This is a genomic window from Shewanella sp. 4t3-1-2LB (assembly GCF_017368415.1).
Lineage (GTDB): Bacteria > Pseudomonadota > Gammaproteobacteria > Enterobacterales > Shewanellaceae > Shewanella > Shewanella fodinae.
On sequence record NZ_JAFNJD010000016.1, the window covers coordinates 1 to 57,671 of the forward strand.

55 protein-coding genes, 3 tRNA genes and 1 pseudogene (1 of these 59 running past the window's edge) are annotated in these 57,671 nt (G+C 48.9%); 15 read left to right on the top strand and 44 right to left on the bottom strand.

Annotated features, from left to right (window positions below; translation table 11 throughout):
* Positions 1–515, top strand: a 515-nt coding sequence (locus J3L11_RS07755; RefSeq protein ID WP_207570653.1) for an integrase core domain-containing protein, incomplete at its 5' end; no start/stop codon positions are given.
* 89 nt (positions 516–604) lie between these two features.
* Here J3L11_RS07755 and J3L11_RS07760 read toward each other — a convergent pair.
* From J3L11_RS07760 to J3L11_RS07780, 5 genes are all read right to left on the bottom strand, one after another.
* The gene (locus J3L11_RS07760) at positions 605–745 is read right to left on the bottom strand and encodes a hypothetical protein (RefSeq protein WP_207570654.1); all 141 of its coding nucleotides are present in this window, start codon (positions 743–745) and stop codon (positions 605–607) included.
* A 224-nt stretch (positions 746–969) separates the two neighbouring features.
* The gene (locus tag J3L11_RS07765) at positions 970–1,494 is read right to left on the bottom strand and encodes a hypothetical protein (protein WP_133037938.1); all 525 of its coding nucleotides are present in this window, start codon (positions 1,492–1,494) and stop codon (positions 970–972) included.
* Between the two features lie 844 nt (positions 1,495–2,338).
* Positions 2,339–4,591, bottom strand: a complete 2,253-nt coding sequence (locus tag J3L11_RS07770) for a TonB-dependent receptor (protein WP_242695143.1) — start codon at positions 4,589–4,591, stop codon at positions 2,339–2,341.
* 128 nt (positions 4,592–4,719) lie between these two features.
* A complete protein-coding gene (locus J3L11_RS07775) occupies positions 4,720–5,190 on the bottom strand; it encodes a hypothetical protein (RefSeq protein ID WP_133037939.1) in 471 nt (156 codons plus the stop codon).
* The gene (locus tag J3L11_RS07780) at positions 5,190–6,338 is read right to left on the bottom strand and encodes a PepSY-associated TM helix domain-containing protein (RefSeq protein WP_207570655.1); all 1,149 of its coding nucleotides are present in this window, start codon (positions 6,336–6,338) and stop codon (positions 5,190–5,192) included. The genes J3L11_RS07775 and J3L11_RS07780 overlap by 1 nt, the downstream gene beginning before the upstream one ends.
* A gap of 394 nt (positions 6,339–6,732) precedes the next feature.
* Between J3L11_RS07780 and J3L11_RS19320 the strand changes: the two are divergent.
* Both J3L11_RS19320 and J3L11_RS07785 read left to right on the top strand, forming a co-directional pair.
* Positions 6,733–7,082, top strand: a pseudogene (locus tag J3L11_RS19320) (DDE-type integrase/transposase/recombinase); the annotation flags it as partial.
* A gap of 312 nt (positions 7,083–7,394) precedes the next feature.
* Positions 7,395–8,339 (top strand): kelch repeat-containing protein, encoded by a 945-nt coding sequence (locus J3L11_RS07785; RefSeq protein ID WP_207570656.1) that lies wholly within the window; start codon positions 7,395–7,397, stop codon positions 8,337–8,339.
* Positions 8,340–8,401: 62 nt separating this feature from the next.
* Here J3L11_RS07785 and J3L11_RS07790 read toward each other — a convergent pair whose 3' ends face one another.
* The 20 genes from J3L11_RS07790 to orn all read right to left on the bottom strand — a co-directional run bounded on the left by J3L11_RS07790 (position 8,402) and on the right by orn (position 24,548).
* Entirely contained in the window at positions 8,402–8,701 is a 300-nt protein-coding gene (locus tag J3L11_RS07790; protein ID WP_133037942.1) for a DUF134 domain-containing protein, read from the bottom strand.
* A gap of 169 nt (positions 8,702–8,870) precedes the next feature.
* Positions 8,871–9,326 carry a ClpXP protease specificity-enhancing factor gene (locus J3L11_RS07795; RefSeq protein ID WP_207570657.1) on the bottom strand — a complete coding sequence of 152 codons (456 nt, stop codon included), beginning with the start codon at positions 9,324–9,326 and terminating at the stop codon, positions 8,871–8,873.
* Positions 9,326–9,955, bottom strand: a complete 630-nt coding sequence (gene sspA / locus J3L11_RS07800) for a stringent starvation protein SspA (protein ID WP_133037944.1) — start codon at positions 9,953–9,955, stop codon at positions 9,326–9,328. The genes J3L11_RS07795 and sspA overlap by 1 nt, the downstream gene beginning before the upstream one ends.
* 95 nt (positions 9,956–10,050) lie before the next feature.
* Positions 10,051–10,776 (bottom strand): cytochrome c1, encoded by a 726-nt coding sequence (locus tag J3L11_RS07805; RefSeq protein WP_207570658.1) that lies wholly within the window; start codon positions 10,774–10,776, stop codon positions 10,051–10,053.
* Positions 10,773–11,990: a cytochrome bc complex cytochrome b subunit gene (locus J3L11_RS07810; RefSeq protein ID WP_189618042.1), complete on the bottom strand. Its 1,218-nt coding sequence runs from the start codon at positions 11,988–11,990 to the stop codon at positions 10,773–10,775. The genes J3L11_RS07805 and J3L11_RS07810 overlap by 4 nt, the downstream gene beginning before the upstream one ends.
* Positions 11,987–12,577: a ubiquinol-cytochrome c reductase iron-sulfur subunit gene (petA, locus tag J3L11_RS07815; protein ID WP_189617979.1), complete on the bottom strand. Its 591-nt coding sequence runs from the start codon at positions 12,575–12,577 to the stop codon at positions 11,987–11,989. Before petA ends, J3L11_RS07810 begins: the two co-directional genes overlap by 4 nt.
* Positions 12,578–12,834: 257 nt before the next feature.
* Complete coding sequence (gene hflC, locus J3L11_RS07820; protein ID WP_189617978.1) at positions 12,835–13,761, bottom strand: protease modulator HflC; 927 nt, start codon at positions 13,759–13,761, stop codon at positions 12,835–12,837.
* 3 nt (positions 13,762–13,764) lie between these two features.
* A complete protein-coding gene (gene hflK / locus J3L11_RS07825; protein ID WP_189617977.1) occupies positions 13,765–14,925 on the bottom strand; it encodes an FtsH protease activity modulator HflK in 1,161 nt (386 codons plus the stop codon).
* A 35-nt stretch (positions 14,926–14,960) separates the two neighbouring features.
* Entirely contained in the window at positions 14,961–16,268 is a 1,308-nt protein-coding gene (gene hflX, locus J3L11_RS07830) for a ribosome rescue GTPase HflX (RefSeq protein WP_207570659.1), read from the bottom strand.
* A gap of 17 nt (positions 16,269–16,285) precedes the next feature.
* On the bottom strand, positions 16,286–16,564 hold the full coding sequence (gene hfq, locus J3L11_RS07835) for an RNA chaperone Hfq (protein ID WP_133037951.1): 279 nt from the start codon (positions 16,562–16,564) through the stop codon (positions 16,286–16,288).
* Between the two features lie 87 nt (positions 16,565–16,651).
* Entirely contained in the window at positions 16,652–17,542 is an 891-nt protein-coding gene (miaA, locus tag J3L11_RS07840) for a tRNA (adenosine(37)-N6)-dimethylallyltransferase MiaA (protein WP_242695147.1), read from the bottom strand.
* Between the two features lie 34 nt (positions 17,543–17,576).
* Positions 17,577–19,340, bottom strand: a complete 1,764-nt coding sequence (gene mutL, locus J3L11_RS07845; RefSeq protein ID WP_207570661.1) for a DNA mismatch repair endonuclease MutL — start codon at positions 19,338–19,340, stop codon at positions 17,577–17,579.
* Positions 19,341–19,347: 7 nt separating this feature from the next.
* Entirely contained in the window at positions 19,348–20,676 is a 1,329-nt protein-coding gene (locus tag J3L11_RS07850; protein WP_207570662.1) for an N-acetylmuramoyl-L-alanine amidase, read from the bottom strand.
* Entirely contained in the window at positions 20,669–21,145 is a 477-nt protein-coding gene (gene tsaE / locus J3L11_RS07855; protein WP_207570663.1) for a tRNA (adenosine(37)-N6)-threonylcarbamoyltransferase complex ATPase subunit type 1 TsaE, read from the bottom strand. Before tsaE ends, J3L11_RS07850 begins: the two co-directional genes overlap by 8 nt.
* Before the next feature lie 38 nt (positions 21,146–21,183).
* The gene (locus J3L11_RS07860) at positions 21,184–22,659 is read right to left on the bottom strand and encodes an NAD(P)H-hydrate dehydratase (RefSeq protein ID WP_133037955.1); all 1,476 of its coding nucleotides are present in this window, start codon (positions 22,657–22,659) and stop codon (positions 21,184–21,186) included.
* Positions 22,660–22,855: 196 nt separating this feature from the next.
* The gene (locus J3L11_RS07865) at positions 22,856–23,311 is read right to left on the bottom strand and encodes a hypothetical protein (RefSeq protein ID WP_133037956.1); all 456 of its coding nucleotides are present in this window, start codon (positions 23,309–23,311) and stop codon (positions 22,856–22,858) included.
* Between the two features lie 303 nt (positions 23,312–23,614).
* Positions 23,615–23,690, bottom strand: a tRNA-Gly gene (locus tag J3L11_RS07870).
* Positions 23,691–23,711: 21 nt separating this feature from the next.
* Positions 23,712–23,787 (bottom strand) — tRNA-Gly (locus J3L11_RS07875).
* A 35-nt stretch (positions 23,788–23,822) separates the two neighbouring features.
* Positions 23,823–23,898 (bottom strand) — tRNA-Gly (locus J3L11_RS07880).
* Between the two features lie 104 nt (positions 23,899–24,002).
* On the bottom strand, positions 24,003–24,548 hold the full coding sequence (gene orn, locus J3L11_RS07885) for an oligoribonuclease (protein ID WP_133037957.1): 546 nt from the start codon (positions 24,546–24,548) through the stop codon (positions 24,003–24,005).
* A gap of 95 nt (positions 24,549–24,643) precedes the next feature.
* Between orn and rsgA the strand changes: the two genes are divergently transcribed.
* From rsgA to J3L11_RS07900, 3 genes are all read left to right on the top strand, one after another.
* Positions 24,644–25,705 carry a small ribosomal subunit biogenesis GTPase RsgA gene (rsgA, locus tag J3L11_RS07890; protein ID WP_133037958.1) on the top strand — a complete coding sequence of 354 codons (1,062 nt, stop codon included), beginning with the start codon at positions 24,644–24,646 and terminating at the stop codon, positions 25,703–25,705.
* Positions 25,706–25,729: 24 nt separating this feature from the next.
* Positions 25,730–26,605, top strand: coding sequence for an archaetidylserine decarboxylase (gene asd, locus J3L11_RS07895; protein ID WP_207570664.1), 876 nt, complete (start codon positions 25,730–25,732; stop codon positions 26,603–26,605).
* Positions 26,606–26,672: 67 nt separating this feature from the next.
* A complete protein-coding gene (locus tag J3L11_RS07900) occupies positions 26,673–27,395 on the top strand; it encodes a glycerophosphodiester phosphodiesterase family protein (RefSeq protein WP_207570665.1) in 723 nt (240 codons plus the stop codon).
* A 2-nt stretch (positions 27,396–27,397) separates the two neighbouring features.
* Here the strand turns inward: J3L11_RS07900 and J3L11_RS07905 are convergent, their stop codons facing one another.
* Positions 27,398–27,730, bottom strand: coding sequence for a DUF3392 domain-containing protein (locus tag J3L11_RS07905; RefSeq protein ID WP_207570684.1), 333 nt, complete (start codon positions 27,728–27,730; stop codon positions 27,398–27,400).
* 50 nt (positions 27,731–27,780) lie between these two features.
* Between J3L11_RS07905 and J3L11_RS07910 the strand changes: the two genes are divergently transcribed.
* Both J3L11_RS07910 and J3L11_RS07915 read left to right on the top strand, forming a co-directional pair.
* The gene (locus J3L11_RS07910) at positions 27,781–28,707 is read left to right on the top strand and encodes a D-2-hydroxyacid dehydrogenase (protein WP_207570666.1); all 927 of its coding nucleotides are present in this window, start codon (positions 27,781–27,783) and stop codon (positions 28,705–28,707) included.
* A gap of 190 nt (positions 28,708–28,897) precedes the next feature.
* The gene (locus tag J3L11_RS07915) at positions 28,898–29,089 is read left to right on the top strand and encodes a bacterioferritin-associated ferredoxin (protein ID WP_133037963.1); all 192 of its coding nucleotides are present in this window, start codon (positions 28,898–28,900) and stop codon (positions 29,087–29,089) included.
* A gap of 54 nt (positions 29,090–29,143) precedes the next feature.
* Here the strand turns inward: J3L11_RS07915 and parC are convergent, their stop codons facing one another.
* The 7 genes from parC to nudF all read right to left on the bottom strand — a co-directional run bounded on the left by parC (position 29,144) and on the right by nudF (position 37,098).
* On the bottom strand, positions 29,144–31,444 hold the full coding sequence (gene parC, locus J3L11_RS07920) for a DNA topoisomerase IV subunit A (protein ID WP_207570667.1): 2,301 nt from the start codon (positions 31,442–31,444) through the stop codon (positions 29,144–29,146).
* 30 nt (positions 31,445–31,474) lie between these two features.
* Positions 31,475–32,512 carry a PQQ-dependent sugar dehydrogenase gene (locus tag J3L11_RS07925; protein WP_242695149.1) on the bottom strand — a complete coding sequence of 346 codons (1,038 nt, stop codon included), beginning with the start codon at positions 32,510–32,512 and terminating at the stop codon, positions 31,475–31,477.
* A gap of 140 nt (positions 32,513–32,652) precedes the next feature.
* Entirely contained in the window at positions 32,653–34,539 is a 1,887-nt protein-coding gene (gene parE / locus J3L11_RS07930) for a DNA topoisomerase IV subunit B (RefSeq protein ID WP_133037965.1), read from the bottom strand.
* Positions 34,540–34,590: 51 nt separating this feature from the next.
* Positions 34,591–35,166 carry a YqiA/YcfP family alpha/beta fold hydrolase gene (locus J3L11_RS07935; RefSeq protein WP_207570668.1) on the bottom strand — a complete coding sequence of 192 codons (576 nt, stop codon included), beginning with the start codon at positions 35,164–35,166 and terminating at the stop codon, positions 34,591–34,593.
* Between the two features lie 35 nt (positions 35,167–35,201).
* Entirely contained in the window at positions 35,202–36,041 is an 840-nt protein-coding gene (cpdA, locus tag J3L11_RS07940; protein ID WP_207570669.1) for a 3',5'-cyclic-AMP phosphodiesterase, read from the bottom strand.
* Between the two features lie 15 nt (positions 36,042–36,056).
* Positions 36,057–36,491, bottom strand: a complete 435-nt coding sequence (locus J3L11_RS07945) for a DUF1249 domain-containing protein (protein WP_242695144.1) — start codon at positions 36,489–36,491, stop codon at positions 36,057–36,059.
* A complete protein-coding gene (nudF, locus tag J3L11_RS07950; protein WP_207570671.1) occupies positions 36,472–37,098 on the bottom strand; it encodes an ADP-ribose diphosphatase in 627 nt (208 codons plus the stop codon). The genes J3L11_RS07945 and nudF overlap by 20 nt, the downstream gene beginning before the upstream one ends.
* Before the next feature lie 247 nt (positions 37,099–37,345).
* On the opposite strand from nudF, the gene tolC reads away from it, so the two are divergent.
* Positions 37,346–38,668: an outer membrane channel protein TolC gene (tolC, locus tag J3L11_RS07955; RefSeq protein ID WP_189617958.1), complete on the top strand. Its 1,323-nt coding sequence runs from the start codon at positions 37,346–37,348 to the stop codon at positions 38,666–38,668.
* A gap of 58 nt (positions 38,669–38,726) precedes the next feature.
* On the opposite strand, the gene J3L11_RS07960 is transcribed toward tolC, so the two are convergent.
* Together J3L11_RS07960 and J3L11_RS07965 are read right to left on the bottom strand one after the other, a co-directional pair.
* A complete protein-coding gene (locus tag J3L11_RS07960; RefSeq protein ID WP_189617957.1) occupies positions 38,727–39,464 on the bottom strand; it encodes a TIGR04219 family outer membrane beta-barrel protein in 738 nt (245 codons plus the stop codon).
* A 3-nt stretch (positions 39,465–39,467) separates the two neighbouring features.
* Positions 39,468–40,439 carry a DUF2333 family protein gene (locus J3L11_RS07965; protein ID WP_207570672.1) on the bottom strand — a complete coding sequence of 324 codons (972 nt, stop codon included), beginning with the start codon at positions 40,437–40,439 and terminating at the stop codon, positions 39,468–39,470.
* Positions 40,440–40,611: 172 nt separating this feature from the next.
* On the opposite strand from J3L11_RS07965, the gene J3L11_RS07970 reads away from it, so the two are divergent.
* Positions 40,612–41,349, top strand: a complete 738-nt coding sequence (locus tag J3L11_RS07970; protein WP_207570673.1) for an enoyl-CoA hydratase-related protein — start codon at positions 40,612–40,614, stop codon at positions 41,347–41,349.
* Positions 41,350–41,412: 63 nt separating this feature from the next.
* On the opposite strand, the gene J3L11_RS07975 is transcribed toward J3L11_RS07970, so the two are convergent.
* The 4 genes from J3L11_RS07975 to dusA all read right to left on the bottom strand — a co-directional run bounded on the left by J3L11_RS07975 (position 41,413) and on the right by dusA (position 43,525).
* Positions 41,413–41,772 carry a hypothetical protein gene (locus J3L11_RS07975; protein WP_133039311.1) on the bottom strand — a complete coding sequence of 120 codons (360 nt, stop codon included), beginning with the start codon at positions 41,770–41,772 and terminating at the stop codon, positions 41,413–41,415.
* 3 nt (positions 41,773–41,775) lie between these two features.
* On the bottom strand, positions 41,776–41,967 hold the full coding sequence (locus tag J3L11_RS07980) for a PspC domain-containing protein (RefSeq protein WP_207570674.1): 192 nt from the start codon (positions 41,965–41,967) through the stop codon (positions 41,776–41,778).
* 36 nt (positions 41,968–42,003) lie between these two features.
* Positions 42,004–42,312 carry a hypothetical protein gene (locus J3L11_RS07985; RefSeq protein WP_133039313.1) on the bottom strand — a complete coding sequence of 103 codons (309 nt, stop codon included), beginning with the start codon at positions 42,310–42,312 and terminating at the stop codon, positions 42,004–42,006.
* Between the two features lie 211 nt (positions 42,313–42,523).
* Positions 42,524–43,525, bottom strand: coding sequence for a tRNA dihydrouridine(20/20a) synthase DusA (dusA, locus tag J3L11_RS07990; RefSeq protein ID WP_347566505.1), 1,002 nt, complete (start codon positions 43,523–43,525; stop codon positions 42,524–42,526).
* Between the two features lie 218 nt (positions 43,526–43,743).
* Here dusA and J3L11_RS07995 point away from each other — a divergent pair, with 218 nt between their 5' ends.
* The gene (locus J3L11_RS07995) at positions 43,744–44,460 is read left to right on the top strand and encodes a hypothetical protein (protein ID WP_133039314.1); all 717 of its coding nucleotides are present in this window, start codon (positions 43,744–43,746) and stop codon (positions 44,458–44,460) included.
* Here the strand turns inward: J3L11_RS07995 and J3L11_RS08000 are convergent.
* Positions 44,445–45,065, bottom strand: a complete 621-nt coding sequence (locus tag J3L11_RS08000; RefSeq protein WP_207570675.1) for a response regulator — start codon at positions 45,063–45,065, stop codon at positions 44,445–44,447. The genes J3L11_RS07995 and J3L11_RS08000 overlap by 16 nt on opposite strands.
* Positions 45,058–46,830, bottom strand: coding sequence for a PhnD/SsuA/transferrin family substrate-binding protein (locus tag J3L11_RS08005; protein ID WP_242695151.1), 1,773 nt, complete (start codon positions 46,828–46,830; stop codon positions 45,058–45,060). Before J3L11_RS08005 ends, J3L11_RS08000 begins: the two co-directional genes overlap by 8 nt.
* Positions 46,831–47,056: 226 nt before the next feature.
* Here J3L11_RS08005 and dsrO point away from each other — a divergent pair, with 226 nt between their 5' ends.
* From dsrO to J3L11_RS08020, 3 genes are read left to right on the top strand one after another with little or no spacing between them, the layout of a single operon-like run.
* The gene (gene dsrO, locus J3L11_RS08010) at positions 47,057–47,797 is read left to right on the top strand and encodes a sulfate reduction electron transfer complex DsrMKJOP subunit DsrO (RefSeq protein ID WP_133039317.1); all 741 of its coding nucleotides are present in this window, start codon (positions 47,057–47,059) and stop codon (positions 47,795–47,797) included.
* The gene (gene nrfD, locus J3L11_RS08015; RefSeq protein WP_207570677.1) at positions 47,787–48,860 is read left to right on the top strand and encodes an NrfD/PsrC family molybdoenzyme membrane anchor subunit; all 1,074 of its coding nucleotides are present in this window, start codon (positions 47,787–47,789) and stop codon (positions 48,858–48,860) included. The genes dsrO and nrfD overlap by 11 nt, the downstream gene beginning before the upstream one ends.
* Complete coding sequence (locus J3L11_RS08020) at positions 48,860–51,967, top strand: tetrathionate reductase subunit A (protein ID WP_207570678.1); 3,108 nt, start codon at positions 48,860–48,862, stop codon at positions 51,965–51,967. The genes nrfD and J3L11_RS08020 overlap by 1 nt, the downstream gene beginning before the upstream one ends.
* A gap of 72 nt (positions 51,968–52,039) precedes the next feature.
* Here the strand turns inward: J3L11_RS08020 and J3L11_RS08025 are convergent, their stop codons facing one another.
* Complete coding sequence (locus J3L11_RS08025; protein WP_207570679.1) at positions 52,040–55,258, bottom strand: TonB-dependent receptor; 3,219 nt, start codon at positions 55,256–55,258, stop codon at positions 52,040–52,042.
* Positions 55,259–55,552: 294 nt separating this feature from the next.
* On the opposite strand from J3L11_RS08025, the gene J3L11_RS08030 reads away from it, so the two are divergent.
* On the top strand, positions 55,553–56,689 hold the full coding sequence (locus tag J3L11_RS08030) for an endonuclease/exonuclease/phosphatase family protein (protein ID WP_207570680.1): 1,137 nt from the start codon (positions 55,553–55,555) through the stop codon (positions 56,687–56,689).
* A 103-nt stretch (positions 56,690–56,792) separates the two neighbouring features.
* On the opposite strand, the gene J3L11_RS08035 is transcribed toward J3L11_RS08030, so the two are convergent.
* Both J3L11_RS08035 and J3L11_RS08040 read right to left on the bottom strand, forming a co-directional pair.
* Positions 56,793–57,596, bottom strand: a complete 804-nt coding sequence (locus tag J3L11_RS08035; protein ID WP_242695145.1) for a 5'-nucleotidase, lipoprotein e(P4) family — start codon at positions 57,594–57,596, stop codon at positions 56,793–56,795.
* Positions 57,597–57,623: 27 nt separating this feature from the next.
* Positions 57,624–57,671: the 3' end of an ectonucleotide pyrophosphatase/phosphodiesterase gene (locus J3L11_RS08040; protein ID WP_242695146.1), read on the bottom strand. It continues 1,185 nt past the right edge of the window; 48 of the gene's 1,233 nt are visible here — the last part of the coding sequence; the start codon falls outside the window, past its right edge — the gene reads right to left on this strand; it ends in the stop codon at positions 57,624–57,626.

Below are 57,671 nucleotides of genomic sequence, written 5' to 3' on the forward strand. Positions count from 1 at the left end.
ACCTTAAAGGTGTGGGGCGCATCTATCAGCAAACCTTTGTTGATACCTATAGCAAGGTAGCATTTGCCAAGCTGTACACGACGAAAACGCCTATCACTTCGGCTGATTTGCTCAATGACCGAGTGCTGCCGTTCTTTGAGGCTCAAACCTTACCCATGCTGCGTATTTTGACTGACCGAGGCACAGAATACTGTGGCAAAGTAGAGCAGCACGATTATCAGCTTTACCTAGCGATTAATGACATTGAACACACCAAAACCAGGGCGCGTCATCCGCAAACCAATGGTATCTGTGAACGCTTCCATAAAACGATTTTGAATGAGTTTTATCAGGTAACGTTTCGTAAAAAGCTTTACGGAAATATGGAGGAACTACAAAAAGATCTGGACGAATGGCTGGCATATTACAACAATGAACGGACTCATCAGGGAAAAATGTGTTGTGGCCGAACACCAATGGCGACACTCATTGATGGGAAAGCGATTTGGGCTGAAAAGAATTTAGCTCAAATCTAATCTGACGGAGGCACCAGAAAAATGGGTAACTGTCAGATCAGGTCTGAGCTAGTACACTTTAGATCTGAGCTTTTCTTTGGTTAACACATTTAACAAAGCTTAATCCCGCCCTGCTGTAACTCATGACTACTTGCAATCTCCACTTCCTCTTTTAGTTGATGCAGCAAATCAACCAATTCGAAGCCATGAGGATTATCATTTGTTTTTAATAGCTTAAACCAATCTATCATTATTTCCTCGTTATGTTCGTTGGTGCTCAATCGCAGGGAAAAAACGTTTTAAATGCTATTGCGTCCAACGGCACCATGTTTATGCATGTTTGCATGTCATTTTGTATTTTTTAGAACCAAACACTGGTATCCAACAACAACTGAACATATGATTTAAATATCGCGCAAGAAAAACCGTAAGTTAAAATTCCCTTATCACAGCAATCACTTAGAGTGAAATGGGTTTAAACCACTTTCAACGGCTTTCCATGAGTACTTCTGTACCATTCGTCCAAAAGTCTGGAAGCTTTAATGGATACTCTCGCCTCCACAAATTCCGCTTTGGTTGCATTAGAGGCAGAACCAGAACCATAGGGACGTTGTCGCCCAGGCTGTTCCTCTCGAGTACATTTGTAGGGTTCAACCCCCTGTTCTAACAGATGTTTTTTAAGTCTTTTTGGGGTTGTTTGAGATAAACTGGCCGATTTGTATAGCCCAAGGTCAGTCGTGGTAAAAAGCTTGAAGGCGCTATCTAGCCGCTTTCGTAATTGGCTCAAACGTCCGGGCACTTCTGTGCCGCAAGGTTCTGTACCTTCCAAGAGTCGCTTGGCATAATAAACGGAATAGCCCTTCTTACAGTTACAGCAGCTAAAATTACTGATATAACACCAATGAGTACCACACCTACTGCATGGCAGGCTGCAATAGAACTTTATAGCGGCAGCATCTGCTTTTTTAGCTGCAAACGCCTCGCGTCTTTTAGTCGTCATATGCCTCTCCAATGAAGTGTTTTTGCGCTTGCTCCCGCAAAAATTATCATTGCAGAAGTTCAAGTACGATGTGGCAAAAGTAGTGCGCTTATTATCTGAATTGGGCCTTTTTGAACAGGCGGCCTCATTAATATCAAGTTTTCCGCTTAATCAACGTTCTGAGGAAGTTGATCGTCTTAATGATGAAACTCGTATACTGTGCGACAGGTTTTCACCGCGTGGCTACCAACCATTTTGGTGAATAAGGCCATATCGTCGGTGCGGCCTTTCAAGTTCTGTTGACGCCGTACAAGGAGTCTCTGTGTTTACATGTTGGTCTTTCGGCCCACAAACTTCCAAGCTTGTGAGGGTAACGATCTTATTCTGTAAATGCGGTGAGATTTATTAAGGTTTGCAATCTGTGCGAATGATGAAAGTGGGATGTAAACGCTCGTGGTACGGCTCCCTTTCGCCTATGCAGTGCTATGAGTCTTTACCGACACATCTGCACACCATAACACATAAGTGGCTATTGCTGGCATTAATTCAATGCCAATTCGCCGTAAGCCTGCGGTGGCCAATGCGTTGAACTTGGTATAAGTCTCCGGTCCTCAGGCATTAGTGCTTGTCATGCTTAATATGTTACTCAATATAGAGTGATTGCAGGATGAAACGACCATGCTACTCCTAACCTTTTTCCCTTTTTATTGGAAGCAGCGCAGCGAGCCCTATACTGTTGATAATCAAACCGTCCACCATCAACGCAAGAGATGAATAGCTCAACTCCGATCCCAGGCTTGTTTGAAAAGAGGAACGCGAGCTGCGCCTCACGCTCCATCAATGGAAAATACTACTTTTTAATCTGTTACCAACGCAGTTCCGCCCCGATACCAATCACCCGTGGCGCCCCGGAAATGATATCCACATCGTCCCGCAAATATTGCACATAATTTTGATCGAACAGATTGTTGGCGAACAGGTAAGCACTCCAGTCGCCCTTATCATAGGCAATACGCGTATTAAACAGGGTTCGTGAAGACACGCGGGTACGATCAATGCCCATATCCGTATATACCTTGCTACGGTAATTGGCATTCAGATTCCAGCTGAGATGGTCAGTAACATAGATGTTAACCCCTGCGGCGGCAGTGTGATTTGGGGCATAACTGAACGCCTCACCGGCATAGCTAGTGGTGGTGCCATTCACTATGGAATCAAAGTCATCAAATTCGGTTTGAGAATAGCTGTATGACAGATACCAGTCGATGTCTTGCGTCAATTGCTGTTTGAAGGATGTTTCTACGCCGTACAAATGGGCTTTACCGGCGTTGACCGTATTGTTGTCATAACTGTTGAGACCAAAATTGGCGGTAACCTGTTTGTCTGTCCAATTTACATAATACAGGTTGGCGTTGAATACCCCATCAATGGCGGGCAAGGATTGCCGCCAGGCCAGCTCATAGTTGTCGGTATATTCCGGGTCATAAGCCACTACCGTACTACGGGCGATATTCAGGCTACTGCCCCCCGAGCGGTAAGCGCGCTGGTATGTGGCAGTAATAGACGTGTTGTCATCGATGTTAAAACGGGCACCAATCTTAGGCAGAAAGGTATCGGTGGTTGTCTCAGTTTCGGGACTACTGCCGCTGGCCTGTGCCACTAATCCCAATACGGCATTATTAATGCCCTCCGCCAGTTGATAAAGGAGGCTGCCTTCGGCACCAAAAAGCGCTGGTTCTGGCAGCGTTCCGGCAAAACTGGAGTCAGTATTGGCACTGAACCGATACTGCTGATGGTCATAGCGGAAACCTGCTTGCAGGCTCCAGCGACTGCTCAAGCGATATTCCATATCGGCGAACACTGCCTGGTTTTCTGATGTGCTGTCGTTAAGCGATTGGTAATCTACCGGAATTTGTGGCAGTGCCGAACCATAAAGGTTGGCAACTGAAGTGGCCGAGCTGCTATCGAGACCATATCCTTGCAGCAATGTAGCAATAGTTGTCACCGGGGTATCGATGTCGCTCAAGCTGCTGAGCAAGGTATGGTTATCATGTTTGGCAGCATAGAGCCCGACCAATCCACTCAGCGCTTCTCCTTGGTAGTTGGCGCGCAGTTCTTGAGTGAACACTTTATAGTGGCTGTCTTGGTTCCCATAGTTGATGTCCTCGGCGCGCAAGTCGACATCGTAAATGCGATCCACATCGGATTTACTGTAGGACGTAACAGACGAGAGCTGCCAGCGGTTGTTTAACTGATAATCCACATTTAACGACGCCAACTCGGTGACAGCATCGGAACGGTTATCACGATTAGAGGTATTCACTCTGCCAGCAAGATCGCGCCGATTGTAGGTGTACATGTATGGACCATCGCGGTCGTCCCGGGTATAGCTGAGCAGTACTTTCAAACCATCAATTGCGGTTGGAGTCCACAATAGTTTTCCTCTGAGCATCAAAGAATTGAGTTCATCTTCTTTGCCACCATGGGTGATGTTATCTGTGAACCCTGCAAACAAACGCTTATCTGCCGCGAAGCGAAACGCTAGCTCATCTTCAATCAATGGCCCAGCAACGGCAACCGATATACGCTTGTCATCCGGATCAGACCATTGCACGCGCGCGCGGCCACTCCAGTCCATCGTGGGATCTTCAGTTTTAATTACCACAGCGCCAGCCAGCGCATTTTCCCCCTGGATGGTAGATTGCGGTCCCCGCAGCACTTCAACCTGCGCAACATCCCAGAGATCACTGGGGCCAGTGTCGCTGATCTGATTGGGCAACGGCACGCCATCCACATAAATAGATGCGAGGGGATTATCAGCCCCCGATTCGTTACTAATACCACGAATGGTAAAACCACGATTGCCGTACATCTGCGAAATATTGGGAGTTTTATTAAGAATGTCATACAGCGATTGGATATTTTCCTGCTCCAGTTTGAGTGCAGTAGTCACATCTACGCTCGCCGCAGTATCTTGAATAGAGCGGCGGGTTTTCTCCCCCATTACGGTAATTTTCTCAATGTTGCCGACCTCATCGGCAACAGCTGTTTGGCTGGTGACTAAGGTTCCTAATACGGCAAGTGACAGCATGGTTTTAGTCCGAGACAAATGTCCCATAGTTCCCCATAGATTGATCTCTATCTTTAAAAACAATGTGTTGGATACGTGTTTCAGTATTTAGTAGGCAACAAGAGTCCTGCGCAATGACGTCGCCATTGCCGCAAAAACCGATAAAAATAAGGGAGCTAGCGCATCAGCCACGCCGCTGGCAGCGGCCAGGAGGTCACCAATGTGTTTCCTTGCCAAGTTTCCAGCGTCAGCCACAGACGATCTCCGGCACTGAAACGTGCGGCGGCGAGCGCATGTACATGCTGTCCATAACGGGAGCCATGAAGGATCCCTAAGTCACCACGTTCCATTTGCGATAGGGGTAAGGCGGTTTTGCCGATATTCATATAAGCCTGGCGAATTCGGGTAACATCGCCTTGCTTAAAGGTCACCATGAAATCTTTGATGTACTCGCCATCGTGCTGATATGGTGGTCCATCTTCCAGTGGCATTGGGACAATGCTGAACTCTCCTAACAATAATTCAGCCATAGCAGCAGGGAAACTGGGATGCAGCGAACGGTAAAGAAAATATACTGGCAGCAATAACAACAGGCCGCTTAGTTTAAATTTATTGCGATTCCAAAAGCTGGAGTTAAGTCTAGCCATCAGCAATGCTCCTCGACTTTCTTCCAAGAAGGTTGTGGCACAGCAGCTTTGGCCTTGACCAGACGCTGACTCCAAATAATAAAGCCAGTGATCGACATGCCCGTCAGCAAGCTGCCAAATACAAACCAGATTATCTTGGTCCAGAGTCCGCCAAAGGTACCGTAATGCAGCGGATCCGCAATATGCATGATACTTTGGATACCATTCATGTCCTTTGGCGAGGTGGCTTGCATAATTTCGCCCTTCCAAGGATTAACCGCAACCTGATAAGAATAATGGTCAAAGAAGATCTCGCCGCCACTGCCATACAAGTGGTAGCTATCACGGTTATGCTCTGGCAGCCCGATATAGCTGGGGCTGAAATTGGGATAGCGTTGCTGAGCCAACTGCAAAGCTTGCTCTAGCGATACCGGAAATGCTCGTGGTTCAGTGGTCGGCAGTAATTCCCCTGAAATTGCCGGGGCATGAGGCTCAACTTCGGTTCCTGTATGAAAGATAACTCCCTGGATTAAATACCAAAATCCGGTCAGACTGATAACCAGAATGAACCAGATTGACCACACGCCCACCAATCTGTGCAAATCCGCTAACAAAGTCTTGGTACCTTGTTTGGTACGGATTTTAGGGGCAGAAAAAGCTTTCCAGAATTGCTTGTAAATCATGAGTCCGCTAACGAGCGAGCCCAGCATGACCAAACTCATAGCACTGACGAGGTAGTAACCAATGCTGTAACCATGTTGCCAAGGAAACAATAACCAGCCGTGCAGCATGCGCATAAAGCCGATAAAAGTCAGACCGCTATTGATCTCTTGGATCTGACCACTGTATTGGTTGACATAAGCAATAGCCATTGGTTGGTCATGGTCACTAAATATCACCGCAGTGACCAGATAAGGATCCATCACCATGACTTGCCCAATATCGGCCGTCGGGTGAGCCTTTTCAACAATAGCAATGAGTTCCGCCGGACTTTTGGCGGGCAAATTGTCGGGATTAACAGCTCTAGCATGAGGGTTGGTCAACCAAGTGAGCTCATGGCTGATGACGGCAATAGTGCCTGTCAGGCAGATAAAGCAGAACAAGACCCAAATGGGCAGTGAACACCAGCCGTGGAAAGAAAACCAGAACCTATTCGAAACCCTGAACATACCATGATCCATTGTCAAAATCAGATTTGCGAATGGTATAGCTATTGATAATCATTATCAATATATCAAATCACAATGATACCTTTTTGTTGGCACATATCTCAGATACTGCCGATAGTGTGCTGCATGCATCTCTTTATAAGTGGAAATAAGACAAAACTTAGCGGCTTTAGGGGTCAATGAGATACTGACAGACAGGGCAAGCACTGCGCCTTTTCTCTTTACCATAACCAGTCCTAAATAGCGTTGGCACGTTCCAAACTGATTTTGGAGAGCGTAATGAAATCAATCACCAAATGAGCTCAACGGGATTGTTCTATCGCTGTTAAATTGGCCGTCGAAAAAGGCAAGCTCACTGACAAACAAGCCATCAGAGTATATAGCGACCAAGCAAGAACAGTTATGGGTGGCCGATATCACCTCTTTATCAATGTGACGCCGTGAAAGTTACCTGAGTTTGATAACGGATGCCTATTCATACGGAATTGTGGGCTTCTATGGACAAATAATGTGCGCACAGCATCGGTAAAAACAGGCATTTACACAAGTAGTTAAGCAGTGACGTACAACGGAAGCGTTAATCCATCACACGGATAGGGGCTCGCAGTAGTGTTCGAATGAATATCAGCAACTGCATCGACAATACGGTATCCGATGTTCAATGACTGATGGTTATGACTGCTTAAAAATGCCGTTGCAGAGTGGGTTAACGGTATCCTCAAAAACGAGTATTTACTGAGCCAGTCTGGGTAATTAAGAGCGACGAGGATAATGGTGGCTATTCATGCAAACAACTCATTGATAGATAAATTTTACCATCAACACTTTTTCAACTTTAAAAGTTTAATCAGGTGTTATCTACACGTACAATAGGTTTATCGGGACAATAAACAGGAATCAATTGAAGGATAGCGATTTATTTAACTGTACCTCAGGTTATCAAGTGCGTTTTTGAAAGACCTAACAGACTAACTCGTATAGTTCATGTAACAAAACACCCCTTGGTAACCTAGCTACCTATGGGCTATTTTGCTTAATTGATAACGGAATATCACTATGAAAATACTAAGCATCGCTTTAAGCCTGCTAACACTCACAGCATGCAGCACAGTATCCACCAGCTCTTTGGATTTACGGCAAGCGCGAATTGCGCCAGCTGCAGCTGTGCTAGACAATCAGCTATATGTTATTGGTGGACAAAACCTACACGGTCCACAAGGCACTATCGAAAAAATTGATCTCCAAAAACAGACAGTAACAACCCTGTCCACCAAGTTGATGCCCCGCGCCTATGCCGCAGCAGTCAGTGACGGTAATGGTCTTATTTATGTGCTCGGAGGTACAACCCGCTATCGTCTGCAAGGGCACGTGGCTAATCCCACGGTAGAAGTGTTCGATCCCCAGACGAATGAAATACTGTACAGTAGATCGTTACCTCATCCCAGACGCGCCGCTAGCGCAGTATTGGTGGATAACAAAATTTTTGTCATTGGTGGCTCTACAGTCGTTGAAAAACCCCTGTTTCGCATTGCCCCGAGTGCTAAGGTCGATATTCTCGATTTAAAGACACAAACCTGGTCTACCGGTGCAGATATGCCCCAAGCCGCCGAAACTAAAGCTGTCGTTTATCAGGGACAAATCTATATTGTCGGTGGTTATAACTTTGTTCACTCCTTACCACTATTTGCGCGTTATGATCCAAAAAAGAATACTTGGCAGAAGCTAAAAAGTTTGCCCTTTAGTATCAGTGCGGAATCAGCCGTAGTGGTAGAAGATAAGCTGTTAACCTTTGGTGATTATCGGAAGCTAGATCTGGTCATGGCGTATGACTTTAACAACCAGCAATGGCAGCAACTGGATAACATTCCATTTCGTCCCTCGCGTCACCAAGGAATTGCAACTGTCGATGGTAATATAGTGATAGTGGGTGGGACTATTTCTGGCAAAGATTATATGAATGATATTCAAGTGCTACCGGAAGCCATTTTTAACACTAAATAAAACCTTCCACACATTCGCGTGACAGAAAGGGCGGACATTCTGCGCCCTTTCGCATTACCTAATTACTGCTGCAATTGTTCCTGATTATCAGCTGTCATCATCAATGCTTTACCGTGTATTAGGCAGTCTGTCATTTTATAACGTGCAGATTTAACTAGATTCGCCAGTGTTTGACGCGAAACACCCATCTCTTGCGCGGCTTGCTGTTGCTGCATTCCCTGAAAATCCACCAATCGCAATGCCTCGAATTCGTCAGCGGCCAAATAGACCCGAGGCAATTCCGTCATCGGAATGCCGTTGGGTTTAAAACATGCGTCTGCCGGTCTACCACAGATCCTGCGTGGAATTTTCGGACGCCCCATAGCTGCTCCTGAAAAATTAAGGTTATTTTAATAGAGTAAGCATTCAGCAACGTGAGTAAAGCATTATCTGCCGTTACTATGACCTGTATCGACTGATGTTGTCACCTACAGAGGCCATTTCAATAAAAAACCAGTCATAAAAGACTGGTTTTTGCGACTCATGAATAGCTTATTTAACCAGAGTGAGATGGGCGCGACGCTTCGCCTTATCAGGTGTCGCCGAGACATCAGCCTTTTCATCTGCTTCAGGCTTTGAGTCCTCAACAACATTGAGAAAAGACTCTTCACCCTCTTCCAGCAGATAGGCATCTTCCATGTCAAACACAGTGCCAGCACCATTTTCTCGAGCATAAATAGCGACAATTGATGCCATTGGCAGTACCACCTGTTGTGGAACGCCACCAAATCGAGCGTGAAACTCGACACTGTCATTCCCCATCTGTAGACCACCAACCGCAGAAGCTGCGATATTCAGTACAATCTGTCCATCTTTAACGTACTGCAATGGCACCTGCGTACCCTGTACATTGACATCCACGACAACATGGGGAGTCAGATGATTATCCATCAACCATTCATAATACGCCCGTAACAAGTACGGGCGACTAGGGGTTAAACCTTTCATTACAGGCCCATGCGCATTTCGCGCTCAGCTTCAGTCAGCGACGCTTTAAACGAATCCCGTTCGAAAACGCGAGTCATATAAGCCTTGATATCCTTGGCTGATTTGCCTTCCAGTTCAATCCCCAATGCAGGCAAACGCCATAATAATGGGCCAAGGTAGCAATCGGCCAAGCCGAATTCTTCACTCATAAAGAAGGGCATTTCGGCAAACACAGGCGCGATAGAAAGGATGCTGTCCAACAGTTCCCTACGGGCGTCGTCAGCACGATCACTTTTGCGAATGCGATCAACCAAGCTATACCAATCTCGCTCGATACGATGCATCATCAGACGAGTCTGTCCGCGGGAGACCGGATATACGGGCATTAACGGCGGATGTGGAAAACGTTCATCCAGATATTCCATAATGATACGGCTTTCATATAACACCAGTTCCCGGTCAACTAGGGTTGGCACTGAATTGTAGGGATTGAGTTCCAATAGATCTTCCGGCAGATCATTAGGGTCAACCTGCAAAACATCCACTGTCACCCCTTTTTCAGCTAGCACAATACGTACCTGATGGCTATAGAGATCGTCAGCCCCGGAGAACAGGGTCATGATAGAGCGTTTATTGGCAGCGACAGCCATTGATACCCTCCAGAATCGAAAAAAACAAATGTAAACGAGGGGCTAAGCCCCCCGTTTACATTATGCGGATGGTATATTCTACCTTGTAACCGCAGTTAGTGTACATCTTTCCAATACTCTTTCTTGAGCATCCATGCGAGAAACAGAAATAACAACAAGAAAGCCATCACCCACAAGCCAATATGTTGTCTTTGTTGCTTCATAGGCTCCGCGGTGTAGGCAAGATAACTGACAAGATCTCGCACTAAGCGATCGTACGCCTCGGCGGAAAGTTGTCCGCCCTGAGCGGTGCCTACCCCCACAACTTTCTGTCGGCTGCGACCATCAACTGTTTCTGTCTTATAAATAGGTTCAGCAAGCCCCTGCAAATCCTGCAACACATGTGGCATAGCAACATAGGGGTACTGCAAATTATTCACCCCAAATGGCCGTTTCGGATCATGATAAAAACCGTGTAAAAAACGGTACAACCAAGCTTCCCCGCGCACCCTAGCGACTAGGGTAAGATCCGGCGGTGCCATACCAAACCAACGCACGGCCTCTTTCTTAGACATGGCATTTTCCATCAGCTCAAAGGGTTTAGCATCAGTCATGATGGACGACTGCAGTTGAGCTTCAGACAACTGTAAATCAGTCGCAACCTGATTATAACGTTGGTAATGAGTGCTATGACAACCGGCACAATAGTGCTGAAAGGCAGTGAAACCGCGCTGCATTGCTGGCAGATCGGCATTGCCAAGATCTGTCGGTAACGGCGGAATACCATCTGCCGCCAGCGCCAATCCCGGCAACAGGAGTAATAAGGTCAGCAATCGCCTCATCTGAAAGTCACCCTCTCTGGCACAGGTTTGGTGGGTTCACGTTTACTGTAAAACCACAGCGCCACAAAAAAGCCAAAATAACCTAGAGTTAAAATACGAGCGATCACCTTGAGCAGCATAGTCTCCTGCATCAAACCTATTACCCCTAATGCAATAAAACAACAGGCAAACTGCAAGAGATTAAGTTTGTGCCACCAACTGCGATAACGTACGGATTTAACCTTACAACGATCCAGCCAAGGAACGACAAACAACATACCCACCGCCATCGCCATCACCACCATGCCCCCTAATTTATCAGGAATCGCCCGTAACATGGCGTAAAACGGGGTGAAATACCACACGGGCGTAATATGATCCGGCGTTTTTAGCGGGTCGGCAGCTTCAAAATTAGCGCCTTCTAGCAACAAGCCCCCGCCTTGCGGCATGAAAAAAATCAGATAGCAGAACACTAACAGAAAACCGGCAATTCCCACTAAATCCTTAACGGTGTAATAGGGATGAAACGGAATACCATCCAATGGCCAACCATCTTCATCCTTATACTTTTTAATCTCTATACCGTCGGGATTATTCGAACCAACTTCATGAAGCGCAATAAGATGTAAAAATACCAGCACGACCAAGATCAATGGCAAGGCAATGGCATGTAACGCAAAAAAACGATTGAGGGTGGCGCCGGAAACCACATAATCCCCTCTTACCCACAGCGCCAAATCATCACCAATAACCGGAATGGCACCAAACAATGAAATGATGACCTGCGCCCCCCAGTATGACATCTGACCCCACGGCAACAGATAGCCCATAAAAGCTTCTGTCATCAACACCAGAAAGATCACCATACCAAAGACCCACAACAATTCGCGTGGTTTCTGGTAAGAGCCATAGAGTAAGCTACGGAACATGTGCAGATAAATAACGAAAAAAAACGCCGACGCACCGGTAGAGTGCATATAGCGCAGCAACCAGCCATATTGCACATCTCGCATAATGTATTCAATGGAAGCAAATGCGCCTTCTACGGTGGGAACATAGCTCATGGTCAACCAGATCCCAGTGAGCAACTGATTCACCAGCACCAACAGCGATAATGCCCCGAAAAGGTACCAGAAATTAAAATTTTTAGGTGCGGGATACTGACCCACATGCCGTTTATAGGTAGCAGTTACCGGTAAGCGTTCATCGAGCCACTGTAACAATCTACTCATCAGCCAATTTCCTCATCCACGCCGATGATTACCCGTTCATCGTCCAGATAACGATGTGGCGGTATCACCAGGTTAAGTGGCGCCGGTTGCCCTTGAAATACCCTTCCCGCCATATCAAATCCTGACCCATGGCAGGGACAAAGAAATCCCGCGGCAATGCCTTCCATTTGCCCTGAAAAACCATCACGCTGATAAACAGGAGAGCAGCCCAGATGAGTACAGATACCAACCGCAATAAAAACGTCTGGCTTTATCGAACGAGTCGTATTGGTGGCATAAGCCGGTTGTTGAGGCTCAAGTGACAGTGGATCGCGCAGTTTGTCATTGTGAAGCCCCAAGTCTTGCAGCATCTCCTGTGTGCGGCGCACCACCCAAATGGGCTTGCCCCGCCATTCGACACGGATCATCTGCCCTGGCTCCAGCTTGCTGATATTGACCTCAACCGGCAATCCTGCCGCCTTCACCCGCAAGGTTGGGTTCCATGACTTGATAAACGGAATCGATGCCGCTGCTACCCCTGCACCACCAACGGCCGCTGTTGTAATCGCCAAAAAGCGGCGTCGACCGTTATCAGTTGCTGCATCACTCATCCATTATCTCCAAAACTTCTTGGCATTCAGTTATTTTTCTTAAGCTGTTAATGCCCGACTACCATACAGACAGATGACCTGCGGCGCATTATAAAAAAAAATCAGATGCAAATCATGATAATTACACAAAAGGTAACGAACCATTGCTGCCCCGCCGCAGTTGAGGTGGTACTGAAGGTCTCGGTTATTGGCTAAGTGATAAATAAGAAGCCCGGTACTTACCGGGCTTCATTCAACAACAGCGTTTTAATAATCGATTAATTATTATCTTCTTTCTTCATGTATTTGAAGAAATCACTGTCGGGGGCTAACACCATCACGTCAGATTTGCCATTGAAGCTGGCACGGTAGGCGTCCAAGCTACGCAGGAAGCGATAGAATTCCGGATCTTTTTTGTAGGCATCCGCGTAGATCTTAGCCGCAATGGCATCGCCCTCGCCTCGCATGACCTGCCCTTGGCGTCTAGCATTTGACAAGGTAACCACGACGTTAGCATCAGTACGCGCTCGGATTTTTTCCGCCTCTTCCTTACCTCTAGCACGGTGTTCCTTGGCCACTGCTTGACGTTCAGCTCGCATACGTTGGTAAATGCTGTTACTGACGTTAGCGGGCAAGTTGATCTGCTTAACCCTCACATCAACCACTTCAATCCCAAGGTCAGATGCACTTTTCGCCGCATTTTCCAAGGCTCGGCGCTGCAGTTCATCACGGGTACTACCTTCTCCCTGGCGACTAGCATCTTCACTGACCCCAGACACAATTTCCTTAATGGTGCGTTTACCAAACTCAGTACGCAAATCACTGTTGATCTTACGTTGTAATAACGCTTCGGCATTAGCTTTAATACCGCCATTAGTGGCCAGATAGTACATTTCAAAATCTTTGATACGCCACTTCACGTAAGAGTCCACCATCAGGTCTTTCTTCTCGGAAGTAACGAAACGATCTGCGGCACCATCCAACGTCTGGATACGAGCATCCAGATAGCGGATTTTATCGATCAATGGGATCTTGAAGTGTAACCCTGGGGTGTATACCCGGGTCACCATCTTACCATCAACATTGTCTTTCACCACTTCACCGAAGCGCGCCACAATTGCCCGTTCGCCTTCGTTCACCACCATCAGCGAAGACAGCACAATCCCAACACAGAAAACAGCAACTACCAATAAAATTCTGTTCATGGATTATTCCCTCCCCTGGCGAGTACGATCTTCACGGGGAAGCCGTCCAGAAATACTGGTATCGCTGTCTCCAGCGTTACGAGACTTCATGCCGAAATTAGTGACAGGATCGCCGCCATGACTATCGGTCGCGGCCGATGTTGGCGATGGAGTCGCTGTGTGCTGTCCTGATAACAATTTATCCAGCGGCAGATACAACAGGTTGCCGTTGCTTTTCGTATCGACTAACACCTTGCTGGTATGGCTATAGACATCCTGCATAGCATCCAAATACAAACGGTTGCGAGTCACCTCTGGCGCCTGTTTATATTCAGGTAATAACTTTTCAAAACGAGCAACCGCACCTTCAGCATCTTGGACAACCTGCTCTTTATAAGCACGAGCATCTTCACTGATACGTTGTACCTGACCACGCGCTTTAGGCTCAATTTCTCGTTCATAAGCTTCGGCTTGACGAATATAGGTCTGCTCATCTTCCTGTGCAGCGATGGCATCATCGAAAGCTTCTTTTACTTCTTCCGGTGGTCGTGCTGGCAGGAAGTTCACATCGACGATGGTCAACCCTAAATTATAAGGTTTGACTATCCGTTCAATTTCCGCCCAGGTGTCATCACGGATCTGTGCCCGGCCTGTGGTCAGGATATCATCCATATTGGAGTGACCCACCACGTAACGCAGAGCGCTGTCTGTCGCTTCGCTGAGGCTAGAACGCGGATCCACTGCACTGAACAAGAACTGGTAGGCATTAGTCACCTTATACTGCACATCCAGTTCCACCTGCACGACGTTTTCATCACCGGTCAACATGCTGCCAGAGGCCGGCAATGAGCGAACAGATGAAATATCCACAGGTGTGACGCTGTCGATGAATGTCGCTTTCCAGTGCAAACCGGCACCAACGTCCCCAACATGCTGGCCAAAACGTAACACCACGCCACGCTCAGCTTCCTTGATGGTGTAAAAACCAGAAAAGGCCCATACAGCCACAGCAATCGCCAGCACAATCACTACTGCGCCGATGCTAAAACCTGATCCGCCTCCTTTGCCACCAAATCGTTTGGACAGATTGCGGAACACTTCGTCCATATCTGGCGGTCCTTTGTCATTGCCGCCCTTATTTCCCCAAGGATCATTACCCTTGTTACCGGGCTCATTCCAAGCCATTTAATACTCCGTTAAAGGATGAATTAAAGAGAATATTAACAGACTGCATTATCTTCTTCAGGAATGTAGACCAGACGCATAATCTCGCCTTCACTCTGTTTGATAAGCCGCTGCCAATCCGCTTCAGGCAAACGCACGGACAGAATACAGTTCCCCAAGTCGTCATACGCTTTCTGCTGTATCGCGTCCAGGTTATAAAACTGGCCAAGATAATGGCCTTTCGCGGCTGGGATTTTTAGCGTCACACTGACAATTGTGCTGCCGGTGATCTGCTCAATCGCCTGCTTCAACAGATCCAGTCCCAAGCCTTTTTGCGCTGAAATCCATACTCGAGAAGGATGTCCATCAGCGTCGATATCTATCTTAGGTTCCACCTCATCAAGCAAATCAATCTTATTGAAAACAACTAGCTGCGGTATTTCACCAGCATCAATTTCACGCAGCACTTCCTGTACTTGTGCAAAATTGTCATCCATATTGCCATCGGCACAATCCACTACGTGCAGCAACAAGTCTGCCTGACGAGTTTCCTGCAATGTCGCTTTAAATGCCGCGACCAATTCATGAGGCAGATGACGGATAAACCCCACGGTGTCCGCCAAAAATACTGCACCATGTTGCAGATCCAGTTTACGTAATGTTGGATCCAACGTTGCAAACAACTGATCCGCTGCATAGACAGTGGATTCAGTTAACGTATTGAAAAGCGTAGATTTACCCGCATTGGTGTAGCCCACCAGAGAAACTGTGGCAAGATCGCTGCGCTGACGAGCTCGACGGCTCTGTTCGCGCTGCTTGTCCACTTTCTCCAAGCGGCGATTGATATACTTGATGCGACCGCGCAATAAACGACGGTCAGTTTCCAACTGTGTTTCACCGGGGCCACGCAGACCAATACCACCTTTTTGTCGTTCAAGGTGAGTCCAGCCCCGAACTAGGCGCGTTGACATGTGGCGCAATTGCGCTAGCTCCACCTGCAACTTACCTTCGTGGGTACGGGCGCGTTGGGCAAAAATATCGAGGATCAGCGTGGTACGATCCAACACCCGGCACTGGCACAACATTTCCAAGTTGCGCTCTTGAGCAGGACTCAACGCGTGGTTAAAAATCACCACATTAGCCCCTGTCGCCGCTACCATTGTGGCTAATTCTTCGGCCTTACCGGTCCCGACAAAATACTTGCGATCAGGTGCCTTCCTGCTACCAGTGATTACCCCAACCGACCGAGCGCCGGCAGACTCCACCAGTAACTGCAGTTCCAGTAAATCTTCCCGACTATCTTCATCGGTAAATTCAATGTGCACCAGAACGGCAGTTTCCCCCGCTTCATAGCGTTCAAACAAGAAGTAACCCCTCGCTATTACTGCTCACTACTGCTGTCATCACCGGCCGTATAACCAGCGGCTTGCGCGCCTTGATGACCACTTCCCATATTGAATGGACGGGAAGGTACCACTGTTGAAATCGCGTGCTTGTATACCATCTGACTTACAGTGTTTTTCAGCAGAATCACAAACTGATCAAAAGACTCTACCTGCCCCTGCAACTTAATGCCGTTAACCAGATAGATTGAAACCGGAACACGTTCACGGCGTAACGCATTCAAAAATGGGTCTTGTAAAGATTGCCCCTTAGCCATTTTTATTTCCTTTTTGCTTTATATGTATTAATCCAACAGTGACACTTTCTTATTTAGTTTTAGTATTATACAGCAAGGACCATTAAGCTAGCGGTATTGATGTATAAGTGTAACTAAATTTCCTGCTGCACCGCTCTCGAGCCAATTCAGTCCAGGCCATCCCCGTAACCATGTTAATTGACGCTTAGCCAATTGCCTAGTGGCGGCTATGGCTTTTTCTGTCATAGCAGTGTAGTCATAATCGCCGTCAAGATACTGCCAACATTGGCGATATCCGACACATCGCATCGAAGGCAAATCCAGATGCAGATCACCCCGAGCTTTTAAATTGGCTACCTCATCGATAAAACCGGCAGCCAACATCTGTTCAAACCGCAACGCAATACTTTGGTGGAGCTGTGCACGCTGCGCTGGAGCCACTGCAAATTGCACCACGTCATAAGGCAACGCATTACCTTTCGTCTGCGTCAGTTCGGTCAACGTCTTGCCACTGATGCGATAGACCTCTATGGCCCGCGACAAGCGCTGCGGATCGTTAGGATGGATCCGTGCGGCGGCATTCGGATCTATCTGAGCGAGTTGTTCATGCAGTGCCAACCAGCCGTTGCTGGCAACTTCTGCCGCAATCTCCGCCCGGACGTTTTCGTCAGCACTAGGCAATGGCGATAATCCGTCCAGCAATGCCTTGAAATACATCATGGTGCCGCCCACCAACAGTGGTGTTTTCCCTTGTGCCAGCACCGCTTCAATCTCCCGCAGACAATCTGCGCGAAAATCCGCTGCGGAATAACTTTGCAACGGGTCCAGAATATCAATCAAACGGTGCGGAGCCCGTTGTAACTCTGCCGCCGAGGGCTTAGCGGTACCTATGTCCATCTGCCGGTAAATCAGTGCCGAATCGACGGAAATGATTTCACAGTTGTGGTGCTCCGCCAGCGCTAACGCCAGTGCTGTTTTTCCGGAGGCTGTCGGCCCCATCAGGGTAATAACTCTGGGTAATGCCTCAGTCACACTACTGTTCCAACCATTTACGCCAAGGCAATACCTGGGCCAATTTAAAAATCCGTGCCTTAGCCGTGTCGTCCAACACGCTGAGCATCTGCCAAACGGTTGGGGCTGAGACAAAGCCTTGCGTACTCTTTTGCGCTAACCATTGCGCCAATTCGCTATCTGCCGGAGCGCCTTTTAGCAACCACTGCAACAGTTCCGGCACCAGTTCAGCAAGCTGCGTGTCTCTGAGATATGGGGGTACTTTTTTGATTATCAACTGCTGATAACGAATATTGAGCTCTAACCCCAAGCGACTCAGTAACACTTGCTGTTCCTCAAGCACAGACTTCCATTCTTCGACAAGATCCAGTGCCACGGGCATCAACAGCGGCTGCGCAGGTAATCCCTGAGGCAGCTTATCGGCAATCTGCTGATATTTGAGTTGCTGCGCCACAGGTTTTATCGGTAACAACAGCAGTTTGTCAGCATCAGTCAGTACCCAGAATTCACCATCCAGCAGCGGCGGCATTGTGGGCACAACATCGCTTGTTTCATTGACGTGTCCAGGAGTGCTGAGCAACGCCCCGTAGCTGTGCAGAACAGCTTTAGACAGCTTTGTAGGTGCCGTGGAAGCCCTTCCGCCACCGCTATATGTCGCTGTGGAACTTGTTTCCCGTTGAGGTGCAAAACTCCGGTCATCAGCAGGTTGCGAAGCAAATGACCGCGGCGGCTCACTATACGGATACTCGCTTAATTGCGGCTTAATGGGAAATGGGGCTACCGGCAACAATGTTGCCGATTGTTCCAATGCCGACGTTAATGCCTGCAGAATAAAATCATGTACGTATCGCGCCTGATGAAAGCGGACTTCGTGCTTAGCCGGATGCACATTCACATCCACTTGATGAGGGTCTAACTGCAGCATCAGCACATAACCTGGCTGCTCTATTTCATCAAGATCTGCAAACGCCTGCCGCACCGCATGATTGACCAGTCGGTCGCGCACGAGTCGGCCATTGACATAAAAGTAATGGGTGTCCTGTAATTCTCGTTGTTGTGGTGATTGCAGATAACCGCTCAGAGACAGATCATCATGCTGGCATTCAATTTTTACGGCTTGCTCAGCAAAACTGCGGCCAGTGACCTGTGTTAAGCGTTGTAAGTACTGGTTGTCGGTATTGGCGGGCCGATAATGCCGTACCTGCTTGCCGTTGTGCTTGAGTGTTAGCTGAATATCCGGGCGCACCAACGCCATGCGTTTCAACCATTCATCAATATGGGCAAATTCTGTCTTATCACTTTTGAGAAAACGCCGACGCGCCGGAGTATTGAAAAACAGATCGGCCACTTCAATGGTCGTCCCCACGGGATGTGCCGCAGGTTGCAGCTTCACCGCCATTTCTGAACCTTCAGCGTATGCCATCCAGGCCTCGGACTGTGCAGAGGTGCGGGATGTCAGCGTCAACCGAGAAACTGAACTGATACTTGCCAAGGCTTCCCCACGAAAACCAAAGCTAAGAATCGCTTCCAAATCATCTAAGGTATGTAGCTTTGAGGTGGCGTGCCGCGACAGCGCCAGCGGCAAATCATTTTGTTCGATACCACTGCCATTATCCTGAATACGGATCAGCTTGGCTCCACCTTTTTCAATGTCGATATCGATGCGGGTCGCGCCCGCATCAAGACAGTTCTCAACCAGCTCTTTAACGACTGACGCCGGACGTTCTACCACTTCACCGGCAGCAATCTGATTAGCCAGTTGCGGCGGTAATATCTGAATAGCCATATCAACCTCAGGCTCTAGGAATGATCAGCTGCTGACCGATACGCACGACGTCTGATTTCAGATTATTGGCCTTTTTAATCGCGGCCACAGACACCTGGTAGCGCTGCGCAATAATGGATAATGACTCACCGCTGGCAACCTTATGTTTGATGTTGCCGCGTTTAGCCAACAAGGTGCCTTCCGGTGGATAGCTCTCAAAATACTGGCGGATCCCCTGCGCGATTGCAGTGGCCAGTTGTTCCTGATGTGTTGGGCTTTTCAGCAGTTTTTCTTCTGACGGATTAGAGATAAAACCGGTTTCCACCAGCAAAGAGGGGATGTCTGGTGCCTTCAGCACCGCTAGGCTGGCATACTCTGGATTTTTCTTATGTAAACGCGTCACTTTGCCAAGATCGTTGAGAATATTGCTGGCAACCCGATAGCCTGTTGAGCGGGAATTATCCATTGACATGTCGATCAACGTCCGCATCAAATACTGTTCATTATCGGTGTTTTGAACAATTTCACCCACGCCGCCGAGCAGATCGGACACCTTTTCACTTTGTTCCAGTAATCGTCCCATTTCACTGTTGGCGCGACGATTGGACAATACCCACACCGATGAGCCTCGGGGTTGCGGTGAGGTAAATGCGTCGGCATGAATCGACACTAGCAGATCGGCTTTAGCTTCACGAGCCAACTCAGAGCGCCGATTGAGTTCAACAAAGTAGTCTCCGGCGCGGATGCGAACCGCCTTAATTCCTGGAACTGTGTTCAGTTTAGCCGCCACTCGATTGGCAATCTGCAACGCGACCATTTTTTCGTAAGTACCCGAAGGGCCAATAGAACCTGGATCGTCCCCGCCATGCCCCGCATCAACAGCAATCACCACATCACGGTCGTCCGCTGCGCGATTATCCACTTCGCGGGCGATGCTGCTGGTGCCACCGAGTTCAAAGTCCACCACCAGTCGATCACCATAAGGGCCAGTGGGCGGCAATGAAAACATATTGGCTTTCGCTGGTTGGTTGAGGTCAACCACCAAGCGCAACGTGCCCTTTGCCGGTGGTGAACTGAAGCGTATACGTTTAACCAGCTTGCTGTTATGGCTGAGTTTTTCAAGGACTGACTTGGCACCACGGGTATCGCTCAGGTCAATCACCAGGCGTTCAGGATTTTTTAGGGTAAAAGAGTCGTACTGAGGCTTTGTCGCAAGGTCGAACACTACCCGTGTCGAATCCGGTGCAGCCCAGATCCGTACACTGTTGAGTGTATTGGCCGCCGCGGCAGGAAAAACCACCGTAAAAAATAGAAAAAAAACTATATATTTTAATAAGATGTTATTAGTTCTAGGCATCGTTCTGTAATTTTTCTAATAGCATCCTTCCGGAATCCGAGCAGGCGCTGATGACAACTTCTCGCTCAGTATTAACATACTTAATATGCAGCTGTATATCCGCTGGTGGTAAACAGCCGTCACCGCGTTCTGGCCATTCAACAATGCACAAGCTGCGGTTGTTGAAGTAATCACGGATCCCCATGTACTCCAACTCTTCGGCGGAACTTAGCCGATACAGATCAAAATGGTAAACGTCCAGCTGTTCGAGCTCATAAGGTTCTACCAACGTATAGGTTGGGCTTTTCACGTTCCCTTTATGACCGAGTCCCTGGATCAGTCCACGACTGAAAGTGGTCTTTCCCGCCCCAAGTTCACCGGTAAGATAAATCACCAACGGCGGTACCAATAAGCCAGCAAGGCGTTGACCTAAAGCCACGGTTTGTTGTTCATCCTTAAGATGCAAAATTAATGATTGCAGACTTGTCATTTTCTCAGGGATCCAAGCTCAGGGCCTTCTGGCCCGTGTTATTCCGTATTCACCAGACGACGGATCCAAGGCATCAGATCACTGGCAAGCATCCCACGTTCACCGTCGCGCGCTGCGAGGTCTGCCGCCTCACCATGCACTACGACTGCAGCAACTGTTGCTCGGCAGTTATCTAACCCTTGCGCCATCAGCGCGCCGATTATACCAGATAACACATCACCACACCCACCGCTGGCAAGGCCTGGATTACCAACCGGTGCAACATACAGCATTTCACCATCGCAGATCAGTGTGCCCGCACCTTTTAACAGTACCGTACCGCCATATTTCTGTTGCAATGCACGCACCGCAGCAAAGCGATCGGTCTCGACAGTTTGGCCATCGCAACCGAGCAATCGGGCGGCTTCTCCGGGGTGAGGCGTTAACACCCACTGGGTTTGTTGTTCTGGTTCACTACTGAGCATATTCAGGGCATCAGCGTCGACAACCGCCCGTTTATCCGTCAACCCCGCCGCCTTAAAGAGGTTATAACCCCAGTCTTGACGACCAAGGCCCGGACCCAACACTAAGACATCAGCCCAGCCGAGTCGCTGATACACTTCCATATCCACCAGCTCACAACTGCGAAACATCAGTTCCGGGCGACCATCGTTGATGGTCAACTGATGTTCAGGACGGCTGATGACGGTGACAAGACCAGCACCAGCACGCAGGCAGGCCTCACCGGCGAGTCGGATAGCACCTGCCATGCCGTGGTCACCGCCGATAACCGTCACCTTACCTGACTTTCCCTTGTGACTATCACGTGGTCGCGCCTTAAAACAGGCAGACAAGAAATGCCGATCCACCCGTAATACATTGGATTCGGGCAAATAAGGTGTCAGACCAATATCGGCGAATGACAGCTCACCGCAACAATGGCGGGCTCGACCGGTAAGCAGCCCCTGTTTGACCGCCCCCATTATCAGAGTGATATCCGCCATGACGGCAGCACCGGTGGCGGCGCCTGTATCTGCCACAATACCTGAAGGTAAATCCAGACTGAAAACCAAGGCTTGGCTGTGATTGATACGTTCAATCAATGCCGCCACCTGTGGTCGCAATTCGCCACGCACACCGGTTCCCAGCAACCCATCGACAATAATGTCGGCTTCAGGCCATTCATCAGCAGTTATCTGTGCAAACTGGAACGCCTGCAACTGTTTCCAGGCCTGCTGCCATTCGGCGGTGGGCATGCGGGCAGGATGCAGCAGCAACGACGCCTCAACCCCGGCCTGCAGTAAATGGCGCATACATACCAGGGCATCGGCGCCATTATTGCCTTGTCCGGCAATGACCAAGACTTTCTGAGGTAATTTGAGATGTTGTTTGAGCAGCTCGAATGCCGCTTTACCAGCTCGCTCCACCAGTTGATAAAGAGACCCTTCGTCAGCCGCAACCCAGGCAAGTTCAGCCTGTCTGACCGCGGCTGCGGTATACAAACGAGAAGGTAAGTGTGACAAATCCTGTGCCATAGCTGTTCTCCGGAACTTTTTGCACTGCCGAAATATAAGTTCTGTCAGCGTATTGCTGATCCTACTCTAGGCAGACTAACAACCCTGTCACCAGCGGTTTATGACCTATATCAGAAGATCATACTATTGCCATAAAAAAGCCCGGTGAAAACCGGGCGCAATAAAAGTGCTATTTATCAACCGTAAGCATTAAAACTTAAATGTCTTCCATTCTGATAGTGCTGTGAACCAAGCGATGCTGGTGAATTTTTTCCACCCGCACGAGGTCTTCCAGCGCACTTTTTACTTCCGCTGAAGAGGAGGAGGCTGCGGTTTTTTCCAGCAATGCAATCAAAGCATTGTCGAGTTCGAGATGCAATTCAAGTACATCATCTTCACTCATGTTCGCTGGTAACATCACATCCTGACAACGCTTTTTAAAATCTTCAAACACAAAGTCTTTATACCAGGCATCAAGGATCTTTGACGGTGCCGCGTCGATATAGTCTTCCAGATGCTGGGCGACATCTTTCTGGTGTTTTTCAAAATATTCCAGCACCAGTTTTGCCCGGGAAGAATCAGCCTGATTATGTAATCTGTGATACATCTTGGCCATATCAAGACGACATTCAGCGATATAATCCAGAAGTTCACGCAGTTGTTGGATACGCATCCGGCACCCTCCATTTTGGTAGCGATTTGCTGAGGTTGATTCGAACTGTGTTCATTATGAAAGCAAACGCCTGTTGAATACATGACTGCCGTCATAATTTGCAGGTAACGGCCAACCTTATATTAGTGATCATGCAACAAACCTGCGATGGATCACGAAATCCGTCTCGTCAATCCTGAACACAGCAACAGTTATTCCGCGCCAGTATAATCTGCTTTAAAAAAGAAAAGCCAATGTATACAGCAAATAAGCAATTTTGATTGCCGCTGCTATGGCTAGCTAAATAGGGCTGAAAGGGAAGATTGGAGCGACATACCGGGTTCGAACCGGTGACCTATACCTTGGCAAGGTATCGCTCTACCAACTGAGCTAATGTCGCAAAGAGAAAAACACCCGAACTTGGAGCGACATACCGGGTTCGAACCGGTGACCTATACCTTGGCAAGGTATCGCTCTACCAACTGAGCTAATGTCGCATCTAATGTCAAAAACAGTAACACTATTCGGGAGTTGGAGCGACATACCGGGTTCGAACCGGTGACCTATACCTTGGCAAGGTATCGCTCTACCAACTGAGCTAATGTCGCACCGCATTCCTACCAGTGTTGAGAACCAGCAGGAAGGTGAGGCCGCATTATAGGCAAATTTCTACCCCCTGCAACCCCCCTGATGACAATTATCTGTCAAACGCTCAAATTTTAAATACCCGCTCCCGGTAAAATTTCAGTTCCGCAATAGATTCCTGAATATCCTGTAAGGCTTGGTGGGTATTTTGCTTTTTGAAATCTTTCATAATTTCTGGCTGCCAGCGCCGCACCAGCTCTTTGATGGTACTGACATCAATATTGCGATAGTGGAAATAGTTTTCCAGCTCTGGCATATATTTGTTCAAAAAACGCCGATCCTGACCGATGCTGTTGCCACACATGGGTGACACACCTTGTGGTACATGCTGTTGCAAAAAGGTAATGGTTTCGCGGATGGCATCTTGTTCACTGTGCTGGCTGGTCTGCACACGGGCGATCAAGCCAGATTCGCCATGATGTTGCTGATTCCAGTCATCCATGGCCGCCAATACTGCATCACTCTGGTGGATGGCAATGACTGGGCCCTCGCCAACAATATTGAGCTGTTTGTCTGTCACCAATGTGGCAATTTCAATGATGCGGTCAGTTTCCGGCTCTAGTCCGGTCATTTCCAGGTCTATCCAAATCAGGTTTTCTGCATTGGCTGCCATAGTGCGCCCTTCTCTCTGCTGCCATATTCAGGCTTTTTTATTCAAGACCGTGTATCATACTGCTTTTTTAAGCCAGTCAACAAACCAAGGTATCCGTGAGCAAAAAGAAGCTGACCCATGGCCAGTTGCGCCGCATGAAAGCAAACCATGAAAAACGCTTGCAACGCGGTAGTAGCACTGAGACTACAGCCACTGAATTACAGGATAATCTGCTGGGGCCAGAACAAGAAGGCACAGTGATATCGCGCTTTGGCCAACATGCTGATGTGGAAACAGACTCCGGTGAGCTAGTACGCTGTAATCTGCGCCGTACCATAGGCAGTTTGGTGTGTGGTGACAAGGTGGTTTTTCGCCAAGCGATTGATGCTAATCACACAATTCCAGGGATCGTGGAAGCCGTGCATGAGCGCCACTCCAGCCTTACCCGCCCTGACCTTTATGACGGTGTGAAAGTGGTGGCGGCCAATATTGATCAGATCCTGATTGTTTCGTCCGTGGTCCCAGCATTTTCCAGCCAGATCATTGACCGTTACCTAGCGGCCGCTGAAGACTGTGGTATTCCCCCGGTGATAGTGCTCAACAAAATTGACTTACTGACAGAAGAACAGGCTCCCGCAATTGATAAAGCGTTAGAGCAGTATCGCGCTATTGGTTACCAGGTGTATGAAGCCAGTGGCCGCACCGGCGCTGGCATTGAAGAGTTAAAAGCCTTGTTAGATGACAAGGTCAGCATCTTTACCGGTCAGTCAGGGGTAGGGAAATCGTCGCTGATCAATGCCGTGTTACCCAATGCCAAACTACTTATTGGTGATGTATCAGACAACTCTGGACTGGGTCAACATACCACGACGACGTCAAAATTATTGCATCTGCCATCGGGAGGCGACCTGATTGATTCTCCCGGTGTACGAGAATTCGCCCTGTGGCATCTCAGCGCCGAGCGTGTTAGCTGGTGCTTTGTAGAATTTCGTGATTATCTGGGCGGCTGCAAATTCCGTGATTGCAAACATCTGGACGACCCCGGCTGCCGATTGCGAGAAGCCGTTGAGCAAGGCAAAATTGCCCAGGATCGCTTTAACAACTACCACCGCATTATTGCCAGTCTCGATGAACAACGTCATGCACGTCAGTTCCGCGCTGGTGTGGATGATTTTTAAACCTCGTAAAGAAGGAACTATACCTTGGACAAACTGAAGATTGCACTGCAATACCTGTTGCCCAAACATCTGCTTTCAAGAGCGGTTGGCAAATTGGCCGCTGCGGAAGCTGGCGCGTTGACAACTAGCGCTATTCGCTGGTTTATCAAACATTACGGCATCGATATGGCCGAAGCGCAGATTTCTGACGCCGAAGATTACCGTAGTTTCAATGCTTTCTTCACCCGAGCGTTAAAAGCGGGAGTTCGTCCACTGTGTGATGACCCTCAGTATCTGGCCCATCCAGTCGATGGCACCGTCAGCCAATGCGGTGCCATTGTAGATGGCAGGATTATTCAGGCCAAGGGCCACGATTACAGTGCGTTAGCCTTGCTGGGGGGTAAAGAAGCGGTTGCCGCACGTTTTGACGGCGGTGACTTCGCCACTATCTACCTCGCTCCTAAGGATTATCATCGCATTCATATGCCGATTGATGGCGTGCTGTCGAAAATGATCTATGTTCCTGGGGAACTATTTTCAGTCAATCCGTTGACCGCCCGCCATGTACCAGGACTATTTGCCCGTAATGAACGGGTAGTGGCAATTTTTGAAACCAACATCGGCCCGATGGCGATGGTATTGGTAGGCGCAACGATTGTTGCCAGTATTGAAACCGTCTGGGCGGGGACAGTAACGCCACCAACCGGAAATAAGGTATTCACTTGGGATTATGATACCCAAGGAGACGACGCCATCACACTGCGCAAAGGTGAAGAGATGGGACGTTTTAAGCTCGGTAGCACAGTAGTATTGTTGTTTGCTAAAGATGTACTGGCGGAATTTGCCGAGGGCGTTGAAGCTAAAGCAGTTACCCGTATGGGCGCCGCTTTGGCTAAGATAGCTGACAGTACTGAGATCTGAGTGGATGTCTGCAATGCCGGTTACCGCCATCGCAATGAAAGGCTGATGTGGTTGTGAGAGGCTGATTATGTTGGTTTTTGCGCATCGAGGTGCCAGTGGCTACGCGCCGGAAAATACACTAAAAGCGATGATGTTGGCATTGGAACTGGGTGCCGATGCCGTCGAGCTGGATGTACATAATGTGGAAGGTGAGTTGTTGGTGTTTCATGACCGGCAGTTGGCTCACAAAAGTACTGGCAGTGGCCTCATCCACCATAAAACACTGCAAGAGATCGCCGAATTACGGGTGGGTGGTGAACCGATCCCGACACTTAAACAAGTGCTACAAACGTTGAATGGCCGCTTACTGGTCAATATCGAATTGAAAGGGATCGGCTGCGTGGCGCCATTTCTAGTGCAATATCCAGAGTATCTTTACGCGCTCGGGTACCGTCCAGAACAGTTATTGATTTCCTCCTTCAACCACCCTTACCTACGCCAGGTAAAGTTACAGTATCCAGAGGCACATGTTGCACCATTGCTGGCCAGTATTCCTGAAGATCTGGCGGCCTGCGCCAGTGCGCTAAATGCTACAGCGCTACACGTGGATATTAACTTTATCAGCCATCAGTTGGTTGCCGACGCCCATCGCCGTGGTCTGAAGGTAAATGTCTATACCGTTGATGATGCTGACGATATTCGTGCACTCCAGCAACTCGGCGTTGACGGCATTTTCAGTAATTTGCCAGATAAAGCACGGCAAGTTCTGGCTGAACCCATTTCCCAGCGTTACTGGGATTGGTTCGAATAAGTTCAGCTCTGGTTATTGCGCTGCGCCCAGCTACCCACAACAATGAAGGTAGCGACAACCAATATTAACATCCACATGGCAGGCATATGTGCCAACTGTCCGGCAAGCCAAGGGCTAGCAACCACGATTAACATGCCGTAGCCAAATGCGTTCAACACAATGAAAATCAGCGTGCGCACAACAAAGTTGCGGGCGCCCAACTGGCGCCGCAACCAACGGTTTACATCAGCACCAAACACCAGCACGATGCATGCAACCATAGCGGTAGCAATTTCACTCAGCCAAGGATGCAGCATAGCGCCAAATTTGGTTAAATATTCAACAAGATAATGCATTTTATAACAAGCGCTGGCCATAGATGACTGCCAGCATATAGGTATCTGAAATGGTTCACAAGTTGCTGCTGCTTACCCGTGAAAATCAACACTACCAGACACTACTGCAACAACTGGCATTACCAGAACTGACATTACTGGATGATTCCCCTACGGCTATTCGCGAAGCTGATATCTGGTTAGCCGAACCTGCGCTGGCAGCCCCGTTATTACCTCTCGCCGCTAAACTGCAGTGGTTGCAATCGACTTTTGCTGGGGTGGACAAATTGCTGACGCCCAAGAGTCGTCAAGATTATCAACTTACCAATATCAAGGGGATTTTTGGTCCGTTGATGAGTGAATACGTTTTTGGTTATCTGTTAGCACACTGTCGTCAACAGCAGCGGTATCGACAACAGCAGCAACAAGCGTTGTGGTATCCCGGCGAATACAACAGCTTACAGGGAAAACAGATGTTGTTGTTAGGTACAGGTTCTATCGGTTGTCATATTGCCACTACCGCGCAACATTTTGGCATGAAGACCATCGGGCTTAATCGCAGCGGAAAATCAATAATGCCGTTTGCGCAAATCATTATTGAAAGCCAGCTAACGCTAGCGTTGGCGGCAGCCGATGTGGTCGTCAATACCTTGCCAGCATCAGCTGCAACAACAGAGATACTCAATAGAGAACGTCTTAACTGTCTGAAACAAGGAGCGTTACTGTTCAACGTTGGTAGAGGCAACGCTATTGACTTAGAAGCACTGAGTGAATTGTTGCTCAGCCGGCCCGATATCACCGCCATCCTGGATGTGTTTCCACAAGAGCCCTTGCCTGCCAACCATCGCTTATGGCAGCAGACTAATGCATTCATCACACCACACATATCAGCACCGAGTTTTCCAACACAAGTGGTAGAGATTTTTGCTGATAACTACCAGCGCTGGCGACAACACCATTCGCTGAAGTATCTAGTGGATTTCAGCCGAGGTTACTGACGCTAGCGAATATCGCGCCTAGTTATTAGGTTAGACGCCCCCAAAGAAATGTAACCTTTTGAATTTTATATTGATCAAAAAACAACATGTGATCCCTGCAGAAAAACCATCAAACACTATTGTTATTGAGAACTATTTTTATTTATAATAATAACAATTCCCATTTCAAGTGTTCTGGAGTCTAGCAGTTATGTATGTTTGTCTGTGCCACGCCATTACGGATACTCAGATAAGACAGGCTGTCAGCCAGGGAGATACCAGTCTTAAAGAAGTTCGCCAGCGTTTAGGTGTTGGTGATCAGTGCGGTAAGTGTAGCCGTATGGCAATGCAGATCATCCAGCAGCAACTGGAGCTAGAACCTAACTACTACGAAGTCGCTTGACGTCAATTCTTAGTAATGAAAAAGCCGCAGAGAATGCGGCTTTTTCATTATGCTTCAGTCATTATCTAACGGGACATCGCTACTGGTATCTGCCACTGGCGCGTCCTGATTGATCTCAACACTGTCTACCCGCTGCAAGCCTCTTGGCAATTTCGCACCACGGCGCCCACGTTCACCGCGGTAATATTCCAAGTCACTGCTTTTCAGGGTTAACTTACGTTTACCGGCCCACAACGTAACACTGGCGCCCTTCGGCACCAGATACAGGTGCATCAACAGCTCTTCTCGCAGTTTCGCACGCTCTGATGGAATGCCGATGATTTTGTTCCCTTTGCCCTTGGCAAGTTGCGGTAAAGCATCAACCGCGAACAACAACATCCGCCCTTCATTAGTGATCGCTAGAATGGCGTAATCCACCCCGCTTTCCAAGCGCCGTGGAGTTAACACCTTGGCATTGGCCGGTAGACTCAATAAGGCTTTGCCCGCTTTATTGCGTGAGACCATTTCCTTGAATTCACATACGAATCCATAGCCAGCATCACTTGCCAGCAGGAACTTGTTGTCATCGTCGCCAAGCAACACATGCTCCATAGTCTCACCAGGAACTAAGTTAAAGCGAGTGGTAATAGGCTCGCCCTGACTACGGGCGGAAGGCAGCGTATGTGTTTCGGTAGCAAACGCTCGTCCTGAACCGTCGATAAATACTGCTTGCTGATTGCTGCGGCCGGTGGCCGCACACAGGAAATTATCCCCCGCTTTATAGGAAAGTCCTGCAGCATCAATATCGTGGCCTTTGGCACAACGGACCCAGCCTTTCTCCGAAAGAATGACCGTGACGGCTTCAGTCGGGACCAGCTCCTGTTCTGACAACGCCTTGGATTCCGCGCGCACCACCAATGGTGAACGACGAGCGTCACCGTAAGTTTCTGCGTCTGCCTGCAGCTCTTTCTTAATCAAGGTCTTAAGGCGACGTTCGGAACTCAGCAACAGTTGCAATTGTTCCCGTTCTTTTTCCAATTCATCCTGCTCAGCGCGAATTTTCATCTCTTCGAGCTTGGCCAAATGCCGCAGCTTCAGTTCCAGAATGGCTTCAGCCTGTTTGTCACTGAGATTGAAACGGCGCATCAGTTCTGCTTTAGGCTCCTCATGAAAACGAATAATTTCAATAACTTCGTCAATATTGAGGAAAGCAATCATCAAGGCTTCGAGGATGTGTAGTCTGGACAATACTTTATCCAAGCGGAACTCCAGACGCCGACGTACCGTGGTGGTGCGGAAAGTGAGCCATTCGCTGAGCAGTTGCTTCAGGCCTTTCACCTGTGGCCGACCATCCAATCCCAATACATTGATGTTGATGCGATAGCCTTTTTCCAGATCGGTAGTGGCAAATAGATGTGCCATCAATTGCGCGCAGTCCACCCGGTTAGAACGCGGCACAATGACCAGTCGCACTGGGTTTTCATGATCCGATTCATCACGCAGATCGGTCACCATTGGCAGTTTCTTGGCTTGCATTTGCGCGGCAATCTGTTCCAGCACTTTGCTAGAACTGGATTGATGTGGCAACGCAGTTACCACGATTTCACCATCTTCCACGGTATATACAGCACGCGCTTTGATGCTGCCACGGCCGGATTCGTAGATTTTGGCAATCTCTTCCGGCGGCGTGATAATTTCCGCTTCAGTTGGGTAATCGGGGCCGGGAACGAACTCCATCAAACGCGGCAGATCCGCAGTGGGGTTGTCCAGCAATTCAATACATGCCAACGCCAGTTCGCGAGCATTATGGGGCGGAATATCGGTGGCCATCCCCACCGCAATACCGGTAATACCATTCAGCAGAATATGTGGCAGTCGCGCCGGTAACACTAACGGCTCTTTAAGAGTCCCATCAAAGTTGCTGCCCCAATCTACAGTGCCCTGCCCCAGTTCACTGAGCAGTACTTCCGAAAAGCGCGACAGACGCGCTTCAGTGTAACGCATAGCAGCGAAGGATTTTGGGTCATCCGGGGCGCCCCAGTTTCCCTGACCGTCCACCAGCGGGTAGCGGTAAGTAAAGGGCTGAGCCATTAACACCATCGCTTCATAGCAGGCACCATCCCCATGGGGGTGATATTTACCCAGCACATCGCCCACGGTACGAGCTGACTTCTTATATTTGGCGGTCGCTGCCAGCCCCAATTCGCTCATCGCATAGATGATGCGCCGCTGCACCGGTTTCAGGCCATCACCTATGTGAGGCAGTGCGCGGTCCATAATGACGTACATTGAGTAATTGAGATAGGCATCTTCCGTGAAACGCCGCATTGGGATCTGTTCCACGCCATCCATACTCAGGGCCAATGGATCACTCATGATCGTTTTCCTGTACCGTAGTTATGATTGTTATTCATCAGCTTCATCTGCACTGTTGCCTTTATAAAAAAGCCGGTAGATGTTGCCTTTCAGATCGTCAGAAATATACACCGAGCCATCGGGAGCCAATGCCAGAGAATAAGGCCGCGCCACGGGGAACTCACCATCAAGGAAACTTACCAAGGTAGAACGGCTGACGACTTTATCGCCCTCCATTTTTAGCAGCACAACCTGGTAGCCCACTTTACTGGAGCGGTTCCAGGAACCATTTTCCGCCACCAGCATCTGGTGCTGATATTCCGCAGGGAACTGACTGCCGTCATAAAACAGCAACCCCGTGGGAGCGACATGGGCAGGAAGCTCAAACACCGGAGGTTCGATAATGAGGTTTTTCGGCTTGTCATACGCGGGTTCCTTAATGGATTTACCATGCATGTAGGGAAAGCCGAAATGCTCACCTGAGGCATCAACTCGATTAATTTCATCTGGCGGAATATTGTCGCCCATCCAGTCGCGACTGCTGTCGGCAAACCATAGTTTGTTGTTCACCGGATTCCAATCAAAACCGACGACCTGACGGATACCGGTAGCAATCTGCTGCGATTCACCGCTACCCACATCTAGGGCGATGATGCTACCAAACGGCGCGACGGGCTCACACACATTGCAAGGTGCGCTAATTGAAATATACAGCCGTCCATCCGGCCCGAATTTAATACCGCGGGTACTTTTATTCCCTTTGCCAGGCAACCGGTCATAGATCTCCTTTGGTCGACTTGGCCGCTTAAGCCTTTGTTCAATATTGTTAAACACCACAATACGATCATCCAGAGCGGCATAGAGATCACCGTTATGAAACGCCAGTGCTTCTGGATAACTCAGATCTTTGGCCACCAGATACCGCCGATCTACTCGACCATCGTTATTACTGTCGACCAATGCGGTAATAGTGCCACTCTTACGAGAACCCACAAACAGTGTTCCCTGATCCCCCACAGCAATCTGCTTGGCATCACCTAACTCTGTGGCATAAAGAGAAACGCCAAATCCTTTGGTTACTGTGATCATTATCGACTGCGCCGCATTAGCGGTGCCGTATCCTAAGGCTGTTCCCAGCAGTAACAAACCTGCACCGGCCTTCCTGCCGATTCTGTTACAGAAATTCATCATAATCTTGCCTTTGCTCTTGGTTTCAGGCATTTGTGCAATCAAAACTCGGCCAGATCTCCTTTGGTTTCCAGCCAAGATTTGCGATCACCAGCCCGCTTCTTCGACAGCAGCATATCCATCATTGCGTCGGTTTCCTCCGCATTATCAATGGTTAGCTGTACCAAGCGACGGGTATTGGGATCCATGGTGGTTTCCCTAAGCTGCAGCGGATTCATCTCCCCCAGCCCTTTAAATCGGGTCACCTGCACTTTGCCCTTTTTGTTATCTGCCGCTAAACGGCTGAGGATGCTTTGTTTTTCTTCTTCATCCAGTGCGTAATACACCTCTTTACCTATATCAATACGGAAAAGTGGTGGCATTGCTATGTAGATATGGCCCTGTTCAACCAAGATTTTAAAATGTTTCAGGAATAATGCGCACAACAACGTCGCGATATGCAAGCCGTCTGAATCGGCATCCGCCAGCACACAGATTTTGCCATAGCGTAATTCGGAAATATCATTGCTGTCGGGATCACAGCCAATCGCCACGGAAATGTCGTGAACTTCTTGCGAGCCCAACACCTGTGAACCATCAACTTCCCAGGTATTAAGAATTTTACCGCGCAGCGGCATGATAGCCTGAAACTCTTTGTCACGTGCCTGCTTGGCACTGCCGCCAGCTGAGTCACCTTCCACCAAGAACAGTTCCGTGCGGTGATTGTCCTGACTGGTGCAATCAGTCAGCTTCCCTGGTAACGCTGGTCCGGCGGTTACTTTCTTACGCGCAATTTTCTTGGCGGATTTAAGACGTTTCTGCGCGTTGCTAATGCACATTTCAGCCAGCAACTCGGCTTGGTCCGTGTGGCTGTTAAGCCACAAACTAAACGCATCACGGATGATACCGGCAACAAACGCGGCACATTGACGACTGGACAGTTTCTCTTTCGTCTGCCCGGCAAACTGGGGGTCCTGCATTTTTACCGACAGCACAAACGAAGCTTTATCCCAGATATCCTCTGGACTCAGTTTCACGCCACGTGGAATAAGATTACGAAACTCACAGAATTCGCGCATGGACTCCAATAAGCCTTGCCGAAACCCGTTAACATGAGTTCCTCCCAACGGAGTGGGGATCAAATTGACATAACTTTCGTTAAGGCAGTCGCCACCTTCAGGCAACCAAGTAATCGCCCAATCTGCGGCCTCAATCTTGGTACTAATGCTGCCCACAAACGGCTCTTCCGGCAACGTCAGTGCATCTTTAATAGAATCTTTAAGGTAATCGGTCAAACCCGCTTCGTAGAACCATTCCTGCTCTTCGCTGGTTTGTTTATTGACAAATCGGATACGCAGACCGGGACACAACACCGCTTTAGCACGCAGCAAATGCGTCAGCTTGCTGATGGAAAAGTTGATCGAATCAAAGTAGCGCTCTTCGGCCCAGAACTGCACCCGGGTACCGGTGTTGCGTCGGCCGCAACTACCACTAACACGCAGTTCTTCGACGCGATCTCCATGTTCAAAAGCCATGTCATAAACCTGACCGTCACGCCGCACCGTTACTTCAACCCGCTTTGATAGCGCGTTAACGACCGAGATGCCTACACCATGCAGCCCACCAGAAAATTGATAGTTTTTATTGGAGAACTTACCACCAGCATGCAGTTTGGTGAGGATCAGCTCAACCCCAGGGATGCCCTCTTCCGGGTGAATATCCACCGGCATACCACGGCCGTCATCAATGACTTCCAGTGAGTTGTCTTGATGCAAAATCACATCTATTTTACTGGCAAATCCCGCCAACGCTTCATCGACACTATTGTCGATCACTTCCTGCCCCAGATGGTTGGGCCGCGTGGTGTCCGTGTACATGCCAGGACGACGTTTGACCGGATCCAGCCCGTTCAGAACTTCAATGGCATCAGAGGTATATTGATTTGTCATAGCGCGTACTTTTTATTTTTCCGGCCATCGTGGGCCGCACAGATCTGATTGTCAAGGTAAGCACAAAAATCGGCTCACCGTATCCAGCTTATCGCCATAGCCCACAAAGCTGTGATTGCCGCCAGCCTCAAGCAGCATCTCACAACAATGATATTTAGCCAATGCCTGACGATAATCCAACACCTCATCGGCGGTCTGTAACAGTACCAAAAAACGCTCAGGATTGAGAATGACGGGCGTATCATATTGCTGTAACTGCTGCTGATGTTCCGGTAACAGTTGATAGTGTTCGCCGGTATAAGGGTTGAACTGCGGCCCGAGGTACGCCGCAAATAGTTCGTAGGGCTTTACCGCCGGGTTTATCAGCACGGCCTTACCGCCGTACTCCTGTACCAGCCAACTGGCAAAATAACCCCCGAGTGACGAACCGATAAAACACAGTTTCTCACCCTCAGCCAGTGCCTGTTCGGTAATGGCTTGTAGTAACGCCATCGCGGGCTTGGGCGCCGCAGGCAACTGCGGTGCCACCATGCGCAGTTGGGAAAACTGTTGCTGCATGTAAGCTCGGGTTATTCTCGCTTTATCGGAATCTGGTGAACTGTTAAAACCGTGAATATAGAGCAGCATAGTTCCTCACACTGGCAGCCACGCTGGGGAACAGATCAGTAGCCACTCGCCTGAATATCTGGGGCAAAACGCTCCCCGGGGATTCGGTGTACATTGGTCAGCATGCTACCATCCGCTCGCAACTCCAGCAATCGATAGCCAGGTTGTAGCACGTCCAGGGCAAAATAGGGCGACTGAGGTTTGAACTGAATGCAAGTGGATGGTGTCGCCATCAGCGCAATTGACTGCTGTTCGCCTTGATAATGGCTATCGAGCTGCTGATGTACATGTCCCCACAACATACCCTTCACCTGCGGTAACTTGGCCATTTGCTGCAAAAACTCATCACCGTTATCCATCCAGTGTTGATCGAGCCAAGCACAGTTCACTTTAATCGGGTTGTGATGCATTACTAACAAAACATGTAATTCAGGGGCAGCCTCAATGGCACTGCGAATAATCGCAAACTCTTCCTCGGCCAAATGGCCGCCCGGCTTTCCCCGCACGGTAGAGTCCAGCATGACAATCTGCCAGTTCCCGGCCAAGACTCGTCGTTGACCATAGATTTGCTTTCCTTGCATATGCAGATGCATTATGCGCGGATCATCATGATTACCCGGCAGATAGTGACATGGAAGATTAAGCGGTCCGATAGCTTTCACAAAACTTTGGTAGGATTCACCAGAGAAATCCTGGCTGAGATCACCGGTTGCCAGCAACAGATCGGCAGGATAATTGAGCGCCTTGATGGTGTTGATAACGGCTGCAAAACTATTGGCAGTATTGACCCCCAACAAATGCCCTTCCGGATCGGCAAATAGATGAGGATCGGTAATCTGCACTATGCGTACGCTATGATCCTTTGGAATACGATAAGTGATAGCCTCTTTCAGCACATTGATTACCTAATACTATGACTGACAAACAAGGCGCGCACGACAGTCGATTTTCAACAACTCCTCCAGAAAGGCGTTAACCTGATATTTCTCATTCCGATGATACATACGCAGGTTCGGGTAATCGTACACCGGTCGCAACTGGGAAATCTGCTGGCTGCTTAACACTTCTGCTAATTTAGCATCGTGATAGACTCTCACCGTTACCTGTGGCACTGGCACCAAGTGTGCCGCCCCCATGCCCATAGGTCGCGAGATACTCACCACCTGCGTATACGGCGTACTCTCCAGCAAGCTGACCTGCAAACAGCCAAACTCGCCCTCCACCAGCCACTGCGCACCGGTGTGACAATCTTCGGGTAACCAGCGGGCAATATGGGCGTAATTTCGCCCACACAGCGCCAGAAAACGGCTGACATCCGGTTGATATTTATCTTTTGTTTTCTGCATCCGCATTCATCAGTTGTTGATAATTTAGTTGCAACCACTGCAACCCAAGGACAGTCGACGCATTGTCGATACGACCATCCGTGGTCATGGCATAAGCCTGTTGCCGCGGCAACACTACCACGCGAATATCTTCGTGCTCTTCTGCCAAGCCATGAATCCCACTCGCTTGACTGGCATCAACGGCCGCCCAATAGAAATAAAACCGCTCAGTACTACCACCCGGACTAGAAAGAAAACTACTGATGAATTGCATACTTCGCGCTTGCAGGCCGCTTTCTTCCTGTAGTTCACGATAGGCAACCTGTTCCGGGGTTTCGTCGCTATCTATCATACCGGCGACTAATTCCAGCAACCAAGGAGAATCACTGGTCATTAAGGCTGGAAATCGTAGTTGCTCAATCAATACCACCTGATCAGTCAAGGGGTCGTACGGCAATACAACCACAGCATGACCGCGCTCAAATACTTCGCGGCGCACCTCTTGGCTCCAACCGCCAGCAAACAAACGGTGACGGAAGCGGTATTCTTCCATAGAAAAGAAGCCGGAATAAAGTGTTCTTTTCGCTAAAATCTCAATATCAGTTTTGGAGAATTTTTCAGGTTTCATTATTGCTCCGTTTCTGCGATAACTTGTCCACACCGCAACAGATATTTCGTCACAATTGCGCGGCATCATTTATTCATAAAATCTGTTACACTTCGGAGTTGACTGGAAATCAGATGGTTTTTAGTATTCTGCCAACAAGTTTTGCTGTATCGGGAAGCGTCGGGAAGCGCAAACCGCCTTTTTAAGGCATTAACAGTCTAACGAAGTTAAACCACCTGTACAGGGTGTTTGTCTATAAGGACAGCTAATGAAATTCAAGATCCGCACTTTATGCGCGGCGTTAACGCTCGCAGTTTCTGCATCTTCAGCGCACGCCGATGATTTGCTTCAGATATACCAGCAAGCACTCACGAATGACCCAGTGGTTCTGCAGGCTAAAGCACAACGCGACCAGCTATATGAAGCCATTGAAGAAAATCGTGCACCGTTGCTACCAAGCATCAGTGCTGCTGTAGGTTACAATAAAGCTTGGCTGGATCCGGGTAACGATACTCGGGGGCTGACTGGCACCGTATCGCTAAACCAAGTGATCTATGATCACTCTGCGTGGGTCGGGCTGAGTCTGGCTGAGAAAGCGGCCTCCCAAGCTGATGCGATTTATGCTACCTCGTTGCAGAATCTTATCACTAGGGTGACAACAGCCTATTTCAACGTGTTGCTGGCTAACGATACTTATGCTTATCAGATTGCTGAACAGCGCGCGATTGAGCGGCAGTTGGAACAGACCAAACAGCGTTTTGCCGTTGGTTTGACTGCGATTACTGACGTCCATGAAGCACAAGCGCAATATGATTTGTCCACTGCATCGGTGATTTCAGCCAAAAATCAGCTGACAAATAGCTACGAAGCGTTACGTGAGATTACCGGTTTGGATCACTCAGATCTGAAAGTACTGGATACCAACCGTTTCTCAGCTTCTATGCCTATGCCAAGTAAAACCGAAGAATGGCAGAAAATTGCTGAAGATAGTTCACTGTCTTTGCTGACTGATAGAATTGCCAAGGATATTGCCCAGGAAACTATCTCCCTGCGTAAAGCGGGCCATATGCCATCGGTGAGTTTGAATGCCGGTTACACCAAAGGGCTGGATCAAAACACCAATGGAACCAGTGAACCTGACTACGATCAGAGCAGTGTTGGTTTGAATCTAAGCATTCCAATTTTTGAAGGTTTCAAAGTAACATCTCAGGTCAAACAAGCACAATTTGCTTATGTTGAAGCCAGTCAGGCATTGGAACAGACTCATCGTCAGGTGATTAAGAGCGTACGTAGTGACTTCAATGACGTTGCGGCGGCCATCAGTTCCATTAAAGCCTATGAGCAGTCTGTGATCTCTTCTGAAAGTGCACTTAAAGCTACTCAGGCAGGTTTTGAAGTCGGCACCCGTACTATCGTAGACGTACTGAATAGTACCAGAACGCTCTATGATGCCAAGCGTCAGCTTGCTAGCGCCCGTTACAGCTACATTAATTCAGTCATGGCACTGAAACAGGCCGCAGGAACATTGAACGAAAACGATATCGCCGGAATTAACAGTGGTTTGACAGCCGAAACGCAGCCTCAGCCATAAGTGATGATGATATGCATAAAAAAACCGCCTTTCGGCGGTTTTTTTATGTTAAGTGGGCTTAAAAAACCACTTCAACACCTGCAAAGATGCCATCAAATTTCATGTCGGCGCTAATGTCGTCAATATCATCGACATCAAAGTTGAAGGTACGATAGCCAGCATGGACTCGAGTATCCAGCGCAATACCATCAAACTGCCAACCGACACCTATCTGATAATCATAAACACTAGACTCATCAATGCCGGTGAGAATATCGGCATAGGCAAACAGTCCTGTTCCCGGCAACCCAAGTTCAGCATTGGCATATCCCATAAACACGCCTTTACTTAACTCCAGTGTAGCCGACTTGCTACCTTGGTAAACACGGAACGAACCATCAAATTTTTTGTAGCCAGCCCCCACGTCCAACGACAGAATATCGTTATCCAACAGTTCGTAATAGCCAATAAAATCCGTGTTACTCAAATCGATATTGGCGTAGGTTTCTCCGGTATAACTGATCCCGGAAAATGACATGTCGGCATCCGCCAATGTGCCATCCTCATCTAGATGGTTTTCACGGATCTTCAAATTAGGCAAAAATGGGATCGGGTGTTCGATAGCAAACCATAAACTGTAGCGAGATGAAGAGTCATAGCCAAACTCCTGTTGAGGCTGCCCTTTTTCAGCAAACGTACCACTGGCATCTGCGTTCCAGTAATCCCCCCCGACTTTAAACCCGAGTACAGTTGCCGCTTGTACGGAACCCGCAGTCATGGCAGCCAGTAAGGCTACCGCCATCAATGTTTTTTTCATCACTTAACCCTGTGAAAGTAAATTGGTTAAATCAATCACCGCCGCATTGGCGCGAGATACATAATTGGCCATCACGAGAGAATGATTGGCCACAAATCCAAAACCTGAGCCATTGAGAATAATCGGACTCCACACGGTTTGTTGAGTGGACTCCAGTTCGCGAATAATCTGCCGTAGGCTGACTTCGGCATTTTTCTTTTTCAAGACATCGGCAAAGTCAACTTCGACCGCCTTCATAAAATTGAGTAAGGCCCAAGTGGAGCCGCGCGCTTCGTAAAATACGTCATCAATCTGCCACCAACCGGTTTTCACCTGCATTTGCGATTGCGCTGGTGTTGACTGCCGCGCCGCACTGTCACCGGCAAGATCGGTATTCAACCGTTCCTGGCCAACACTGGCAGACAACTGTTGTGACAAACTACCCAAACGCTTCTGTACCTCTTTCAACCACTCATTAAGATTGTCGGCGCGGGCATAAAACTGCGCGTCCTTATTCTGGGGGTCGGCCATACGGGCACGGTAGAGTTTCAGTAGTTTCACAGCATCGCGGTATTCACCTTCAGCACTGGGCACTAACCAGCTGGTGTGATCGATATTGAGTTTGGAATGCGCTTCAAGCAGATCTTTATCGGCAGTGGACTGCGATTGAGAGCGGCTAAATTCTTTACGCATCACCAAAGCCAAATCGCGGATTTGCTCCAGCGCACCAAATTCAAAGGCTGGCATATTGTCCATCATCACTGAGGGTGGCATGACGTCATTTGACAACCAGCCGCCTGGCTTATCCAGCAAGGTATCGATGGTGTCAATCAGCGATGTCGTCGTGGCATAACCGATAACTGGTTGACCACTGCTATCATTAAGTACCTGCGGTTCCAGTACATCCGGTTCAACACTCCACCAAACACTTATTACATACATGACCACTGCTAACAACACGGCAGTTCCGGCAGCATATTTCCACTTTGCTTGCATCCTGTGCATTCTCCTCTATGTGATATGCGGCTATTGCGGGATTCAGCATTTATCAACACTCAAAAGTGCATTGCCGACCATTACCGCTCAAGAAAACTCAAACAACTGTTTGAATATGGCATTCCTTGCCTTACACTGCCAATCAGGCAACGTAACTATCAGGGCAGATATCATGACCACCATACAGGTTCACGACACTCAGGGAGTACGGGTACTCAAATTCAACCGCCCGGAAAAACGTAATGCGATCGACCTCGGTATGTACCGACAGCTCACAGAATACCTGATCCAAGGGGACACCGACAACGACATCCGTGCCTTCATGCTGTGCGGTAGCAGTGATTGCTTCACTTCTGGCAACGATGTTGCCGAATTCTTGCAACACCCCGATTTGGGGCCAGAGCATCCCGCTGTACGCTTTCTACATTGTCTGACCGAACTGAAAAAACCGCTGTTAGCGGCGGTCAGTGGTGCAGCAGTGGGCATTGGCACCACCTTGCTATTACACTGCGACCTAGTTTATGCCGATGAGACAGCCCGCTTTAAAATGCCATTTGTCGACTTGGCGCTGGTACCAGAAGCCGGTGCCAGTCTGTTATTACCACGGCTGGTGGGTTATCAGAAGGCAGCGGAACTACTACTGCTCAGTGAAAACTTTGATGCTAACCAAGCAAATCAGTTTGGACTAGTTAATCAGGTAGTCAGCGCAAACCAATTATACGAATTTGCGTTAAGCAAAGCGGCTGCTATTGCAGCCAAATCGCCCAGTGCGGTGCAGCAAACCAAGGCCTTGATGCGCGTAGGTAAAGAGGCACTGCAGCAACAGATGCAGCTAGAACTGACATACTTTGGCGAACGCCTGCAAAGCCCGCAAGCCAGGGAAACCTTTATAAAATTTCTGCAGCGCTAGGTGTCAAGCAAACAACCGCAGATAATCAGCGTTGAGGTGGCTGCTCTCATAAAAGCGGCTAACTCAACGCTGATTATCGGCCTGTAACGTCTTACCTACGCCCCATGCGGCCAACACCAATAACAACAACGGCCACAATAATGAGAAACCACTGAGCAACATCACCATCGCGGCACCACTACATATCACGACGACCAATGCCATTAAGCTGAACGCGGCACAGATCCACAGCAATAACAACAGCGCCGTTAATCCCGCCAACAATAACGTCCAGATACCATCATCCAACCACAACAGCCCAGAAGGATCGAACAAAAACATCGCGCCGCTATGGCCAAATGTGATTGCCAACAGGACGAGTACGCCAACAAATCCCCACACCAAAAATTGTGGCCGTCGCCGATAACGCCGATAATTCCCCATCGACTAGCTCCTTATCTTGGGATAAACCATTCCGCCAACAAAATACAACACCACACCCCATAACGGCATCAACAGCGTCATCACCACCCACACCAGTCGCAGCCAGAATACAGACCATCCAAAGTCACTGGCTAACTGACCACACAAACCACAGACCCACTTACTCGGATCTCGTAAACGTTGCTCTAATCTCATCTGTTACTCCGAAAGTCACTGTCGCAATCGTAACGGTTACCGCTTGGTAGCCACATCTGCTACTGCGATATTGTTTGCAGAAGTTTCGGTGATGGCGTCGAAGGTTTCCTGCACCATTTCGTCAGTTACTGCCGCAATGCTATTACCCAATTCGCGTTGCAGCGATGCCATGATTTCGGCTTTGGCACTGTGTAACATTTCTTGAGCCTGCACCGTCAGCGTAGTGCTTACAGCATTCAATACCGCGCCTTTGCTAGGCAAATTATCATCGGCCATAACAGTGCCACACATCAGGCTCCCAGCCAGAACAGCAGTTATCGCAAATGTAGAAGTTAAGCTTTTCATGATTGTCGTCCTTTTCCAGTTAAGCTGAACTATTTCAGCGTTCGCAGGAGATAATTCAAGCGGTGTGCCAACTTGGAAAATATTTCATAACATCATGTTTAATAAATATTTTATTTCACACCTTAAGATAAAAAGTAAAACTCGGAAGGGAGGATAAGAATAGAATGGCGAGAATCACCAGATCTGTAGCAATTTTCGCCAACTTTTGTCGTTAACGCTGATACACGCTATTTCTTGCGGCCAGTAATACTTCTATGCCTGCATCAGGTTTATGCGCATTTTCACTGAGATAACGGCGCCAACTACGGCCCCCCGCAACGCCTTGATAAAGGCCGGTCAGGTGCCGGGTAATGTGGTTTAGACGCCCCCCCACTTGTAGATGTTGCGCCACATACGGCAGCATAGCATCCACCACCTCATCACGGCTTAGAAGCGCACGGTTCATGCCAAACAGCCGTTGATCAACCTCCGCTAGCAGATAAGGATTTTGGTAAGCCTCGCGTCCAACCATCACGCCATCGAGCTGTTGCAGGTGTTGCGTAATGTCGTCCCAGCTTTTAATACCACCGTTAATACTGATGTTTAACGCCGGGAAGTCCTGTTTAAGTTGATAAACTCGAGGATAATCCAGCGGTGGAATTTCCCGGTTTTCTTTCGGACTCAGCCCCTGCAACCAAGCTTTGCGGGCATGGATGATAAAAGTATCACAGCCTGCCTCACTGACCTTACCCACAAAATCGGTGAGGAACGGATAAGAATCTTGCTCATCGATACCAATACGGGTTTTTACCGTTACCGGAATGCTGACCTGTTGCTGCATCGCATTGACACAATCCGCCACCAACTGTGGCTCAGCCATTAAACAGGCGCCGAAACGACCATTTTGCACGCGGTCTGAAGGGCAACCCACATTAAGATTTACCTCATCATAGCCCCGTTCCTCAGCGATCCGCGCACATTGCGCCAACGCTTGAGGATCGCTGCCGCCCAGCTGCAATGCCAACGGATGTTCAGCTTCGTTGCATTCAAGGTAATCCCCTTTACCAAACAAAATGGCGCCAGTCGTTACCATTTCGGTGTACAGCAACGCTTGCGATGACATCAGCCGCGCAAAGTATCGATAGTGTCTATCAGTCCAATCCAGCATCGGTGCCACCGAAAAACGGCGATGTTTTGTCAAATCCGTTACTGTTTTTGCCGAATAATCTGTCACTTATTAAAGTTCCTCAAATACCTGGTGTCATGGGTGGTTTCATTGTATGGTGCCGTACAGTGCGCTATAAAATGAATAGCACGAATGAAACAGTGCATCGGATTGTTGATGAAACCGTCACTTCAAGCAGGGGCGCGATTATACACAGGAACAACTGAATAATCAGCCGTTGTAAATGTACGTGCATGGTGACATAAACCGCCGACACAGGAGCATAAATGCAGGATAAAAGGGCTGTACAGGTGAGCATTATCGTAATTCTCACGATTGCGGTAGTGTTGGTGCTGTACTTTACCTCAACACCGAGCAAAGATAATTTCCGACCGGCAACGCCAAAAACGACTAATATTCAAGCAGTTCAACCGATTGAACAACGACCACCCGCGATAGATATCAACCGTAGTTGGCCTACGCAGATTGCGGCGTTAGCGCGCCGAGCAATGTCCTATACCGTAATAAAATCGCAACTTGTCCACGAACGCCGCTCCACCCTGTTGGTCGTGATTACATCGCCCTACGCTAATGGCTATGAGCAGTTTCTTGGGACTGCCATCAAAGTTGCCCGCAGTATGGCGATTAGTCGTAATGTGGCCGCGGTACATGTATTACTTGAACCAAATGAAGTGCTTATTGGGAAAGGCTATCAACTCGCTGACGTAGCATTATACACTGATGGCAAAGGTGAAGATGGTCAGACGTTTAATGGGGTTTACTGGCAAGCCTCGGCCATGCAAAACCCTTATTCACCTCAGCAATTGCAAGTGGCTAGTCTCTGGTTTCAGCACCAGAGTGAATATCTGGATAGTCATGGAAAAATCAACGAGTCGGCATTAAAACGCTATATTGCGGAACAACTGAATATTCCCGATTTTGCCGTCAAACTGCCACAGTCAAATCGGTTGCCACTGACCATCGATAATCAACCGTCTGACTGAGCTAATGTATTGGCAATGGCCGCATAAGTGAGCATCAGTTCTGCCAACGAGTCGACCTGCATTCCGCGCATTAAATTCGCTCGATGGATCTCCACGGTACGCACCGCGATAAATAATTCATCGGCAATCTGCTGATTTTTATAACCTTTGGCGATCAGTTTCAGGATTTCTCGTTCTCGCGGAGTAAGCTTTTGATACGTTTGTAGTTGCTGCTGTCTTAGGGCGTTAGCCTGTGAGCACTGCATCGCTTTAGTCACTGCTTGTGCCAGCATGGCACCATCTGCTGGTTTCTGGAAAAAATCTACCGCTCCCTGTTTTAACGCATCTACCGCCAGCGGCACATCACCATGCCCGGTCAGATAGATCACTGCCAGTGGACTCTGGTGTTGTCGCAATAATTGATGCAGCTGTTGACCACTGAGTCCGGGCATCCGCATATCGAGGATCACACAGCCGGTCTGTTGCCATAAACCAGCAGCAATGAAAGCTTCAGCACTGACAAACTCACGTACCTGGAAATCGTAGCTTTCCAGCATGAAACTCAGTGAGCGCAACACAGACGCATCGTCATCCACCAAATACACCGAGTGTTTATCTTCAACCATCCGTTTGTTCCTTTAAAGACAGGGTCAGCTGTACCAGGCAACCACCTGAATCGGCATTACTCATCGACAGCTTCCCGCCGTGGCTTTCCACTATTTCGCGGCAAATCACCAATCCTAACCCCAACCCTTGGCGTTTGGTGCTGGTAAATGCCTGCATCAGTTCACTGGCATCACGGCTTAGCCCCGGGCCATTATCCTGGATCTGCACCATTACCTGCTGCGGCTGGCGGTAATCCAGCAACACCTCGATCCGTTTATCTGCCTGTGGGCATTCTGCCAGCGCATCAATGGCATTTTTCAGCAGATTAACTAGCAGTTGTTGGATGGCGACAGGTTCCAGCCATTGTCGCTGTTCATGACCCAGCAACTGCCACTGTAACTGGATCTGCTGTTTATCCAGTTCGAACTGCAACAGTTCGACCGTATCCAGTAACAGCGGTCGCAATAATTGCTGCTGTTTCGCAGCGGGCTGTTTTTTCAATAGACCGCGCAATCGTTGAATAATCGCCCGAGCACGCCCAACTTCAGCGTCTATCTGCTGTAATGCTTGAGGCAACTTTTCCAGTTGCCCTTGCTGCAAACGCACACTGGCGCCGTGGCAATAATTACCGATGGCCGCGAGCGGCTGATTCAGCTCATGGGCCAGACTAGCCCCCAATTCCCCAGCAACAGCTGCGCGCTGAGCGTGTTCCAGCAGTACCAGATTCTCACTGAGTTTACGTTGCGCTTGCGCCAACTGGTGGCCGCGACGGTTAAAACGATATTCCAGCCAGAAATGGTAGGCGTTAAGGGAAATCAGCAGTAGCAGAATACTCCAGCCCCATTGGCTGTGCTCCTTGAGCCACACCATCGCCCGTTGCCACCAAGGTGCCTGCAATGGATGCATGTCGAGATCTTTATACAATCTATCTATGGTCAGTTGGCTAACGGCTGTGGTCCAACCGAGTGAATCTGCCGCAGTGGCTGCTGCGCTTTGCTCCGGCAATGCCAACAATGCTTGCGTCACCTGTTTTGCCAGTTTCTGCCCGGCACGACTGGTCTTGGCCAACGACCAGTTGGGGTAAAGTGCAGTGGAAACCTTGCAGCCAAAACCCGCGGGAGTATGGTCTTCCACTATTCGGTAATTATCGGCGTTAAGTAGATGCTCGGCGGCCATCTGCTCTAGCTGACATACAGGCACCACAGCTGCATCGGCTTTGCCATCGCGTAAGGCGTACAACAGATTATCCAATGGGAATCCTGTTGGTAGCAATTGCGCGACGGTATTGGGCAGATCAATCTGCTGCTTCCAAGCGGCATACACCAAGGTCAGATAACCGCCAAAGGCATGTGGGGAGACAATAGCTAAACGTTTATCTTTTAAATCCGCAAACGCTTTGATCGGCGAATCGCGCCGCACCACCAGCGCTGACCCCACCTGCATCGGCTGACCGCCGTTGAGGCGACTCTTCAATGTCGCCAGCCAGCTCAGTGAATACTGCCGCGCCAGCAATACCGACTGCCCAGGATTGGTGATCACAAAATCCAGATCCTGCGTGGCGACGGCATCGGACAGTTCATCTAGCGTCATCGGATGCAAGCGAAAGTAAGTACCGGGGATCTGCTGCTCCAGCCACTGCATGGTCGGTTGCCAGCGGTTGATGCTATCGCGATAGCCGCGAATAGCCAGCACACCAACATCCACTAGCGCGTATTGGGTTTCATCCACCGGCAGTGTATCTGCTGTTACCGACGCATTTATCGACAGTAATGGCACTAGCAACATCCAAAGATACAAGCAGCTCAGCTGAGAGGTTTTGCGCATAGCCGTGACGTTTTCCCAAAAATTTTACTCAGTTTGCCGGTCATTCTAACGGGATTTTATTGTTCTGGATCAACCCTGCGCCCGGTATGTGGAAAACCACTATAGAGCCATACTGGTCACTCTGCCGAGAATACACTCAAGGCGCCCACCATGGGAAAGCCGCCCACCAAGCTTCAAGGAGTGTGTAATGGATACTTCAAAACGCCGGTTACTGGGGCAAATTGCCGCCATTACCGCCGGTGCGGTGTTTATCCCATTGGCCGAGGCCGATGGTGACAGCACCCCGACCAAAGGCAAGCGCTATGGGATGTTAATTGACCTGCGCCGCTGTGTTGGCTGTCAAGCTTGCACTGTCGCCTGCACCATTGAGAATCAACCGCCACTGGGCCAGTTCCGCACCACAGTGAATCAATACGAAGTGACTGAAGGCGACAACAGCGCCTTTATGATGCTGCCACGCTTATGTAATCACTGCGAAAATCCGCCCTGTATCCCGGTCTGCCCCACAGGGGCCACGTTTCAGCGTCAGGACGGCATAGTCGTAGTCAACAACGACTGGTGTGTCGGCTGCGGTTATTGCGTGCAGGCCTGCCCTTATGATGCGCGTTTTCTCAATCATGAAACTAACACCGCCGATAAATGTACCTTCTGCGCCCACCGTCTGGATGCCGGATTACTGCCTGCTTGCGTTGAAACCTGTATCGGCGAAGCTAGGATCATCGGCGATCTTAACGATCCTGACAGCCGCATCAGCCGACTGCTGACACAACACCGCGATGACATCAAAGTACTGCGGCCCTCCATGGGCACCCAACCCCGAGTGTTTTACCTTGGCATGAACCAGGCATTTGCCGAACGTATCCGCGGTGAAGCACCAGTGCGGACGCTAATGACCGCCAGTGGCAAGGAGTTACATCATGGACATTAAAGAACTACTGACCCCGGACTTTGCTATCACCTGGCTGCCGTGGGCCGTGCAGTATTTTTTTCTGATTGGGCTAGCCTACACCTCGGTATGGATTGCCGCCATTGCGGTGCTGTGGCCGGGTCAACGGCAACAACGCTTGCTAACGCTATGCGGTAGCCTGATTTTCAGTGCCGCGATTGTGGCACCGGTGGCGCTGCTGGCAGATCTGCATCAGCCGCTACGCGCCTGGCACTTCTACATGCAACTGCGCCCCGATTCCTGGATGTGGTTTGGCGCCTGGTTGTTGCCGCTGTTTATGGGCTCAGGCTTACTGTTTGGCTATCTGTTGCTGCGGCCATCGTTGCCAACCACCGCCACTGACCGTTGGAGCCAGATTGGGTGTTGGTTGCGCTTTGGCCGTTGGTCAGAAAAACCCCTATTAAAACCAGTAGCGGTATTAGCCTTCCTCAGCGCTTGCAGCATTGCCTTGTATACCGGCATGGAAACCATGGCGGTGCAGGCGCGGCCACTATGGCACAGTCACTGGTTACCACCATTGTTTGCCGCCAGTGCGTTGTTGGCTGGCAGCGGCATGCTGGTGTGGCTCAATTTTCTGTTCAAAGGCCATAACACCAATACTGATCGCTATCTGCTGTTGTGGCTGCGTGCAGCCTTTACCCTGTTTGGCCTATTACTTATCGGCTGGGCGCTGGCGGGTGGCAAAAGTGCCGCTGAAGCACGCCTGCTGTTAAGCCACAGCCCTACTTGGCAGTTGGCCGCAATCTGGGTCTTGAGCACGCTAGCGGTGCTGGCGCTATTACTGGCCACCAGTCGCCAACCACACTGGTTATTGCTGCTCGCAGGCTTTGCTGCCGTACACCTCGCTTGGGGCTTCCGCTGGCTGGTACTGATCCAGGCGCAGACCGACCCGAAATACGGCGCTGGCACCTATTTCTATGAACTACCTTGGGGGCCAGAAGGCTTGCTGGGCATTCTTGGGACCTTCGGCCTGTGGCTGGCATTAATCACCCTGATTTCTGAGTTAGTACGTCAAACCGCGATTACTCAGGAAGGAGCAGCATAATGGACAAGAGCAAACGCAGATTTATTAAAGGTGCGGCCATTACCGGCGGAGCCGGTTTATTTGTCGCAGGTTACAGCCATACGCTAGGGCAACTGGGTAAAGGTATTGCCACTGGCAGCTCCGGCACAGTCACCGACTCGGCGATCCACGGTAATTCGTTAGCGCCTGAACTACAAATCGACCTGAAGACCGGTGCCATGACTGCCAACGCCGAGCAGCGCTTGGCGAACTCTATGTGCCTTGGCTGCTGGACTCGCTGCGGTGTACGTACCCGCATCGACAATAAAACGGACAAGATCCTGCGCATTACCGGAAATCCTTACCATCCGTTGTCGGCCAGGGAACATCTGGATTTTGACACTTCCATCAAAGATTCGCTGTTACATACCAGCGCCTATCAGGAGCAAGGCCTTGATGGCCGCTCGACCGCCTGTGCTCGCGGTAACGCAATGCTGGAACTGCTGGACAGTCCGCATCGAGTCACCCACTGCTTAAAACGTGTTGGCCCTCGCGGCAGCGGCAAATGGCAGACCATTGCGTTTGAACAACTGCTGCACGAAGTCGTAGAAGGTGGCGATCTGTTTGGCGAAGGCCACGTAGATGGCCTGCGGGCCATTCGTGACATCAACACACCGCTGGATGCAGATAACCCAGAATATGGACCAAAGGCGAATCAGCTGTTAGTCACCAATGCCTCTGATGAAGGCCGCGATGTCTTTATCAAACGCTTCACCTTTAACAGTTTTGGTACCCGCAACTTTGCCAACCACGGTTCATACTGTGGCTTTACCTATCGCGCAGGTGCTGGTGCTTTACTGGACGATCTGAAGAAATATTCCCATTTGAAACCCGACTGGGATAAAGCTGAGTTTTTGCTATTCATCGGCACCTCTCCGGCCCAATCCGGCAACCCGTTTAAACGGCAGGCCAGACAGCTGGCATACGACCGCACTGAGCGTAACTTCAGCTATGCCGTGGTATCGCCAATGCTGCCTAACAGCTCCAGTTTGGCGGCGGCACCGGATAACGTCTGGCTGCCCATTCGCCCGGCCACTGATGCCTCGTTAGCCATGGCGATGCTGCGCTGGATTATTGATAATAAACGTTATGCAGCGGCCTTCCTTAGCGCACCTAATGCCAAAGCCGCTGCGGCGGCGGGCTACCGAGGTTTCAGCAATGCAACCTTCCTGATCCATAGCGATCAACAGGATCCGCGTTATGGCCAATATCTGCACGCCAGCGAACTCGGCTTACCCTTTAGCGGTGAAGCTTTCGGCAAAGAAGACCCAATACTGGTGCTGGATAATGACAGCGGTAAACCGGTGGCAACAGGCAAATGCAATCAAGCTCGGCTAGAAGTCAATGAAATCATCAGCCACGGTGCCATCAGTATCCGTTGCCAGAGCAGTTTCAGCCTGTTGGCGGAGTCGGCCCGCAGCCAGACCGTTGAGCAATACAGCGCCGAATGTGACATTCCGGTTGCCGACATTATTGCTCTAGCCGACAAATTCACCAGTCATGGCACCAAAGCCGCAGTGATTACTCATGGCGGCACCATGAGCACTAACGGCTTTTATAGCGCTTGGGCGATCATGATGCTGAATGCCATGATAGGTAACATCAACCAGCCAGGTGGCGCGCTGGCTAAAGGCGGTGCTTATCCGGCTTTCGGTAACGGTCCACGTTACAATCTGGCGGAGTTTGACGGCATGGTGCAACCTAAAGGGGTGTTTCTGTCTCGCTCAAAATTTCCTTATGAGAAAAGCTCGGAGTTCAAACGCAAAAAGGCCGCCGGGGAGTCGCCTTACCCCGCTAAAGAACCTTGGTTTCCGATCTCTTCACCACTACTCAGTGAACATCTGACCGCCGCCGTGGCAGGTTATCCTTATCACCTGAAAGCCTGGATTAACCATATGGGGAATCCGCTTTACGGGCAGGCAGGATTGGTCACCGCCATTGGCGAGCAACTGAAAGATCCCAAAGTGCTGCCACTGCTGGTCAGCATTGACAGTTTTATCAACGAAACCTCAGCACTTTCTGATTACATAGTGCCCGATACGCTGACCTATGAATCCTGGGGTTGGACCTCTGCTTGGCATGGCACCATGACCAAAGTATCAACTGGGCGCTGGCCGGTAGTCACACCCCGAGTAGAACACACCAAAGACGGCGATCCTGTGTGTATGGAAAGCTTTCTCACTAGCGTTGCCCTCAAATTGGGTCTGCCAGGATTCGGTGACAATGCCGTTCAGGCCGCTGATGGCTCGCTGCACCCGTTGACTCGGGCTGCCGACTACTCACTTTACGGTGCAGCAAATGTGGCTTGGGCCGGTGACCCCGTACCCGATATTGATGACGAAGATCGGCGTTGGTCTGGGGTTGAGCGCATCATCCCCGAACTAAAAACACGGTTGCAACCCGAAGAAGTTGCCAAAACCGCCTATTTGTTTGCCCGTGGCGGTCGCTTTGAACCAATGGCAAAGGCACGCGATGCCGATGGCAACCCGACGCATGTCTGGCCCAAACCATTAATGTTATGGAATCCCGAAGTTGGCAGTCGTCGTAATAGCCAAAGTGGTGAGTTTCTCAGTGGCTGCCCGCGCAGTTACGGGCCGCGACTGGCCAATGGTCAAGCCTTGCGCGAAGCCTTTAGCCGCGAACAATGGCCATTATTGCTTTCCAGCTACAAATCCCATGTGCAGAGCGCTATGAGTATCGGCTCTGATCGACTTCGGCAGGTGCATCCCAACAACCCGGTACGAATTAACAAAACCACCGCCGAACGGCTTGGTATCCACACTGGCGATACCGTGCGTATCAGCACACCAAACGGTAGCGTTATCGCGCTGGTAGAGTGTGTCGCTGGTGTGCATCCCGAATGTATTGCGATAGAACATGGTTTTGGGCATAAGGAGTTAGGCGCCCGAGATACCATCATTGATGGCAAACTGATTGCGGCGAATCCGCTAACTCAGGTTGGCGTTAATCTGAATGACCTGTCGATTCTGGATCCTAGCCGTCACGGCCGCTATCCACTCGTGGACTGGGCCAGTGGTTCTGCCGCACGTCAGGGATTACCCGCCAACATCGAAAAAATTACGGTATAACTTCTCTCAAGAAATACTCATGATGTAAAAAGCCCGGCAAATGCCGGGCTTTTTTAAGTTCAGCTAACTGAATTAGAAGGTGTACTTAACACCGACTTTCAGGTACCAAACAGAGTCTTCTGTATGAAGCTGATATGAACTTATAGGATCGTCTTTCAGGCCAATCTTGGCTCGAGAGTTTGGACTGTAGGTCAAAACACCGTTTTCATCCCAAGATGCGTTAGCAAACTCTTTATTATAGTTGCTGGAATCAGACAAATCGTACTGATGTCCCCAATCTTTATTCAACAAATTCGCCAAATTTTGAATGGTAAAATAGAGCACGCCTTTATGATCTTTCATAAACCCAGGAATTTCCTGAGAGAAAGATAGATCCAGAGTCGTTACCCAAGGTTTAGTGCTGGCATTTTTAGCAACATAACCACCAGCGTATTTTTCAAGCCCTGCTGGTTTTACATACTGGTCCATAAATGTTTGATAATCCAAACCACCGGCATATTTAACATTTGGATCATCTGCACCTGATGGGATGTATGGAGTATAAGCATTGGTCTGTGACAAATAACTTTCATCCCCTAGATCTGTCACCTTATATGTACCCATTAGCCAGCCATATGGTTGACCAGAACGACGTTCAAAGAACAGATCTACCCGAGTATCATAACCAGCAAAGAATTGATGGGTATAACCGAGATTAACTTTAAAGCTATGTTTTATCTCGTAGTTACCTGTCCCCATATAATCCACATTACGGTTAGCAACCACATCATACTTGTAGTTAGATGCAGCTTGGGAACTAGTTCCAGTATTACCGTCCGTAATATCCTGATGAGTATAGGATGCTGTTAAATTAACGCCGTTGTCCCATTTCTTACTCAGGCTGGTAGTAATAATGTTGGAATGCCCATCTGAGTCAGCATTGGTCAACAAGATATCGTAATGATTTGGAGAAGAAGCATCTACTGGTTCATAAATAATACGACCATCAGATGTAAATCTACCACTTGGCTGACGATTCAAATCACGCCAAGCTAAAGAATCCTGCTTCTGAGCATAGGTATACTGCGCTGACCAAGTCCACGCGTCGCCCAGATTTGGGATGTCAAACTGGTAATCGTATCCCACACTATAACGCCATTCTGATGGCAGTTTAAAGTTAGGATCGATAGCATCAGTTTCACCGTCAGGACTCCGCGTTGCTAGCTCATCTTTCATACTTTGCGGTACGTTAAGAGAAGTTACATCTGTCAGAGTTTTAGTGACACTATCTACATTTATTCCGTTATTACTAAAGGAGTTAGCAATCCACACATTAGGTTGACCGCCAGAGAAACGGCCAACACCCGCATGTACTGTCAAGGTATCTGTAGCATACCAAGTCAACCCTGCTCGCGGTAACCAAATATCTTTGCCATCAAGGTTTTCTTGATTAGAAAAACCGTAACGGTCATAAAATTTCTGGTTAAAGACAGGAGTGTCATTAGCAAATACGCGTTCATAACGAACACCGTAGTTGACATCAATAGTATCAGTCAGCGCCCAGTTATCCTGAATATAAGTGGCATAGGTGCCCATCACTAAAGCAGCGGCACCATCATCTGGATTGTTTGTAACTGCGTTTTTATAGTAAAGAGAACCTTTACCTGCCGCAAAATCTTCGATGCTATTAAAGGTCCATTTACCTAATGAAGGGTTTACAAACAAGTTAAATACATCTAAACGCTCGTATTGTACGCCAAAGCCTAACTTATGATCCGCAAGCAGATACGATGCATCGAAATTCGCTCGCCAAGTTTTGGTTTCCAAATAGTTAGAATGTCGATACTCGTCTGGACCGAATGTTAAACCATCACCCTTAATATCTTTACCATTACCATCCAAGGCTGCGTTATTATCAACGTTAATTTCACCATAATCCCGAGTAGCAACCCCAGAAATGGTTTCTACATCTTTGTAAGATAAAGCAAATTCAGTGGTAAAATCTGAAGTCCAATCTGAGTAAAGATGGAACGCATAAGACTTCATATTCTGCTGGTAATCGTACCAATCACTGGTCAAATTAAGCGAAGACGCACCGGTGCTGATTGCATTGATAGAGTTACTTTCATCACTGCTGTAAGTAAATGATGCACGGTGAATATCGTTAATATTCCAGTCTAACTTGACCAGAATCTTTTCATCTTTTTCTTTGGGATTACCCTGCCAATCACCAATGTCATCGATACCGTAACGATCTTTAGCAATCTGCCGTACTTGCTCTAGTTGCTCGTTTGTAAAACCGGCATTTTTAGTTGCTCCGGCTCCAGCTGGCCCATATTCAGACACAATCGGTTGATCAAACTTTTCATAGTTAACAAAGAAAAATAGTTTGTCCTTAATCAGCGGACCACCTACATTCATACCCCAGGTATCGCTTTTTACACCTTGAACATCTTTGCTAGCAGTACGGTATATACCATCTTTACCTTTCTCAAAGATATCGTAATCGCCCGCCCAACTATCAGATGTTTTTTCGTAAAACACACCACCATGAAACTCATTAGTACCCGATTTAGTTACTGCGTTAATACGAGCACCACTAAAACCACCATACTTGGCATCGAAAGGGCTAGAGTCGATTGAAATCTGCTCGAGTGCATCAAGTGATATCGGTGAACGTTGAGTAGGATAGCCGTTGCCATTCAAGCCGAAGTCATCATTCAACCCTACACCATCAACGTTGATGCTATTGAATCTTGGGTTAGCACCAGCTACAGAAAATTCATTACTAGAACCACCCAATGATGTGGCCAAAGGATTTTGACGCAAAATATCCTTCATATCACGATTGAATGAAGGTGAATTTTTAATTGCATCTGCACCGAATACACTAGAATTGCCCGCATTTGAAGAGTACGCAATCTGACTACCGGTAACAGTGATACGTTCTACGTTCTGCTGATTAGCAGTAAGCTGTTCGTTGAAACGAAAAGTCTGACCCAACTGCAGGAAGATATCTTCTTTCACTGCGTCTTGATAAGTGTCAGAGTCAATAATCACTTCATAAGGACCACCTACACGCAAGCCTGACGCGCTGAAGGCACCGGCATCGTTGGTAGTGACTTCAGTAACGGTACCTGAAGGTTGGTGAATAAGAGTGATTTTGGTGTTTGGCGCTGGTTTGCCATCTGGTCCGGTGATAGTACCACGCATAGAAGATGTGGTATCAGCAGCATAGGCCATTGAAGACGCACCGAGAGCCAATGCCATAGCGAGGGCCAGACGGCTTTTGGTAAATCCCTGAATCATCATTAGATCCCCTGAGTTTTTTTATTTGATGTTCGTTGTCGAAACAGTTAAGTTCGTAACTAAACCGCTGAACCGTAAAAAAACTGGTCCAACGAGCGCGTTTTATAGCACAAAAACGTTACACTTTTGTTTAACACACCCTCACTAAACACACAATTGTTTCTTTTTTGAGCGGCAAAATAACGTTACGCCTATTCTTGGATAAAAATTTCACACGAAACAAAGATGATTTATCGTCATTATCAAGCGTGGCGAAATATCTGTCTGTTTTGTTTAATTTTTACGATAGGAACTGCAATGGCTGTGGCGTTGGGCTCCCTCAGAGTAGCAACATTTAATGTCAGTATGGAAGGCGGAAACTATCAGACTGACCGTCAGAAAGTGCCATCATCTGGTACGCTGAATAATTTGTTACAAAATGATGACAATCCACAGATCCGCAATATCGCCGAGATCCTACAGCGGGTGCGTCCAGATATTATATTGCTCAATGAATTTGACTATATCGCCGATCCCAAACAGGGGGTTGAGGCTTTCTTAAACCGGTACCTGCATCAGCCGCAACAGGGGGCAAGCGCTATTGACTATCCCTATTACTATGTCGCGCCGGTGAATAGTGGCGAACCATCGCCTTATGATTTGGACCACGATGGTGTTGCATCCGGTAAAGGTGGTGACGCCTGGGGTTTTGGCTGGTATCCCGGCCAATATGGCATGGTGCTGCTGTCGCGCTTTCCGATAGATACCGCCAACATACGTACATTTCTGCAACTAAAATGGTCAGCAATGCCAGGGGCATTGAGACCAGTTGACCCGATGACTGGCAAAAGCTGGTATAGCGATGAACAGTGGCAGGCATTGCGTTTATCTTCCAAATCCCACTGGGACATTCCTGTGAAGGTAAATGGTGAGAGGCTGCATATACTGGCGTCACATCCAACGCCACCGGTATTTGATGGCCCCGAACACCGCAATCGGCAGCGCAACCACGATGAGATCCGCTTATGGGCCGACTATCTAAGTGGTGGTGATAACGCCGTTTATCTTGTCGATGATGCTGGGCTTCAAGGTGGACTGCCGCTAAATGTGCGGTTTGTGCTGTTGGGTGACATGAATTCCGCGCCAAAACAGACTGCGGAGCAAGGGGGTGCGGTGCGTCAGTTGCTGGAACATCCCCGCGTTAATGGCAGTTTTGAACCAGTCAGCTTGGGTGGCGCAGAACACGCGCCCAATATTGCGGCAGCCAAAGCCTTTACCGCGTCTTGGAAGTTACGAGCAGATTACGTACTGCCATCAAAGGCCGGATTTAGCATAAACGGTGGTGGTGTGTTTTGGCCCACAAAACGTGAACCGCTATATCGTCTAGTGGCAAGCCGCAGTGCCTCATCAGACCATCGTTTGGTATGGCTTGATTTGCAACTGCAGCCGCTGTAGCTGTAGAGTCTCTTTGCTGTCGGTGGCGACAAAAAATAACCCCGAGTATCAACGACTGCGGGGTTACTTTATCAGGACTTGTTAGCCGATCCGAGACAAGCACTCACTGGCCGTTCCACGGTCTCAAACTGTCATTACGCAGCTGCGCTTTCTGCTCTTCGCTCAACTGGTAATAACCTTTTCCGAGACCTGGCTCCCAATCACCATAGGACGGATTTGGCAGCAGAATGAAACGGTGGCCAAACTCCTGCTGATGCGCATCGGCAATCGCATTACGTTCGGTATTCAGTTGATGATAAGTATGCAGTTCGGGAAAATCGTTCAGATTATCGCCCAACAATAGCACCACCTTGTACCCCTCGGCTTCAATAGATTGCATACGTGGCGCTTTGTCTGAGGTTTCTTTTTTAAGCCGCAGTGTGACGTTACTGACATTAGGGAACCCCGCCTTGATCAGATTGGCTTTGGTCGCTTCAAAGGTTCTGTCGGAGCGGTTTGACACGTAAAACATGGTGCCACCCTGCTTAGTCACGTAGTTAGCAAAAGCCACCGCCCCAGGCAACGCAGGGGTCTGCACTGCATTTACCCAGTTATTCCAACTAACGGTTTCATAAGGTTGATGGTGTTGAATTTGCCAAGCCGCGTATGGGGAGTTGTCCAGCATCGTCTCGTCCAAGTCCACCATCACCGCCAGTTTGCCTTGGTGTTTGGCTTTAGCCAGGTCAAAGGCCATCATGGCGGTGTTATAGGCTTGGTAACACAATGCGCGATATTCACCGGCATTTTGCATCCACAAAACAGCCTGAGTATTCTGCACGGCCAAATCTGTCGTTTGTGGGGCAGTTTTAGCCAATGAAGTGGCCGCAACAAAAACCAGCGGCAATAGGGAGATCAATGCTTTCATCATTTCCTCTGTGTTATCGAAACTAAGTCATTAAGGGTTTAACGCTGGCAATAAGGGCGTAATGCTACCATCGATGGG

Bases quoted from the DNA above. Each gene is read 5' to 3' on its own strand.
- J3L11_RS07970 (WP_207570673.1), top strand. From the start codon at position 40,612: ATGACCACCATACAGGTTCACGACACTCAGGGAGTACGGGTACTCAAA.
- J3L11_RS08035 (WP_242695145.1), bottom strand. From the start codon at position 57,596: ATGATGAAAGCATTGATCTCCCTATTGCCGCTGGTTTTTGTTGCGGCC.
- nudF (WP_207570671.1), bottom strand. From the start codon at position 37,098: ATGAAACCTGAAAAATTCTCCAAAACTGATATTGAGATTTTAGCGAAA.
- dsrO (WP_133039317.1), top strand. From the start codon at position 47,057: ATGGATACTTCAAAACGCCGGTTACTGGGGCAAATTGCCGCCATTACC.
- J3L11_RS08005 (WP_242695151.1), bottom strand. From the start codon at position 46,830: ATGTTGCTAGTGCCATTACTGTCGATAAATGCGTCGGTAACAGCAGAT.
- hfq (WP_133037951.1), bottom strand. From the start codon at position 16,564: ATGGCTAAGGGGCAATCTTTACAAGACCCATTTTTGAATGCGTTACGC.
- J3L11_RS07915 (WP_133037963.1), top strand. From the start codon at position 28,898: ATGTATGTTTGTCTGTGCCACGCCATTACGGATACTCAGATAAGACAG.
- J3L11_RS07960 (WP_189617957.1), bottom strand. From the start codon at position 39,464: ATGAAAAAAACATTGATGGCGGTAGCCTTACTGGCTGCCATGACTGCG.
- nrfD (WP_207570677.1), top strand. From the start codon at position 47,787: ATGGACATTAAAGAACTACTGACCCCGGACTTTGCTATCACCTGGCTG.
- parE (WP_133037965.1), bottom strand. From the start codon at position 34,539: ATGACAAATCAATATACCTCTGATGCCATTGAAGTTCTGAACGGGCTG.
- J3L11_RS07995 (WP_133039314.1), top strand. From the start codon at position 43,744: ATGCAGGATAAAAGGGCTGTACAGGTGAGCATTATCGTAATTCTCACG.
- J3L11_RS07900 (WP_207570665.1), top strand. From the start codon at position 26,673: ATGTTGGTTTTTGCGCATCGAGGTGCCAGTGGCTACGCGCCGGAAAAT.
- tsaE (WP_207570663.1), bottom strand. From the start codon at position 21,145: ATGACAAGTCTGCAATCATTAATTTTGCATCTTAAGGATGAACAACAA.
- J3L11_RS07785 (WP_207570656.1), top strand. From the start codon at position 7,395: ATGAAAATACTAAGCATCGCTTTAAGCCTGCTAACACTCACAGCATGC.
- J3L11_RS07770 (WP_242695143.1), bottom strand. From the start codon at position 4,591: ATGGGACATTTGTCTCGGACTAAAACCATGCTGTCACTTGCCGTATTA.
- J3L11_RS07760 (WP_207570654.1), bottom strand. From the start codon at position 745: ATGATAGATTGGTTTAAGCTATTAAAAACAAATGATAATCCTCATGGC.
- J3L11_RS07805 (WP_207570658.1), bottom strand. From the start codon at position 10,776: ATGAGGCGATTGCTGACCTTATTACTCCTGTTGCCGGGATTGGCGCTG.
- J3L11_RS07850 (WP_207570662.1), bottom strand. From the start codon at position 20,676: ATGCCTAGAACTAATAACATCTTATTAAAATATATAGTTTTTTTTCTA.
- J3L11_RS07860 (WP_133037955.1), bottom strand. From the start codon at position 22,659: ATGGCACAGGATTTGTCACACTTACCTTCTCGTTTGTATACCGCAGCC.
- sspA (WP_133037944.1), bottom strand. From the start codon at position 9,955: ATGGCTGTCGCTGCCAATAAACGCTCTATCATGACCCTGTTCTCCGGG.
- J3L11_RS07905 (WP_207570684.1), bottom strand. From the start codon at position 27,730: ATGCATTATCTTGTTGAATATTTAACCAAATTTGGCGCTATGCTGCAT.
- J3L11_RS07985 (WP_133039313.1), bottom strand. From the start codon at position 42,312: ATGAAAAGCTTAACTTCTACATTTGCGATAACTGCTGTTCTGGCTGGG.
- J3L11_RS07765 (WP_133037938.1), bottom strand. From the start codon at position 1,494: ATGACGACTAAAAGACGCGAGGCGTTTGCAGCTAAAAAAGCAGATGCT.
- J3L11_RS08030 (WP_207570680.1), top strand. From the start codon at position 55,553: ATGGCTGTGGCGTTGGGCTCCCTCAGAGTAGCAACATTTAATGTCAGT.
- J3L11_RS07865 (WP_133037956.1), bottom strand. From the start codon at position 23,311: ATGCGTATCCAACAACTGCGTGAACTTCTGGATTATATCGCTGAATGT.
- parC (WP_207570667.1), bottom strand. From the start codon at position 31,444: ATGAGTGATCCATTGGCCCTGAGTATGGATGGCGTGGAACAGATCCCA.
- J3L11_RS08025 (WP_207570679.1), bottom strand. From the start codon at position 55,258: ATGATGATTCAGGGATTTACCAAAAGCCGTCTGGCCCTCGCTATGGCA.
- orn (WP_133037957.1), bottom strand. From the start codon at position 24,548: ATGGCAGCCAATGCAGAAAACCTGATTTGGATAGACCTGGAAATGACC.
- J3L11_RS07945 (WP_242695144.1), bottom strand. From the start codon at position 36,491: ATGCAGAAAACAAAAGATAAATATCAACCGGATGTCAGCCGTTTTCTG.
- mutL (WP_207570661.1), bottom strand. From the start codon at position 19,340: ATGGCTATTCAGATATTACCGCCGCAACTGGCTAATCAGATTGCTGCC.
- J3L11_RS07910 (WP_207570666.1), top strand. From the start codon at position 27,781: ATGGTTCACAAGTTGCTGCTGCTTACCCGTGAAAATCAACACTACCAG.
- J3L11_RS07935 (WP_207570668.1), bottom strand. From the start codon at position 35,166: ATGCTGCTCTATATTCACGGTTTTAACAGTTCACCAGATTCCGATAAA.
- hflC (WP_189617978.1), bottom strand. From the start codon at position 13,761: ATGAACAGAATTTTATTGGTAGTTGCTGTTTTCTGTGTTGGGATTGTG.
- J3L11_RS07975 (WP_133039311.1), bottom strand. From the start codon at position 41,772: ATGGGGAATTATCGGCGTTATCGGCGACGGCCACAATTTTTGGTGTGG.
- tolC (WP_189617958.1), top strand. From the start codon at position 37,346: ATGAAATTCAAGATCCGCACTTTATGCGCGGCGTTAACGCTCGCAGTT.
- J3L11_RS08000 (WP_207570675.1), bottom strand. From the start codon at position 45,065: ATGGTTGAAGATAAACACTCGGTGTATTTGGTGGATGACGATGCGTCT.
- hflK (WP_189617977.1), bottom strand. From the start codon at position 14,925: ATGGCTTGGAATGAGCCCGGTAACAAGGGTAATGATCCTTGGGGAAAT.
- J3L11_RS07965 (WP_207570672.1), bottom strand. From the start codon at position 40,439: ATGCAAGCAAAGTGGAAATATGCTGCCGGAACTGCCGTGTTGTTAGCA.
- J3L11_RS08020 (WP_207570678.1), top strand. From the start codon at position 48,860: ATGGACAAGAGCAAACGCAGATTTATTAAAGGTGCGGCCATTACCGGC.
- miaA (WP_242695147.1), bottom strand. From the start codon at position 17,542: ATGGGGCCGACAGCCTCCGGAAAAACAGCACTGGCGTTAGCGCTGGCG.
- J3L11_RS07790 (WP_133037942.1), bottom strand. From the start codon at position 8,701: ATGGGGCGTCCGAAAATTCCACGCAGGATCTGTGGTAGACCGGCAGAC.
- J3L11_RS07980 (WP_207570674.1), bottom strand. From the start codon at position 41,967: ATGAGATTAGAGCAACGTTTACGAGATCCGAGTAAGTGGGTCTGTGGT.
- petA (WP_189617979.1), bottom strand. From the start codon at position 12,577: ATGAGTGATGCAGCAACTGATAACGGTCGACGCCGCTTTTTGGCGATT.
- J3L11_RS07775 (WP_133037939.1), bottom strand. From the start codon at position 5,190: ATGGCTAGACTTAACTCCAGCTTTTGGAATCGCAATAAATTTAAACTA.
- J3L11_RS07925 (WP_242695149.1), bottom strand. From the start codon at position 32,512: ATGATCACAGTAACCAAAGGATTTGGCGTTTCTCTTTATGCCACAGAG.
- J3L11_RS07795 (WP_207570657.1), bottom strand. From the start codon at position 9,326: ATGAAAGGTTTAACCCCTAGTCGCCCGTACTTGTTACGGGCGTATTAT.
- J3L11_RS07780 (WP_207570655.1), bottom strand. From the start codon at position 6,338: ATGTTCAGGGTTTCGAATAGGTTCTGGTTTTCTTTCCACGGCTGGTGT.